The 57,671-nt window shown below is 67.4% G+C and carries 46 protein-coding genes and 1 tRNA gene (1 of these 47 running past the window's edge); 24 read left to right on the forward strand and 23 right to left on the reverse strand.

Features of this window, described 5'->3' with window-relative positions; genetic code table 11:
- Positions 1-322: 322 nt before the first annotated feature.
- Together EDC29_RS14335 and folB are read right to left on the reverse strand one after the other, a co-directional pair.
- Entirely contained in the window at positions 323-649 is a 327-nt protein-coding gene (locus EDC29_RS14335; protein ID WP_123140663.1) for a DMT family transporter, read from the reverse strand.
- 259 nt (positions 650-908) lie between these two features.
- A complete protein-coding gene (gene folB, locus EDC29_RS14340; RefSeq protein WP_062275180.1) occupies positions 909-1,271 on the reverse strand; it encodes a dihydroneopterin aldolase in 363 nt (120 codons plus the stop codon).
- Positions 1,272-1,370: 99 nt separating this feature from the next.
- Here folB and plsY point away from each other — a divergent pair, with 99 nt between their 5' ends.
- Complete coding sequence (plsY, locus tag EDC29_RS14345) at positions 1,371-1,964, forward strand: glycerol-3-phosphate 1-O-acyltransferase PlsY (protein WP_132230437.1); 594 nt, start codon at positions 1,371-1,373, stop codon at positions 1,962-1,964.
- Positions 1,965-2,036: 72 nt separating this feature from the next.
- Here the strand turns inward: plsY and EDC29_RS14350 are convergent, their stop codons facing one another.
- On the reverse strand, positions 2,037-3,182 hold the full coding sequence (locus EDC29_RS14350; RefSeq protein WP_132230439.1) for a TMEM43 family protein: 1,146 nt from the start codon (positions 3,180-3,182) through the stop codon (positions 2,037-2,039).
- A 6-nt stretch (positions 3,183-3,188) separates the two neighbouring features.
- The gene (gene tsaD, locus EDC29_RS14355; RefSeq protein WP_132230441.1) at positions 3,189-4,244 is read right to left on the reverse strand and encodes a tRNA (adenosine(37)-N6)-threonylcarbamoyltransferase complex transferase subunit TsaD; all 1,056 of its coding nucleotides are present in this window, start codon (positions 4,242-4,244) and stop codon (positions 3,189-3,191) included.
- 194 nt (positions 4,245-4,438) lie between these two features.
- Here tsaD and rpsU point away from each other — a divergent pair, with 194 nt between their 5' ends.
- The 5 genes from rpsU (at position 4,439) to EDC29_RS14380 (ending at position 9,068) form a co-directional block, all read left to right on the forward strand.
- Positions 4,439-4,654: a 30S ribosomal protein S21 gene (rpsU, locus tag EDC29_RS14360; protein WP_005220880.1), complete on the forward strand. Its 216-nt coding sequence runs from the start codon at positions 4,439-4,441 to the stop codon at positions 4,652-4,654.
- A gap of 130 nt (positions 4,655-4,784) precedes the next feature.
- Positions 4,785-5,228 (forward strand): GatB/YqeY domain-containing protein, encoded by a 444-nt coding sequence (locus EDC29_RS14365; protein WP_123140666.1) that lies wholly within the window; start codon positions 4,785-4,787, stop codon positions 5,226-5,228.
- A 41-nt stretch (positions 5,229-5,269) separates the two neighbouring features.
- Positions 5,270-7,000 carry a DNA primase gene (gene dnaG / locus EDC29_RS14370; RefSeq protein WP_123142100.1) on the forward strand — a complete coding sequence of 577 codons (1,731 nt, stop codon included), beginning with the start codon at positions 5,270-5,272 and terminating at the stop codon, positions 6,998-7,000.
- A 73-nt stretch (positions 7,001-7,073) separates the two neighbouring features.
- On the forward strand, positions 7,074-8,945 hold the full coding sequence (gene rpoD / locus EDC29_RS14375) for an RNA polymerase sigma factor RpoD (protein ID WP_062275170.1): 1,872 nt from the start codon (positions 7,074-7,076) through the stop codon (positions 8,943-8,945).
- A 47-nt stretch (positions 8,946-8,992) separates the two neighbouring features.
- A tRNA-Ile gene (locus tag EDC29_RS14380) sits at positions 8,993-9,068 on the forward strand.
- Between the two features lie 429 nt (positions 9,069-9,497).
- Here the strand turns inward: EDC29_RS14380 and EDC29_RS14385 are convergent.
- Entirely contained in the window at positions 9,498-10,079 is a 582-nt protein-coding gene (locus EDC29_RS14385) for a class I SAM-dependent methyltransferase (protein WP_132230443.1), read from the reverse strand.
- 13 nt (positions 10,080-10,092) lie between these two features.
- On the opposite strand from EDC29_RS14385, the gene EDC29_RS14390 reads away from it, so the two are divergent.
- The 5 genes from EDC29_RS14390 (at position 10,093) to EDC29_RS14410 (ending at position 17,296) form a co-directional block, all read left to right on the forward strand.
- On the forward strand, positions 10,093-10,353 hold the full coding sequence (locus EDC29_RS14390; protein WP_132230445.1) for a hypothetical protein: 261 nt from the start codon (positions 10,093-10,095) through the stop codon (positions 10,351-10,353).
- 309 nt (positions 10,354-10,662) lie between these two features.
- Positions 10,663-11,955: an HNH endonuclease domain-containing protein gene (locus EDC29_RS14395; protein WP_132230447.1), complete on the forward strand. Its 1,293-nt coding sequence runs from the start codon at positions 10,663-10,665 to the stop codon at positions 11,953-11,955.
- Positions 11,956-12,200: 245 nt separating this feature from the next.
- Positions 12,201-12,701 (forward strand): GAF domain-containing protein, encoded by a 501-nt coding sequence (locus EDC29_RS17635; RefSeq protein WP_274606703.1) that lies wholly within the window; start codon positions 12,201-12,203, stop codon positions 12,699-12,701.
- Positions 12,702-12,749: 48 nt separating this feature from the next.
- Entirely contained in the window at positions 12,750-16,115 is a 3,366-nt protein-coding gene (locus EDC29_RS14405; RefSeq protein ID WP_165913543.1) for a PAS domain S-box protein, read from the forward strand.
- Positions 16,115-17,296 carry an EAL domain-containing response regulator gene (locus EDC29_RS14410; protein ID WP_132230453.1) on the forward strand — a complete coding sequence of 394 codons (1,182 nt, stop codon included), beginning with the start codon at positions 16,115-16,117 and terminating at the stop codon, positions 17,294-17,296. Before EDC29_RS14405 ends, EDC29_RS14410 begins: the two co-directional genes overlap by 1 nt.
- Before the next feature lie 519 nt (positions 17,297-17,815).
- On the opposite strand, the gene EDC29_RS14415 is transcribed toward EDC29_RS14410, so the two are convergent.
- From EDC29_RS14415 to EDC29_RS14425, 3 genes are read right to left on the reverse strand one after another with little or no spacing between them, the layout of a single operon-like run.
- Positions 17,816-19,168 (reverse strand): UDP-N-acetylmuramoyl-tripeptide--D-alanyl-D-alanine ligase, encoded by a 1,353-nt coding sequence (locus EDC29_RS14415; RefSeq protein WP_132230455.1) that lies wholly within the window; start codon positions 19,166-19,168, stop codon positions 17,816-17,818.
- Entirely contained in the window at positions 19,147-21,687 is a 2,541-nt protein-coding gene (locus EDC29_RS14420) for a YbcC family protein (protein WP_132230457.1), read from the reverse strand. Before EDC29_RS14420 ends, EDC29_RS14415 begins: the two co-directional genes overlap by 22 nt.
- A gap of 14 nt (positions 21,688-21,701) precedes the next feature.
- Positions 21,702-23,306 carry an NADH-quinone oxidoreductase subunit L gene (locus EDC29_RS14425; protein ID WP_132230459.1) on the reverse strand — a complete coding sequence of 535 codons (1,605 nt, stop codon included), beginning with the start codon at positions 23,304-23,306 and terminating at the stop codon, positions 21,702-21,704.
- A gap of 773 nt (positions 23,307-24,079) precedes the next feature.
- Here EDC29_RS14425 and EDC29_RS14430 point away from each other — a divergent pair.
- Entirely contained in the window at positions 24,080-29,239 is a 5,160-nt protein-coding gene (locus tag EDC29_RS14430; RefSeq protein WP_132230461.1) for a RecQ family ATP-dependent DNA helicase, read from the forward strand.
- Positions 29,240-29,665: 426 nt separating this feature from the next.
- On the opposite strand, the gene EDC29_RS14435 is transcribed toward EDC29_RS14430, so the two are convergent.
- The 3 genes from EDC29_RS14435 to EDC29_RS14445 form a co-directional block, all read right to left on the reverse strand.
- Complete coding sequence (locus EDC29_RS14435) at positions 29,666-30,124, reverse strand: hypothetical protein (protein ID WP_132230463.1); 459 nt, start codon at positions 30,122-30,124, stop codon at positions 29,666-29,668.
- Positions 30,125-30,281: 157 nt separating this feature from the next.
- On the reverse strand, positions 30,282-30,722 hold the full coding sequence (locus tag EDC29_RS14440) for an NUDIX domain-containing protein (RefSeq protein ID WP_123140678.1): 441 nt from the start codon (positions 30,720-30,722) through the stop codon (positions 30,282-30,284).
- Between the two features lie 22 nt (positions 30,723-30,744).
- Positions 30,745-31,680 (reverse strand): DUF808 domain-containing protein, encoded by a 936-nt coding sequence (locus EDC29_RS14445; RefSeq protein ID WP_132230465.1) that lies wholly within the window; start codon positions 31,678-31,680, stop codon positions 30,745-30,747.
- A gap of 127 nt (positions 31,681-31,807) precedes the next feature.
- On the opposite strand from EDC29_RS14445, the gene ubiT reads away from it, so the two are divergent.
- Complete coding sequence (gene ubiT, locus EDC29_RS14450) at positions 31,808-32,278, forward strand: ubiquinone anaerobic biosynthesis accessory factor UbiT (protein WP_005220913.1); 471 nt, start codon at positions 31,808-31,810, stop codon at positions 32,276-32,278.
- Between the two features lie 101 nt (positions 32,279-32,379).
- On the opposite strand, the gene EDC29_RS14455 is transcribed toward ubiT, so the two are convergent.
- The 9 genes from EDC29_RS14455 to mnmL all read right to left on the reverse strand — a co-directional run bounded on the left by EDC29_RS14455 (position 32,380) and on the right by mnmL (position 43,019).
- On the reverse strand, positions 32,380-32,877 hold the full coding sequence (locus EDC29_RS14455; RefSeq protein WP_082805985.1) for a universal stress protein: 498 nt from the start codon (positions 32,875-32,877) through the stop codon (positions 32,380-32,382).
- Positions 32,874-34,274: a TRAP transporter large permease gene (locus EDC29_RS14460; RefSeq protein WP_123140680.1), complete on the reverse strand. Its 1,401-nt coding sequence runs from the start codon at positions 34,272-34,274 to the stop codon at positions 32,874-32,876. The genes EDC29_RS14455 and EDC29_RS14460 overlap by 4 nt, the downstream gene beginning before the upstream one ends.
- A complete protein-coding gene (locus EDC29_RS14465) occupies positions 34,271-34,816 on the reverse strand; it encodes a TRAP transporter small permease (protein ID WP_132230511.1) in 546 nt (181 codons plus the stop codon). The genes EDC29_RS14460 and EDC29_RS14465 overlap by 4 nt, the downstream gene beginning before the upstream one ends.
- A 179-nt stretch (positions 34,817-34,995) precedes the next feature.
- Positions 34,996-36,003, reverse strand: coding sequence for a TRAP transporter substrate-binding protein (locus EDC29_RS14470; protein ID WP_132230467.1), 1,008 nt, complete (start codon positions 36,001-36,003; stop codon positions 34,996-34,998).
- A 626-nt stretch (positions 36,004-36,629) separates the two neighbouring features.
- The gene (locus EDC29_RS14475) at positions 36,630-37,991 is read right to left on the reverse strand and encodes a sigma-54-dependent transcriptional regulator (protein ID WP_005220922.1); all 1,362 of its coding nucleotides are present in this window, start codon (positions 37,989-37,991) and stop codon (positions 36,630-36,632) included.
- Positions 37,988-39,856, reverse strand: a complete 1,869-nt coding sequence (locus EDC29_RS14480; RefSeq protein ID WP_132230469.1) for a sensor histidine kinase — start codon at positions 39,854-39,856, stop codon at positions 37,988-37,990. Before EDC29_RS14480 ends, EDC29_RS14475 begins: the two co-directional genes overlap by 4 nt.
- A gap of 85 nt (positions 39,857-39,941) precedes the next feature.
- Positions 39,942-40,880: a ubiquinone anaerobic biosynthesis protein UbiV gene (gene ubiV / locus EDC29_RS14485; protein WP_123140683.1), complete on the reverse strand. Its 939-nt coding sequence runs from the start codon at positions 40,878-40,880 to the stop codon at positions 39,942-39,944.
- A gap of 148 nt (positions 40,881-41,028) precedes the next feature.
- On the reverse strand, positions 41,029-42,024 hold the full coding sequence (ubiU, locus tag EDC29_RS14490; protein ID WP_123140684.1) for a ubiquinone anaerobic biosynthesis protein UbiU: 996 nt from the start codon (positions 42,022-42,024) through the stop codon (positions 41,029-41,031).
- A 20-nt stretch (positions 42,025-42,044) separates the two neighbouring features.
- A complete protein-coding gene (mnmL, locus tag EDC29_RS14495; protein ID WP_123140685.1) occupies positions 42,045-43,019 on the reverse strand; it encodes a tRNA modification radical SAM protein MnmL/YtqA in 975 nt (324 codons plus the stop codon).
- Between the two features lie 206 nt (positions 43,020-43,225).
- Between mnmL and EDC29_RS14500 the strand changes: the two genes are divergently transcribed.
- From EDC29_RS14500 to EDC29_RS14525, 6 genes are all read left to right on the forward strand, one after another.
- A complete protein-coding gene (locus tag EDC29_RS14500; protein ID WP_123142083.1) occupies positions 43,226-47,083 on the forward strand; it encodes a DUF3683 domain-containing protein in 3,858 nt (1,285 codons plus the stop codon).
- 308 nt (positions 47,084-47,391) lie between these two features.
- Positions 47,392-48,321: a chemotaxis protein CheV gene (locus tag EDC29_RS14505; RefSeq protein ID WP_123140687.1), complete on the forward strand. Its 930-nt coding sequence runs from the start codon at positions 47,392-47,394 to the stop codon at positions 48,319-48,321.
- A 107-nt stretch (positions 48,322-48,428) separates the two neighbouring features.
- Entirely contained in the window at positions 48,429-48,722 is a 294-nt protein-coding gene (locus EDC29_RS14510; RefSeq protein WP_123140688.1) for a PilZ domain-containing protein, read from the forward strand.
- Between the two features lie 77 nt (positions 48,723-48,799).
- Positions 48,800-50,521, forward strand: a complete 1,722-nt coding sequence (locus EDC29_RS14515) for an AAA family ATPase (RefSeq protein WP_132230471.1) — start codon at positions 48,800-48,802, stop codon at positions 50,519-50,521.
- Positions 50,518-51,000 (forward strand): retropepsin-like aspartic protease family protein, encoded by a 483-nt coding sequence (locus tag EDC29_RS14520; RefSeq protein WP_165913544.1) that lies wholly within the window; start codon positions 50,518-50,520, stop codon positions 50,998-51,000. The genes EDC29_RS14515 and EDC29_RS14520 overlap by 4 nt, the downstream gene beginning before the upstream one ends.
- A 147-nt stretch (positions 51,001-51,147) precedes the next feature.
- Complete coding sequence (locus EDC29_RS14525; protein WP_123140691.1) at positions 51,148-51,834, forward strand: putative metalloprotease CJM1_0395 family protein; 687 nt, start codon at positions 51,148-51,150, stop codon at positions 51,832-51,834.
- A gap of 126 nt (positions 51,835-51,960) precedes the next feature.
- Here the strand turns inward: EDC29_RS14525 and EDC29_RS14530 are convergent, their stop codons facing one another.
- On the reverse strand, positions 51,961-52,191 hold the full coding sequence (locus EDC29_RS14530) for a putative motility protein (protein WP_132230476.1): 231 nt from the start codon (positions 52,189-52,191) through the stop codon (positions 51,961-51,963).
- 402 nt (positions 52,192-52,593) lie between these two features.
- Here EDC29_RS14530 and EDC29_RS14535 point away from each other — a divergent pair, with 402 nt between their 5' ends.
- The 5 genes from EDC29_RS14535 to EDC29_RS14555 all read left to right on the forward strand — a co-directional run bounded on the left by EDC29_RS14535 (position 52,594) and on the right by EDC29_RS14555 (position 56,726).
- Positions 52,594-52,911, forward strand: a complete 318-nt coding sequence (locus tag EDC29_RS14535; RefSeq protein WP_123142081.1) for a hypothetical protein — start codon at positions 52,594-52,596, stop codon at positions 52,909-52,911.
- Between the two features lie 73 nt (positions 52,912-52,984).
- On the forward strand, positions 52,985-53,275 hold the full coding sequence (locus EDC29_RS14540) for a PilZ domain-containing protein (protein ID WP_123140694.1): 291 nt from the start codon (positions 52,985-52,987) through the stop codon (positions 53,273-53,275).
- 183 nt (positions 53,276-53,458) lie between these two features.
- On the forward strand, positions 53,459-54,421 hold the full coding sequence (locus EDC29_RS14545; RefSeq protein WP_123142080.1) for a hypothetical protein: 963 nt from the start codon (positions 53,459-53,461) through the stop codon (positions 54,419-54,421).
- A 121-nt stretch (positions 54,422-54,542) separates the two neighbouring features.
- A complete protein-coding gene (locus tag EDC29_RS14550; RefSeq protein WP_123142079.1) occupies positions 54,543-55,754 on the forward strand; it encodes an HDOD domain-containing protein in 1,212 nt (403 codons plus the stop codon).
- 117 nt (positions 55,755-55,871) lie between these two features.
- Positions 55,872-56,726 (forward strand): HDOD domain-containing protein, encoded by an 855-nt coding sequence (locus EDC29_RS14555; RefSeq protein ID WP_123140697.1) that lies wholly within the window; start codon positions 55,872-55,874, stop codon positions 56,724-56,726.
- A gap of 25 nt (positions 56,727-56,751) precedes the next feature.
- Here EDC29_RS14555 and EDC29_RS14560 read toward each other — a convergent pair whose 3' ends face one another.
- Together EDC29_RS14560 and EDC29_RS14565 are read right to left on the reverse strand one after the other, a co-directional pair.
- Positions 56,752-57,480 (reverse strand): OmpA family protein, encoded by a 729-nt coding sequence (locus EDC29_RS14560; protein WP_123142078.1) that lies wholly within the window; start codon positions 57,478-57,480, stop codon positions 56,752-56,754.
- Positions 57,477-57,671, reverse strand: the end of a protein-coding gene (locus EDC29_RS14565; protein ID WP_123140699.1) for a hypothetical protein. 897 nt of this gene lie beyond the right edge of the window; the window shows 195 of its 1,092 coding nt (coding positions 898-1,092); its start codon lies beyond the right edge, outside the window — the gene reads right to left on this strand; its stop codon occupies positions 57,477-57,479. The genes EDC29_RS14560 and EDC29_RS14565 overlap by 4 nt, the downstream gene beginning before the upstream one ends.

The following is a 57,671-nucleotide window of genomic DNA, read 5'->3' on the forward strand; positions in this document are numbered from 1 at the left end:
TTGCGGCAAGGTCCAGGCCTTCAGTCGCAATCGAGCTGCCTCAATCTCGCGCGGTGGGAGCTAACCACCACGGGGTGGCAAGATACAAGCCGCAAGGAACGCGAAGGGGAAAGTGACCAGCTATCAGTCGCCAGCCTCCAGTCGGCGTCCTCACTCAGCGACCGTCGCAAACGGCAAGCCGCGTAGGATGGGCAAAGTGCAACGTGCCCATCTTCACAAGCTATCCGCCTCTTCGCCGGGCACGCTGCGCGTTGCCCGGCCTACCGCACTGGAGGCTGATAGCTGGAGGCTGGCGGCTGAAAGCCGGCGGCTCGCCTCCCCCTTACTCCGGCGAGACCAGCTTGAGTCCGACGATGCCGATGACGATCAGGCCGACGAAAAAGAAGCGGGCGAGGGTGGCCGGTTCGGCGAACAGCCAGATGCCGATGGCGAAGGCGCCGACGGCGCCGATGCCGGTCCAGATTGCGTAGGCGGTGCCGATCGGGATGTCGCGCTGGGCGAGCAGCAGCAGTGCGCCACTGGCGACCATGCAGGCGGCCGCGAACAGGATCCAACCCCAGCGCATGCCCTGATCGGTCATCCCGAGCTTGAGTCCGACCGGCCAACCCCATTCGAACATGCCGGCGATGACGAGATAGATCCAGGCCATTTTGGTGTCGCGTCTCCGTGATGCGTGGGTGGTGAAATCAGGCGAGTTGGCTCTGTGCGAGCCGTGAAGTAGGAGCCGCCAGCCGCCAGTGGCCGTCTGCCCTCACGCGGCTCGGCTTTCTTCGCGTCCTTTGGGTCTTTGCGGTTCAATCTCCTGGCGGCTGGCGGCTGGCGGCTGGCGGCTGGCGGCTGGCGGCTGGCGGCTGAAAGGCTGATCGCTGGAGGCGCTTCTCTCCAGCACGTTCTTGGGTCTCAGCGGCTCAGCCGTTCTGACGCGAGCCGCGCTCGATCTCGATGCCGACGTCGATGCCCACGCCGATGGCGCCGGGTTTGTTGATGCGCAGTCGTACCCAGGGGATGCCGAACTCCTCGCGCAGCACGGCGGCGCAGCGCTCGGCCAGGGTCTCGATCAGCTCGGCGCGGTTGTCGGTGACCTCGCGGCGGATGCGGCGGGCGACGGCGTCGTAGTCGAGGGCGTCGTCGATGTGGTCGGTGGCGGCGGCGCGGGCGGCGTCGGTGGCCAGCTCCAGGTCGAGGATCAGCGGGCGTGGCTGCGCCTTCTCCCAGTCGTGGATGCCGATGACGGTGTCGACGCGCAGGCCGCGGATGAAGACGGTGTCCATGACAGGCTCCGGTGGCGGCGAAAAGCGAGAGAGGATACGCCCCCGCGCCGGTACGCGCGAGGCTTGACCTGTGGCGGCATCCCGGGTCCAATGCGCGCCATGATCATATCCATCCTGCTCATCATCGTCGCTTATCTGCTGGGCTCGCTCTCCAGCGCCATCATCGTCTGCCGTCTGATGGGGCTGCCCGATCCGCGTACCCAGGGCTCGAACAACCCCGGCGCGACCAATGTGTTGCGCTTCGGCGGCAAGAAGGCCGCCGCCATCACCCTGCTCGGCGACAGCCTCAAGGGGCTGGTGCCGATGCTCGCCGGGCACCTGCTCGGGCTCGACCCGGTGGCGCTCGCCGGGGTCGGTCTGGCCGCCTTCATCGGCCATCTCTACCCGGTGTTCTTCGGCTTCAAGGGGGGCAAGGGGGTCGCCACCGCGCTCGGCGTGCAGTTCGGCCTCTACTGGCCGATCGGGCTCTGTGTCGCCGCGGTGTGGCTGTTCGTCGCCAAGGTGCTGAAGATCTCCTCGCTCTCGGGGCTGATCTCGATGGCGCTGGCGCCGCTGTTCGTATGGCTGTTCTGGGACGAGAAGCCGCTGATCGGTATGCAGCTGATCATCACCGGGCTGCTGATCTGGCGTCACCGCAGCAACATCCGCAACCTGCTCGAAGGCACCGAGGGACGGATCAGCGCGGGCGACTGAGTCGTTCGCCGCCGCCTCGCTGTCGCGCTCACGAACGCGCCGCCTGCCGATGCAGGCGGCGCGTTCGTGCGTTCAGGCGGTGGTGCTGGTCGCGGCCTGTCGTGCGCCCTTGCGCCACTGTCCGGCGCCGAGCACGGCGAACAGCAGTGCGGCGACCAGCAAGGCGCCGCCGAGCAATGGACGGTGCGCGATCCAGGCCAGGGCGATGACCAGACTGCCGGTAGCCAGTGCGAGCAGCGCCGCGACCAGTCCGGTGGCGAAGCCGACCAGGCTGCCGAGCATCGGGATCAGGTCGGCGATGACCTTGAGCGGTGCGAGGATCAGCGCCAGGCCGATCCACAGCGCCACCACGCCGCCCACGCGCAGCCCCCAGGTGAGCAGGGCGTTGGCGCTGTGGGCGTGCTCGAACATGGTGATGGCGTCGATCTGCCCCGGCTCGAGCAGGGCGATGGTGCCGTGCTTGAGTCGCGCGGTGACCAGGGTGTCGCCCTGCTGGCGCCCGATCGCGCTGATCTCGCCATCGGGGTCGACCACCCGGAAGCTGACTCGCAGGTCGCCGACCTCGGGGTTCGCCGGTGTGCCCTTGTAGAAGCCGCTGCCGTCGCTGACGAAGCCCGTCGGTGCCTCCTCGGCGTCGACCGGGAGCGTCCGCGCGCCGCCGATCTGCGAGACGAACGCGGGTGCAAGGCGAAAGGCGCCGAGGGTCACCCGGTCGGCCTGCCACTGCTCGCTGGTGTAGGGCATCGTCGGGTTGTGATGGCCCTCGGGGTGACGGAAGCCGCTGGAGTCGATCGGTTGGCTCGACCAGGTGCGCTGGTAGCTGTAGGTGGTCCGCGTGGTCTCGCCGCCGCCGAGTTCCTTGACCGTTTCCGATTCGCGCTGCTCGCTCCACTGATACATCTCGACCTGGCGCTCCAGGCGGATCGCCGGGACCTCGATGGCGAAGATGGGGTCGCGCAGCCGTGCATCGGTGTGGGTCGCGCCGCTGAGATGGACGAGTTCGCCATCATTGGCCGGGTCGACCGGTGTGGCGGCGATCGCGACCACGGCCTCGGCGCCGGCATCGAGGGTGCGGGTGCGATCGATCGCGCGTCCCTCGTTCCACCACAGCAGCGAGCTGGCGACGACCACCAGGATGAGGCCGAAGAGGATGCCGGTGAGCGCGCCGCCGATGCGGCTGAACCAGGAGCGGTGGGTGGTCTCGGTGAAGCTGTCCATCGTGCTCTATATCTCCGTTTCGATGGCAGGGGTGAGCGGTGCGAGCTCTTCCATCGGCCAGCGCGCGCGGGGTTTGAACAGCAGCGGCTCGGTGGCGCCGGCGGCGAGACGCTGCCAGCCGGCATAGGCGATCATGGCGCCGTTGTCGGTGCAGAGTTCGGGGCGGGGGTAGTGCGCCTCACAGCCCTCGGCGGCGAGCGCCTCACCCATGCGTGCGCGCAGCCTGCGGTTGGCGCTGACCCCGCCGGCGAGCACCAGGCGGCGGCGCCCGGTCTCGCGCAGCGCGCGGCGACACTTGATCACCAGGGTGTCGACCACCGCCTCCTCGAAGGCGCGGGCGATGTCGGCGCGGGTCTGTGCGTCGATGCTGCCGCCGCTTTCCGCCTCGGCCTCGCGCAGGGTGTTGAGGGCGAAGGTCTTGAGGCCGCTGAAGCTGAAGTCGAGTCCGGGCCGGTCGGTCATCGGGCGCGGGAAGCGATAGCGCGTCGGATCGCCCTGCTCGGCCTCGCGCGAGAGCGCCGGTCCGCCGGGGTAGGGCAGACCGAGGATCTTGGCGGTCTTGTCGAAGGCCTCGCCGGCGGCGTCGTCGAGCGACTCGCCGAGGATGCGGTAACGTCCCACCCCGGTGACGTCGACGAGCTGGGTGTGTCCGCCCGAGACCAGCAGGGCGACGAAGGGGAAGGCGGGGGCCGAGTCCTCCAGCAGCGGCGCGAGCAGGTGCCCCTCCATGTGGTGCACGCCCACCGCCGGCACGCCGAGCGCCCAGGCGAGGCTGCGCCCGAGCGCGGTGCCGACCAGCAGCGCGCCGATCAGCCCGGGGCCGGCGGTGAAGGCCACGGCGTCGATGTCCTCGCGCGTCAGTCCGGCCTCGTCGAGCACCTCGCGGATCAGCGGCAGCGCCTTGCGGACATGATCGCGCGAGGCCAGCTCGGGCACCACGCCGCCGTACTCGGCGTGGATCGCGATCTGGCTGTAGACCGCGTGGGCGAGCAGACCATGCTCGCCGTCGTACAGGGCGACGCCGGTCTCGTCGCAGGATGTCTCGATACCTAACACACGCATGCCGCAATGGCCCTCGAACACTGGAATCGCAAACGGTTTAGTATACGCGCTCGGGCCCACAGGCCCCGGTCCCCTGGCGAGGTTTCTCGCCGGGGTGTATGTGCTTTCGTCTTTGCAATCGACTCGGGGTTCTCGTAAAATCCCCCTTCTTTGTATTGCCCAATCAACCCACTTGGAGCCATAAAGGACAATCCATGCCCAGCGTTCGCGTCAAAGAAAACGAGCCGTTCGAGGTCGCCATGCGACGTTTCAAGCGTTCCTGCGAAAAGGCAGGGGTGCTTGCTGAGGTCCGCCGTCGCGAGTTCTACGAAAAGCCCACCTCCGAGCGCAAGCGCAAGAAGGCTGCGGCCGTCAAGCGCCACCAGAAGAAGCTGCAGCGCGAGGCACGTCGCTGGGAACGCCCGTACTGAGGTTCCATCCCCGGCGTATCCCTGACCGAGGTCGACGGACCGGCGCCTGTCTCGCCCTGTCGGTTCCGTTGCGCGTCCAGAGCGAAACGATCTCGGCCTGACCCCATCCCTCAGGCTTCCTGAAAGACACATGCTCAAGCAGCAAATCCAAGCGGATATGAAGTCCGCCATGAAGGCGGGCGACAAGGACCGGCTCGCGGTGATCCGGCTGATCATGGCCGCGGTCAAGCAGCGCGAGGTCGACGAGCGCATCGAGCTCGACGACGCCCAGGTGCTGGCGGTGCTCGACAAGATGGTCAAGCAGCGTCGCGACTCGATCGATCAGTACACCCAGGCCGGTCGCGACGACCTGGCCAGCGGCGAGCGCGCCGAGGTCGAGATCATCCAGACCTATCTGCCCGCACAGCTGACCGAGGCCGAGATCGCCGCCTGTATCGACGAGGCCGTCGAGACCACCGGTGCCGCCGCGATGAGCGACATGGGCAAGGTGATGGGCGTGCTGCGCCCGAAGATCCAGGGGCGTGCTGACATGGGCGCGGTGAGCGCGCTCGTCAAGCAGCGGCTCGGGGGCTGAGTACCGGATCGTCGCGCGCCTCCGGGCGTTGGCATCCGCGCATGGCTGGCAAGATCCCTCCGGAGTTCATCGATGATCTCCTCACGCGCGTCGACATCGTCGATGTCATCGGCGCGCGGGTCCAGCTACGCAAGGCCGGAAAGGAATTCCAGGCGCGTTGTCCCTTCCACGAAGAAAAAACCCCGTCCTTCACCGTCAGTCCGGCCAAGCAGTTCTATCATTGTTTCGGCTGCGGCGCTCACGGTACCGCCATCGGGTTCCTCATGGAGCACGATGGTCTGCCGTTTCGCGAGGCCATCGACGAACTGGCCCGGCTCGCCGGTGTCGAGGTCCCGATCGAGGGCGGGGAGCAGGTGCGCGGGCCGGATCACGGCCCGTTGTTCGCCCTGCTCGACGAGGCCGACGGGTTGTTTCGCCGCCAGCTGCGCGAGCACCCGCAGGCCGCGCGGGCGATCGATTATCTCAAGTCGCGTGGGTTGAGCGGCGAGATCGCCGCCCGTTACGGTATCGGTTTCGCGCCCGGGGGTGGAGATTTCCTGCTCTCGCGTCTGGGGCGTACGCCTGAGCGCTGTCGCCAGCTCGTCGACTGCGGTCTGATCGGCGAGCAGGACGGGCGGCGCTACGATCGCTTTCGCGATCGCATCATCTTCCCGATCCGCGATCGGCGCGGTCGGGTGATCGGGTTCGGGGGGCGGATCCTCGGTGACGGCCGCCCCAAGTATCTGAACTCGCCGGAGACGCCGCTCTTTCACAAGGGCCGCGAACTCTACGGACTGTTCGAGGCCCAGCGCGGTGTCCGGCGCGGGCTCGAGCGGGTGCTGGTGGTCGAGGGCTATCTCGACGTCATCGCCCTGGCGCAACACGGTATCGACTGCGCCGTGGCGACCCTGGGGACCGCGACCACCGCGGACCATCTGCAGCGCCTCTCGCGCACCGCGCCCGAGTTGGTGTTCTGCTTCGATGGCGATCGCGCCGGTCGCGACGCGGCCTGGAAGGCGTTGGAGACCACGCTGCCGCTGGCCAGCGGCAGCCAGACCCAGCGTTTCCTGTTCCTCCCCGAGGGCGAGGACCCGGACACCCTGGTGCGCAAGGAGGGCGCCGAGGGCTTCCTTGCCCGGGTCGAGCAGGCGACGCCGCTGTCGCAGTTCCTGTTCGACCAGCTCACCGCCCAGGTCGACATGACCACCATCGATGGCCGGGCGCGGCTCGCGCCGCTGGCCCGGCCATTGATCGATCGGGTGCCCGCGGGGGTCTTTCGTGACCTGCTCGAGCAGCGCCTGAGCGAGCTGGTCGGGCTGGAGCGGCGCGCGCCCTCGTCGCGACGTCGAACATCGCGGGCGCCGCGTCAGAGCGCGCTGGAGCAGCAGCGCCCGAGTCGTACCGCCTGGGCCATCGCGCTGCTGCTCAATCACCCGTCACTGATGGCGCGGGTGGACGAGCTGCCGACGGACTGGCGACGCGCCTCGAATCAAGGGGTCGGAATCCTCGTGGAGTTGCTTGAAACCATTCGGCAGCACCCAACTCTCACCAAGGCTGCGTTGATCGAGCGCTGGCGTGATCACCCGCACTTCGATTATCTGCAGCGCCTGAGCGTACATCCGTTCCTGCGGCATGTCTCCGAGGAGGGCGCGGGGCCGGAGTTCGACGGGGCGCTGGAGCGGCTCGGTGCCGAGGTCCGCAAGCGCGAATGGTTGCGCAGCCTCGACGACAAGCTGCGTGCACGGGTCGGGCGGGACCCGGATGATCCACGCACTCATCGCGATGACTCATAACTTTGTGATTTTTCGTGCTACAATCGGAAGTTTGCTCAAAAGCCGCCTTCCGCAGCATTAGTCAAGGTATCCCATGGACCAAGAACATCATCAGTCGCAGCTGAAGCAGCTGATCGCCAGGGGCAAGGAACAAGGGTTTCTGACCTATGCCGAGGTCAACGATCACCTGCCTCCCGGTATCGTCGAGGCCGAGCAGATCGAAGATATCGTGCGCATGATCAACGACATGGGGATCATGGTCCATGAAACCGCGCCCGATGCCGATGACCAGACCCTGAGCGATTCTGCGGTCTCCGACGACGAGGCTGCGGAGGCTGCGGCGGCGGCGCTGGCCTCGGTCGACAGCGAGTTCGGTCGCACCACCGACCCGGTGCGGATGTACATGCGCGAGATGGGTTCGGTCGAGCTGCTCACCCGCGAGGGCGAGCTGATCATCGCCAAGCGCATCGAGGACGGCCTCAACCAGGTGCTTGCCGCGCTGTCGGTCTACCCGCGCGCCGTCGAGCGCCTGATCGAGCTGTTCGACCAGGTCGAGCGTGAGGAGAAGCGCCTGACCGATGTCATCTCCGGCTTCAACGATGCCACCGATGACGAGCCGGCCACCCCGGTCCAGCACGGTCAGTCCGCCCAGCAGAAGGACAAGAACAACGCCGCTGCCGACGACGACGCCGATCACGATGGCGACGCCGACGATGACGACGACGACGAAGACGACACCCCGGTCGACACCGGCCCCGATCCTGAGGATGCGGCACGCCGCGCCAAGCTGCTGCGCGAGCACTTCGCGGTGATGCGCGAGGCGCTGGAGCAGTACGGCCGCGACGACGAGCGTTCGCGCAAGGCGATGGCCGAGACCTCCGAGGTCTTCCTCCAGTTCAAGCTGGTCGCCGCGGTGTTCCAGGAGCTCGCCGAGCTGCTGCGCGGCACCATCGAGCGCATCCGCGCCCAGGAGCGCCAGATCCAGTCGCTCTGCGTGCGTCAGGCAGGCGTGCCGCGCAAGGCCTTCATCGAGGGCTTCAGCGGCAACGAGAGCAGCCCCGAGTGGCTCGACAAGCTGCTTGCCAGCGGCAAGCCCTATGCCGCGCGTCTCGAGCCCCTGGCCGCCGACGTGCGTCGCGCCCAGCGCAAGCTCCAGGACCTCGAGCGCGAGAACTTCCTCACCATCACCGAGGTGAAGGACGTCAACCGCAAGATGTCGATCGGCGAGGCCAAGGCCCGTCGCGCCAAGAAGGAGATGGTCGAGGCCAACCTGCGACTGGTGATCTCGATCGCCAAGAAGTACACCAACCGCGGGCTGCAGTTCCTCGATCTCATCCAGGAGGGCAACATCGGCCTGATGAAGGCGGTCGACAAGTTCGAATACCGTCGCGGCTACAAGTTCTCGACCTACGCCACCTGGTGGATCCGTCAGGCGATCACCCGCTCGATCGCTGACCAGGCGCGCACCATCCGTATCCCGGTGCACATGATCGAGACCATCAACAAGCTCAACCGCATCTCCCGTCAGATGATCCAGGAGATGGGCCGCGAGGCCACCCCCGAGGAGCTGGCCATCCGCATGGACATGCCCGAGGACAAGGTGCGCAAGGTGCTCAAGATCGCCAAGGAGCCGATCTCCATGGAGACCCCGATCGGCGACGACGAGGACTCGCACCTCGGCGACTTCATCGAGGACGCCGGCGTCGTCTCCCCGGTCGACTCGGCCACCTCCGAGGGGCTACGCGAGGCCACCCAGAACATGCTCGCCAGCCTCACCTCGCGCGAGGCCAAGGTGTTGCGCATGCGCTTCGGCATCGACATGAACACCGACCACACCCTCGAAGAGGTCGGCAAGCAGTTCGACGTCACCCGCGAGCGCATCCGCCAGATCGAGGCCAAGGCCCTGCGCAAGCTGCGCCACCCGACCCGCTCGGAACGCCTGCGCAGCTTCCTCGACGCCGACTGATCGGCTATCCTTTCGACCCGCCCATCCGCGGCGGGTCAGACCCCATCGGGCCGTTAGCACAGCGGTTAGTGCAGGGGACTCATAATCCCTTGGTCGTAGGTTCGAATCCTACACGGCCCACCAACTCTGACATCCCCGGATCGACGACGAAGGCAGTCGTCTGAACCCTACACAGCAGTCAGTGACGACTTCGAGACGGCTCGACGTGAAGGTGCCAGGTGCGCGCCGAGACCGACGAGGAGGCCGACAGTGGTCATGGGTGCTGTGAGGTGCGTCGATGCCGGGTCGACGACGACCTCGCTTTGCCTGCTCCAGCTCACTGGACGAGAAGACTGCACAGCGTCGCCATGGTCGAGGCCGAGTGCTACCTCGGCGAGCAAATCTGCCGCGAGTTCGGCTACGACATCACCCGCCTCGCGCACGACGCTCGTCAGCGCTGCCAAGCGGTGCACCGACACCGGGGGTGGAGAACCGCTTGCATTGGGTAGTCGATATCATTTTCAGGATGACTGCTGCGTCTGGCCCTATCATGTCCCGCCAAACTTCAACACCTTACGGATGTCGTAGCAGCGCATTCAGCCAGTACTCGGATTCTCGCCCCGGTCGCCGGTCGGCCGTTGTCCAGACCTCCACAGTCTCCAGTTCCTCGGTCTCGGACACCAGTGTTGCAAGCCTATCCTCATCGAGATCGGTGAATCGTCGACCGTTGTGCTCATGCTCGCCCGTGCCGTACTTGAACGAGGCATAGAGCACACCGGCAGGTTTGAGCGATCGCGCGAGTCGGTGCAAAGCGGCAGGCAGCTCGGTCAGCGACACATGCAGCAAACTCGCACAGGCCCAGATGCCGTCGAAGGTTGCAGACCATTCGACCTCCTGGAAGCGGCGAATCTCGACATCGATCCCGCAATGGGCGGTGGCGAGCGAGGCCAGGGTCGGCGAGGCATCGAAAGCGGTCACGGTATAGCCGCGTTCCAGGAAGGCGCGGGTATCACGGCCAGAGCCGCATCCGGCATCGAGCAGTCGCCCGCCCGGCGGGACATGAGCGAGAAAGCGTGCGTAGAGCGGCTCCATGTCGACGTCGTGCGTCGCGGCGAAGAAAGCGCTGGCATGGGTGTTGTAGTAATCAAGAGTCATGCGGGGATTGTGGGTGCACTACAGTTACGCGTCTACACGCCGCCCGAAATCGCCATCGCCCTTGGACCCCCAGGTCTCAGAACTCGCCCGCGATAGCATCGAAAATACCCTGCTGGATCATCGCTTTCTGGGATGTCAGGAAGGTCTTGAGCGCATCGACGGCTTTCTCGCGGCGGCTGCCAAGACCATCGACGAGACCGCCGAGCCGTTCATCGCAGCGGCCAATACCGAAGCCCAAGGTGCCGAGCCGTTCCCCGGCAAGGATCTGTGCTAGCGGCTGATGATGAATGCCTTCTAGGCCAGAATGTTCGCCCCCTCTGAGAGAAAAGTGCCCGACACTGGAGCGCTCGGTCGAGCACGACATCCCAAGCCGGATCGAGTCCAATGCTCCCGAGCTGGCCCGCTCGCTTCAATGTCGAGACCTTGACGCTGGCCCTTCTGGATGATGGGATGCTGGGGACATTGCCCCTCGTTTGGGTTTCGCCAACCTGGAAGGTGACCAGCTGGCCATGATGGAAGAGACTTGGCGCTCATCGAACGCCTGCATCGATGCGCTGCTCAGGTCGATAGGGTACGCCGAAGCATGATCGATCCGATCGGGAACAACTCGCTACCTCCCGCACCCGAACTCAACATCAGCGCGCTCTCGGCATTGTTCCGGCACACCACGAACTCTTACAAGTTCGTTTTCTTCCTCGCGCTTCTGGATCTGCTCAAGCGTCACCGCTTCGACGCCGAACGGCCTTATACATACGATGAACTCACCGTCGAGATGCTGGTGATCGCGTGGTATCCGCACACCTTCTTCAAGCTGTCGTTCGGCGCTCAGGATACGATCGCGCAGAAGCTCGATGGGCTAGAGCTGGACTTGGGTCGCGCCAATCACAGCGTTGTGGATCACAAGGCACTGCGTGCAGCCTTGGAAGCGGCTTCGCTCAAGGACGCCGGGCGGCTGATGGAGTTCGTCCCCTATCGTCTGCTGGCTCCCTTCCTTGAACCGCACTTGCAGGGCGTCGATCGCGGTGCCTGGATGGTGTTCGAGCGCGCCATGCCCGCGATCACCAATACCCACTTCGAGACGGCACGTCCACTCTACCGCTTCGATAGCGACGACTATCAGCACTGCTCGGCCATACGCTGGCATCCAGCCTGGGTGGCCTATTTGGAGCGACACTGGTCGATCATCAAGAGCTGGGCGGCGTGGCGCTGGCTGCACTACATGCAGCGGCGCAATCCAACCACGCCGAGTCTGTCGAACAAACTCTTTCCTCCGGCCAAGCGCGAGGCGCTGACCAAGCAGACGAAGTATTGGCGCGGGATCCTGGAGCAGGAGACCGATCCCCCGCTGACCTGCATCTATTCCGGCGAGCCGCTGACTGCCGCGAGCTTCGCTCTCGATCACTATCTGCCGTGGTCGTTCGTGGTTCACGATCAGCTCTGGAACCTGATCCCAACCCCGTCTGCGGTGAACTCGGCCAAATCCAACCGGCTCCCGAGCGTTGACTATCTGCCGGGCTTCGTGTCCTTGCAGCATCGCGGTTTGTTGATCGCCCGCCAGTCGCTCGGCGAGGCGCGCTTCGGCAAGGTGGTCGAGGACTATCTGGCCGATTTGCATCTACCGTCGCTGGAAGCGCTGTTGGACTTCGATCAACTCCAGAATGCCTACGCGCGCACTCTCGGTCCTCTACTGACTCTGGCCACCAACCAGGGCTTCATTCCCGACTGGCACTACAGGTCCCTGAGTGTGGACCCCATGACTGCCCCGAGTGTGGTGGCCCTCCCGCACCCGATGCGCCTGGAAGCGGCGACCGATCAGGTCGCCGACAGTCAGGATCTCGGGCACGCGCCCCCGCCCTCAGCGCTTTGCCCATCCTGATCGACGAAACCATCCCGACCGAAGCGCTCATCAACATCGTTCCCGGATTGCACGATCTGTTCGTTCATCACTTCGGTTTTTCAGTGCTCTGAGGCTTCCCCCGCCCCCCATCGCCTCCGGCTTGGCTTCCCCCCCCACTGCCACCATCCCTGTAGCTACGGTTGCATCAGGCCGTTGACCGAGGGTCGCTGCGTGTCGTGTGCCTGGGCCGAGCGGGAGTCTTCATGGGGGTCAAGCGGGGGATTATGAGCGAAGACAGCAACGAAGCGGATCGTCTGGCCGCGCTCGCGCGCTACGGTCTGCTCGATACGCCGCCCGAGGAAGGGTTCGACCGGTTGACGCGGGTCGCGGCCTTTCTGTTCTCGGCGCCGATCGCGCTGATCTCGCTGGTGGATCGGGATCGACAGTGGTTCAAGTCGGCCTGCGGGCTGGCCGGGCGTGAGACCCCGCGCGAATGGGCCTTCTGCGCGCACGCCATCCGGGGCACCGAGGTGATGGTGGTGCCCGATGCCACGCGCGACCCGCGCTTTTGCGACAACCCGCTGGTGACTGGGCCGCCGCACATCCGTTTCTATGCCGGGGCGCCCTTGCTCACCGCCGACGGCTTCGCGCTCGGCACCCTGTGCGTGATCGACGCCACGCCCCGCCCGGGGATGTCCGGCGGGCATCAGTTGATCCTGCGCGATCTCGCGCGCCTGACCATGGATCTGTTGGAGTTGCGTCAGATGCGTGGCGGGATCCATTGATATCGCCCGGATGAATCTGGGACGAGCATGACAGAGGGGCAGGGGGCGATGCCTGATCGAGCTGACAGTGCGTTCACGGTCGCCGGTGGTCGTACCGGTGGACGTGTCTTGCTGCCGAGGGCGGTCGGTGTCGGTGAGGTCTTCGCCCTGCGTGGTTATCTGATCGCCAGCCTGACGATCATCGCGCTGTTGCTGAGCGCAAGCTTTCTCGTCCTCTCCGAGGGCTTGCGCGAACTCGAGGGGGCGAGCCGGGTGGTCAATCTCTCGGGGCGGCAGCGGATGCTGGTGACCCGGGTGGATGCCCTGATGACCCGGCTGCCGCTGACCGAGGAGCCGGGGCAGGTGAAACGCCTGCACGATGAACTCGCGGCCAATCTGGCCCAGCTCGAGCGGGTGCATCGCGCGTTGATCGACGGCTCCGCCGAGTTGCGGCTGGCGCGCGCGGAGAGTCACGCGGTGGAGGCCATCTATCACGAGCTGCCCTATCGGCTCGATGACGCCATGGTGCGTTATCTTGCCCGGGTGCGCGAGGCGCTGGCATCCGGTCTCGGCGAGCGCGGCGGCACGGGGGGCGTGCTCCCGGAGCTGTGGGCGTTGCGCAATGAGGTGGTGCTCGGGCTCGAGGCGCTCACCAAGCAGTTCGAGCGAGAGGTGAGTGATGGCGTCCGCGCGGTCCGTTGGTTCGGCGTGGCGCTGTTTCTCTCGCTGCTGCTGTGTCTGATCGGGATCTGGCATTTCAGCTTCCGCCCGATGGCGCGCCGGATCATGCGCGAGCGCGAGCTGCTGCGCGGTATCACCGAGCACGTCGCCGAGGGCATCATCACCGTCGATGCCGAGGGTCGGGTGCGTTCGGCGAACCCGGCCGCGGCGCAGATCTTCGGGCGCGCGGCGAGCGCCATGGTCGATCACGATGTCCAGACGCTGATCCCCGGGCTGGCCCTGGACGATGTCGATCTCTCGTGCGAGATGCGGGGGCGTCGGGACGACGGCAGCGAGATCCCGCTCGAGGTCTCGCGCAGCGCCATGCACGCGGCCGGTCTGCGGCTGTCGATCTGCGTGGTGCGGGATGTCTCGGTGCGCCATGATGCCGCGCAGGCGTTGCGCATGGAGCGCGCGCGGCTGCAGACCTTCGTCCGTCATACCCCGGCGGCGGTGGCGATGTTCGATCGCGAGATGCGTTATCTGCTGTGCAGCGAGCGCTGGCGCATCGATTACGGGCTCGGTGATCGGGCGTTGCTCGGCCACTGCCATTACGACATCTTCCCCGAGATCCCGGAGCGCTGGCGCGCCATCCATCAGCGTTGTCTGAAGGGGCAGATCGAGCGTTACGAGGAGGACCCATTCACCCGGGCCGACGGTACGGTCGATTGGGTGCGCTGGGAGATCCACCCCTGGTTCGACGGCGAGTCGGTCGGCGGGATCATCATGTTCACCGAGGTCATCACCCCGCGCAAGCTGGCCGAGGCCGCGCTCAATCTGCGCGACCGCGCGATCGAGGCGGCCAGTTGCGGCATCCTCATCACCGATGCGCGCCGCGCCGACAACCCGCTGGTCTATGTCAATCCCGAGTTCGAGCGCATCACCGGCTATCGCGCCAGCGAGGTCGTCGGTCATAACTGCCGACTGTTGCAGGCCGGCGACTCGGATCAGCCCGGTGTGGAGACGCTCCGGGAGGCGCTCGGCGGGCGGCAGCCGGTCACGGTGTTGCTGCGTAACTATCGCAAGGACGGCAGCCTGTTCTGGAACCAGATCTCGCTCGCACCGGTCTTTGACAACGACGGCGAGTTGGTCCATTTCGTCGGTATCCTCACCGACGTCACCGAGCGCATCCGTGCCGAGGAGGCGTTGCGCGAGAGTCGCGAACGCTATCGCTCACTCTATAACGACACCCCGGTGATGCTCAGCTCGATCGATGCCGAGGGTCGGCTGGTGGCGGTCAGCGATTACTGGTTGCGCAAGCTCGGTTATACCCGCGAGGCGGTCATCGGTCGTCCGGTGGTCGAGTTCCTCACCGCGGCGTCACGCCATTTCTACACCCAGCAGGCATTGCCGATGCTGGTGCGTCAGGGCAGTTGCGAGGGGGTGGCCTATACCCTCGTGCGTCGCGACGGCACGCCGCTGGAGATCGAGCTCTCGGCGATCGCCGAGGTCGACGCCGAGGGGCGGCTGGTGCGCGCCCTGGCGGTGATGAACGATGTCACCGACAAGAAACGCACCGAGGACGAGTTGCGTCAGGTGCAGAAGCTCGAGGCGATCGGTCAGCTCACCGGTGGCATCGCGCACGACTTCAACAACCTGCTGGCAGTGGTGATGGGCAATCTGCAACTGGTCGAGCGCCGGGTACGCGATAACGACCGGGTTCGCACCAACGTGCGCAACGCCCTGGAGGCGACGGCCAGGGGCGCCGAGCTGACCCGGCAGTTGCTCGCCTTCGCTCGTCGTCAGCCGCTTGCGCCCCGGCTCACCAACGTCAATACGCTGGTCTCGGGGATGACCGACCTGCTGCGGCGCACCCTCAGCTCGCAGATCGAGGTGGAGCTGCGGCTGTGCGAGCGGATCGCGCCGGTGATGGTCGACCCCGTGCAGCTCGAATCGGCCCTGCTCAACCTGGCGATCAATGCCCGCGATGCCATGCCCGAGGGCGGACGCTTGCTGATCGAGACCGACAACATCGAACTCGACGCACGTTATGCCGCCACCCATCCCCAGCTCAATGCCGGCGAGTTCGTGATGATCGGCATGACCGACACCGGTGCCGGTATCCCCCGCGAGATCCAGGGACGCATCTTCGAACCCTTTTTCACCACCAAGCCCGCCGGTCAGGGCACCGGGCTCGGGTTGAGCATGCTCTATGGCTTCGTGCGCCAGTCGATGGGCGATCTCCAGGTCTACAGCGAGCCCGGTCAGGGGGCGACCTTCCGCATCTATCTGCCACAGGCCACCGACGACGATCAGGAGAGTGGGGCCTGGCGTGCTGGTGCCCGGCGGGCGCTCGTCCGTCATGGCCGGGGTGAGCTGATCCTGCTGGTCGAGGACGATCGCCGGGTGCGCGAGACCCATACCGCGCTGTTGGCGGAGCTCGGCTATCGGGTGATGAGCGCCGAGGATGGCGAGCAAGGCCTGGCGTTGCTGCGTGCTAACCCCGAGATCGCGCTGCTGTTCTCCGACGTCGTCATGCCCGGCGGTCTCTCCGGTCCCGAGCTGGCCGAGCAGGCGTGCGCCCTGCGTCCGACGTTGCCGGTGCTGCTGACCTCGGGGCATCCTCGCGACCATCTGGCCGGCGCACTCGGCGCGTACCCCTTCATCTCCAAGCCGTTCTCGGAGCGCAAGCTCGCCGAGGTGCTGAGCACGCTGCTCGACCCGGAGGGCGGCGCCATTGTCGAATCGGTCAATTCAGCGAAGGATGATGCTTGATGAGGCATAGCGAGCGACTTCTCGTCGTCGATGACACCCCCGGGGTGTGTGATCTCATTCGCGACGTCGCCGAGGACCTGGGTTACGAGGTCCAGGTGGTGATGTCTCGCGATGACTTCGAGACGGTGTTCACGGCGATCGATCCGACCCTGATCACCCTCGATCTGCAGTTCCCCGGTGGCGACGGGGTGGAGATCCTGCGTTATCTCGCCGACCAGGGCTGCGCGGCGCCGATCGTCGTCATCAGCGGCTTCGACACCCGCGTGGTCAGCTCGGCGATGCGCATCGGCCAGACCCACGGGCTGCGGATGCTCGGCTCGCTCAGGAAGCCGTTCTCCATCCAGGATCTCGAAAACCTGATCGCGCCCATCGGCGTGCGGACATTCAAGCCCGGCGCGGCGGATCTGCGCGAAGCGCTCGATCAAGGCGACATCCTGCCTTTCTTCCAGCCCAAGGCCTGTCTGGTGCATCCCGGTGGCCCGGCCATCTGCGAGGCCGAGGCGCTGGCGCGCTGGCAGCATCCGCAGCATGGTCTGATCGAGCCGGCGCAGTTCATCCCGCTGGCCGAATCGACCGGGATGATCCTGCCGCTGACCTGGACCATGGTCGAGCAGAGCGCCCGCCAGCTGGTGCAGTGGCGGGCCGAGGGGCGGCACCTGTCGGTCGCGGTCAATATCGCCCCGGCGGTGATCCAGGACCTCGACTATCCCGACCGCCTCGCGGCCTTGGTGGAGCGCGCCGGCGCCTCGCCCGAATGGTTCACCCTGGAGGTCACCGAGTCCGGGGCGATGCGCGACTCGGAGCGCGCCATGGACATCCTCACGCGGTTGCGGCTCAAGGGCTTCAATCTCTCCTGCGACGACTTCGGCACCGGTTACTCGTCGCTGGTGCAGCTCTATCGCATGCCCTTCTGCGAACTCAAGATCGATCGCTCCTTCGTGGTCGACTGCATCGACCAGCCAGAGGCGCGGGTGATCATCCGTGCCAGCATCGAACTCGGCCACAACCTCGGCCTGACCGTCTGCGCCGAGGGCGTGGAGACGCAGGATGTGTTCGATTATCTCCATGCCCAGGGCTGCGACTCCATCCAGGGCTATCACGTCGGCTACCCGGTGCCGGCGACCGACCTGCCCGAGCTGGTCCGCGAGGCTTCGCGCCGACTGCTCGAGATCGAGTCTTGAGTGGGGCGGTGGACAGCGGGCATCGGGTCGCTTACCTTGAGTCCCTCGGACCCTTGGCGCAGCCCCCGGAGAGCCACGCGTGCACGTCAACTTTCCGGTTGCCGGAATTTTTGCGAACCACCCTTGCAGGTGCTTGTTTGGAAAGCCTTTCTGGCAACTGGCAGTCCGAACCAGAGACCCGATCTAAAGGGGATTAAGACGGGCGCGCTCGCCCATCGCGGGAGGTGAAGAGTGTCCGAACCAGAGACCCGATCTAAAGGGGATTAAGACAGCGGGAGCACTTCCCAGACCCAATCCATCCCCGAGTCCGAACCAGAGACCTGATCTAAAGGGGGTTAGGACACGACCTGCTCGCGCAGCGCGCGTTGCTCGGTGGTCCAAACCAGAGGTCAGAGATGGCAGGTCTATCCGTGAACACTCCCTGCTTGTGCGCCGCCCCTGGGCGGTTTTTTTCTGTCTGGACGTGATCGAAAGGGGCCGGGAGACGGGTCCGTCTGACTGTCGGCGAGGGTGGGATGGTCAGTCGCTGGCAGGGAAAGCAATGCGCTGACTCAGCTCCTCGACCAGCCGGTCCAGCGCCATCGCGCGTGATCCCTTGACGAGGATGCAGGTCGCTGGATCGGTGTCGGCGAGGATCCGTGCCGCCAGTGCCGGCGGTTGACTGCAATGATGCTCGACCTGGGCTGGTGGTGTGGGTGCGGCGGTGGCGGCGAAGCCGGGGCCGATGAGGATGCAGCGCTCGGCGCTGGCGGCGGCGAGGGCGGCGATCTCGCGATGGGCGGTGGGCGCGTGCGCGCCCAGCTCGTGCATGTCGCCGAGCACGGCGAGGCGTGGGGCGGGGCAGGTGCGCAGCAGCGCGAGCGCGGCGCGCATCGAGTCGGGGTTGGCGTTGTAGCTGTCGTCGATCAGGGTCGGCCGGTCGGGGGTTGCGGCGAACAGGATCCGGCTGCGCCCGGGTAGCGGCTGGGCGGTATCGAGCGCAACGCGGATGCAGGACTCGGCGATCCCCAGACGCCGTGCGACGGCGACCGCCGCCGCGGCATTGAGCTGGTTGTGGACACCAGGCAGCGCCGCTGCGACCAGCCCCGCTTCGGGGGCGAAGCGCGCGATCTGGTTGCGACAGGCCGGTGGCTCGATCGCCAGCCAGGGGGGCGCCGGGAGCAGCGCCAGGGCGTCCGGGGCGAGCTGGTCGAGCAGCGCGAACTCCTCGCGCGCGACGCCGGCCAGATCACCGAGGAAGGCTAGATGTTCCTCGCCGATGCTGGTGATCACCGCGAGATCGGGCTGGACGAGTGCGCCGAGCGCGGCGATCTCGCCGGGGTGGTTGGTGCCGATCTCGCAGGCGACGAAGTCGTCTCCGGGGCGTGCCGCGAGCAGGGTCAGCGGCACCCCGATGTGGTTGTTGAAGCTGCGCGGGCTCTGGGTGCCGGTCAGGCCACCGGCGCTCAGCAGCTGGTGGATCAGGTGTCGGGTGGTGCTCTTGCCGTTCGAGCCGGAGACGCTGATCACCCGGCAACCGGCGGCGCGCAGGCGCGCGCGCTGGGCCATGGCCAGTCGGTGCAGCGCTCCGAGGGTGGAGTCGACCGCGAGCAGCGCCAGTCCCGGCGGCGGGTCGGGCGGGGCGCGCTCGACGATGGCGAGCGCGGCCCCCGCGCCGGCGGCCTGGGCAAGAAAGTCGTGGCCGTCGTGTCGTACCCCGTCGATGGCGACGAACACCTCGCCCGGGCGCAGTCGCCGTCCGTCGATGCCGAACCCGGCGAGCGGTCGCGCGGCGGGCATCGGGCCGAGCCAGTGTCCCGCGACCACCCCGGCGAGATCCGCCGGGGTCCAGTGCGCCGCGCTGGGCGTGCTCAGTGCGACTCGACCGTGCACCAGTCCCCGTCCTCCGTCCGTCGGGCGCAGTCGCCGCTCGACTCGATGCGGAACAGGTGCAGCCAGCCGTGCTCGACCAGCTCGCGCACCAAGTCGTGGCGCGCGATCACCGCATCGATCTCGCTCTGCGGCGCCTCGATGAACACGCTCAACCGGATCGGCTCGTGGATCCAGCGCCGACCGTCGTGCAACGACTGCAGCGGCAGCCCCACCCGTAGGTCGCCGCCGTTGCCCTCGATCACGCCGATGGCGCCGCCGACGACGTTGTGCAGCACCTTGTTGCCACTGCCGAAACGGCGGTTGTCGACGCAGGAGGCGTAGTACTGGAGGTTGATCCAGCTGGCGACCACCATCGGCGCGGTCATGATCAGCTCCAGGGTCGCGAAGCCGTGATCGGCGCGCCAGTCGTAGTCGTGGAGGAAGGCGCGGCCACCGAGGTCGAGACCCTGGGTGCGCGTGCGTGGCGCGGCGATGAAGCAGGCGTTGCCGGCCAGCCCCCACTCCGGGCGCACCTGCGACCAGTCGCGGGCGCGGTGCTCGACCCGCCTGGTCAGCGCCCGGCCCTCGCGTCCACCGAGTCCGAGCAGCGTGGCGCGCTGCAGCCGGGTCAGCTCGCCGGCCTGATCGAGTCGGCTGCCGAGTTCGGCCAGCTCTTCGGCAGAGTCGGCGGGGAGGTGCTGGTGGTCGAACAGCCGGATCCGGTCGGTGGTGGTGTCGTGGAGCGCGGGCAGGAACCAGGTGTCCTGCGGGATCGCGATACCGCGCGCGGCGAGTCCCGCGCGGACCTCCGCGGCGTTGAGCAGCGCGGCGACCACGCGGGCGTTGGTCTCGCCGCTCTGGCCGCCGCAGGCGCCGCAGTCGAGCCCGGTGGCATGGGGGTTGTTGACGCTGCTGCTGCCGTGTCCGACCAGCAGCACCAGCCGGGCGAAGCCCGCGGTCAGCGACATGCCGCGGAGGATGCCCTCGGCGAGCGCGACACGCTCGGCCTCGGGGATGCCGAGTGCGTGATCGGCATGAGGGTGGCCGCAGGGCGCGAGGCTGGGGGCGAGGCGCGCGGCCTGCTCGGGGTCGAGCCTGGGATCGTCCGGGGCCGGCACCGGGCGGCTCCAGCCGAGGCTGTCGCCGATGAGCTTGGGCACGTAGAGCCAGAAGCCGGCGGCCTCGACGAAGGAGAAGCACGAGGCCGCGCCCATCTTGAAGGTCTTCCATGCCTTGCCGATGCCGAGCCGTCGGTGCTGGGCGGCCAGCGCCTCGGCCTGCTCCTCGGGTTCGGCCTCGTGCAGCTCGGAGCAGACCCGATAGCGCGGCGCGAGCAGCACCGGGAGCTGCGGGCGTGGGTGGTCGGCACCGAACGGCTGGTGGGCGATGGGGGCGCCGAAGAAACCGGCGAAGCCGAGGGTCTGGACCCGGGGGCAGACGGTCTCCAGCGCGCGGCGGATCACCTCGGAACGCACGTCGATGCAGAAGGCGGCCTGGAGCGGCGGGCGGGTGGCGGGCGCGCTGTGGCGGTGTGCGCGCAGTCGCGCGATCAGACCGCGTTGATAGGCCAGCTCCTGGGCGCACAACAGCACCCGGTCGATGGCGTCCTCGGGGTCGGGCGCGTCGGGGTCGCCGGCGCGTCGTTCGAGTTCGGCGCAGAGCGCGTGCCAGCGGGCGGTGAGACCGGGGCTGGCCTTGTGCTCGTAGACCAGGACCTCCCAGGCCAACCGGATGGCGAGCAGCGCCTCGATGTGGTCGTCGCTGCCGCCCTCGAGTTCGGCCTCCCAGCGCAGCAGCCGGGTCCAGGCCGCCCAGCCGCCGACATCGAGCAGCGCGGCATGGAGATAGTCGGCCCAGGCCGCCTGGGGGATGCCGAGCCGTCCCAGGGCCGCGCCGATACAGGCGCGCGGCGCCTCGGGCAGGGCGCGCACCCGGGCGCGGATGCCGCCTTGGCCCATCATGTCGGCGCTGTAGTCGAGCGCGGCGAAGGCGCGCCAGGCGTCGTAGAGCCGCATCCCCGACCAGGGGTGCTGCCAGGTCGCCTGACCCATGTCGAAATAGGCCGCGCAGTGATGGCTGATGCGATCGATCACGAATTCCGACCAGTCGTCGGCGTCGAGCTCGTCGACCAGCGCAGTGATCAGCGGCACCCCGGTGCGTGGCGCGCGCTCCCGGTCGAGCGCGGCACGCAGCTGCTCGGGGGGGAGCGTGCTGGCACAGCGTGCGGCGGCCTCGACGAGGTCCCGTTCGCCGATCTCGCCGCGCGCGAGCCGCTCGCGGAAATAGCCGCGCGGCATGTACATCCGCACCCCGGCGATGCGTCGCAGCAGATCCCCGGCGTGGTCGAAGTCGAGTGCGCGCAGGCCGTGGAAGGGGTTGACCGCGACGAAGCGGTCGAGCGGCCACACCGGGGCGATGCGCGCACAGGCCGTCTCGATCGCCTCGATCAGGTCGTGCTCGCCGGGACCGGGTGTCTCGGCATCGAGTGGCAGTTGGCCGGCCATGCGTGGCTCCGGGGTGTGCAGGTCATTGGGCTTCATCGGAGATCCCTCCATCAGGCCGTGACGGTCGCCGGACGCGGCGGCCACAGTCGGGTGATCAGCCGGGTCACCAGGATGTCGACATAGAGTCCGTTGTAGAGATGGACCTGGATCGCCTGGCGCAGCGGTCCGTGCAGCCGGGTGAACAGATGCTGGAGCAACAGCAGGCCGACGAAGACGGCGACGATCGCCAGCGCGGTGAGGGTGCCGAGCCGCGCGGCGGCGACCGGCAGTGCCACCAGATCGTCGGCGACGGCCAGCTCGAACAGTCGGTGCAGCCCGAAGTAGCCGACGCAGACCAGGGCGCCGATCAGGGTCGCGCGCGGCAGCAGCGCGGCCTCGGCGCCGAGGCGCAGCGCCTGCAGCAGCAGTTGGGCGACGGCGACGGTGACGATCGCCCCGGCGACGAGCAGCGCCGGTTGGTGGCCTGGATCGATGCCGAAGGCCAGCGCGGCGAGCAGCGCCATCAGCAGCGCCCCCTGGAAGGCGACCAGCCACTGCCAGGGCGCGAGCGGAGCCTGGGCGAGCTGCGGCGTGGGGGCGCGGAAGCCGTCGACGCTGCTGCCCGAGGCGAGGAAGGCGTGCGCCTTGTAGAGCGAGTGGGCGACCAGGTGCAGCAGCGCCAGGCTGTAGAGCCCGAGCCCGGCCTCGAGCAGCATGAAACCCATCTGCGCCGAGGTCGACCAGGCCAGCGAGACCTTGATGCTGGTCTGAGTGAGCATCACCAGTGAGGCGATCACCAGGGTGACGAGCCCGATCAGCGCGAGGGCATCGAGCGCCGCTCCCGAGAAGGACATGATCGGGCTCATGCGGATCACCAGGAAGGCACCGGCATTGACGATCCCGGCATGGAGCAGCGCCGAGACCGGGGTCGGCGCCTCCATCACCTGCAACAACCAGCCGTGGAAGGGGAACTGGGCGCACTTGAGCACCGCGCTCAGCACCACCAGCCAGGCCGCCCACTGCAAGGGCGCCGACAGCGGTCCGAGATGCCCCGCCATGGCCGCGTGCAGCCCGGCGAACTCCAGGGTGTGCAGCTCGGCGCCGATCAGCACCACCGCGATCAACAGGCTGACATCACCGATACGGCTGAAGACGAACTTCTTGTGCGCGGCGAGCTGCGCGCCGGGCCGCTCCGGGTAGAACAGCAGCAGGCGGTGCAGGCTCAGGCTGGTGGCGATCCAGGCGAGCGCGAACAGCAGCAGGTTGCCGGCGACGATCAGGGTGAGGATCGCAGCCAGGGTCAGCAGCAACCATTGGTGGAAACGCCCCTCGCCGTGGTCGCCGGCCATGTAGTTGCGCGCATAGCGGGTGACCACGGCGCCGACCAGCGACACCAGACAGAGCATGATCGCGGTCACCCCGTCGAGATAGACCCCGAGCCCGAGGCTGCCGAACAGCGGCACCGGCAGTGACAACAGGGTGATCGACTGCGCCGGGCCGAAGCCGTGCCCGATGAGCGCGACCAGCGCCAGCGCGAAGGCCGTCCAGGCCGCCAGCCCGGAGAGCCGGGCCATCCCGGGTCCGGCCTCCCGCGCGCGCAGGCCGGGCAGCGCCCCGGCGGTCCAGAGCACGGTGGGCGCGAGCAGGGCGGCGAGGGTGGAGAGCGTGAGCGTCATACCGAATCCTCCCGACTGAGCAATCCATGGGCGATGTACTCAGGGTAGGTCGGTCATCCCTCCTTAAAAAATCGATCTTTTAGCTGATTTGTATCGATTTATTTCGATGGTTAAGCGTTTGCGCTGAGCGATCGACAGGGAAGTGAACCGCGATGACGCGAAGGGTGTGCAACGATCGTAGGGTGGGCAAAGCGCAGCGTGCCCACCGTGCGCCAGCCGCCGGGGGATCGAACCGCGATGACGCGAAGGACGCGAAGGGATTTCGCAAGGTGGACAAAGGCACCGTTGTTCCAGGATGGCGTCCCGCGCCCCGCCGCCAGCTTGTAGTTTGGGTTGCCGTCGGCAACCCAACACCGGCGCCGTTGCCCGATGATGGCGCGCCGATGCCGGGTGACACGTCCACGGGCGTTCCCAGCTCGTCGACTGAGCGGTGCGCGGACGGGACGTCAAGCCCGGGTTGATCGCAATCTCTTCGGATCGAATCCCCCCAACCCCCTTTGACCAAAGGGGGCTTTCAAGCCCTTTGCGTCCTTCGCGTCATCGCGGTTCGATCGGCTGGTGGCTGGTGGCTGGTGGCTGGTGGCTGGTGGCTGGTGGCTGGTGGGCACGCTGCGCTTTGCCCACCCTACAAAAAAACCTTCGCGTCATCGCGGTTCAATCTTCTGGCGACTGACCTTGCATCGGTCGCGATCTGCGTCTAACGTCCACGGTTTGCGGCGCGCCCGGTGGTTGGCGGTCGAGGATGCAGGATTCGAGCAGGAGCTGGGCGTTCGGTGGATGGGTTGATCGTCGACCTCGAGGTGGTTCCCGCAGGCGACGAGGCGCCTGCCCGGATCTTCAAGATCGGTGCGCTGCGCCAGGGGGCCGGCGAGACGCTGGAGCTCGACACCGACGGCGGGCTCGATGCCGCGCTGCGGCGCCTCGATGCCCTAGCCGAAGGGGCCGACTGCGTGCTCGGTCACAATGTCCTCGACCACGACCTGCCGCTGTTGCGTGCCGCCGCCCCCGATCTGAGGCTGTTGCGCCTGCCGGTGATCGATACCCTCAGGCTCTCGCCGCTGGCCTTCCCCCAGGACCCCTATCACCAGTTGGTCAAGGACTACAAGGCCGTTGCGGCGAGCCGTAACTCGCCGCTGGCCGACTGTCGCGCGACCGCGGCCCTGTTCGACGCCGAGACCGAGGCCCTCGCCGCGCTGGGCGCGCGCTACCCCGAGTTGCTCGACTGCTATCAGACCCTGCTCACCGAGCGCATCGATAGTGGGCTCGGCGCCTGGTTCGTCGGCCTGACCGGGCACGCGCCACACGCGGCGGAGTGGTTGGTCGGGACGCTGCGCGGGTTGCTCGTCGACGAGACGACAGAAGCGGGTGTCCGGGTCTGTCCCGCCGCGCTGGAGACACTGCTCGCCGGGTTGGTCATCGACACCGAGCGGCGCTGGTCGCTGGCCTATGCGCTGTCCTGGCTGCTGGCGGGTGCGGGCGAGGCGGTGCTTGCGCCCTGGGTGCGCCATCAGTTCCCCGTCACCGCCGAGCTGATCGCGCGGCTGCGCGACACCCCCTGTGGCGATCCCGCCTGCGCCTATTGCGCGCAGGTCCACGACCCGAGGACTCAGCTCCGGCGCTATTTCGGTTTCGAGGATTTCCGCCGCGAGCCCGAGGGCGGCAGCCTGCAACACGATCTGGTGCTCGGTGGGATGCGCGGCGAGTCGCTGCTGGCGGTGTTGCCCACCGGTGGCGGCAAGTCGCTCTGCTACCAGCTCCCGGCGCTCAACCGCTATCAGCGCAACGGCGCGCTGACGGTGATCGTCTCGCCGTTGCAGTCGTTGATGAAGGATCAGGTCGACGGGCTGCTGGCGCACAACCTGCACTGCGCGGCGACGCTCAACGGCTTGCTGACCCTGCCCGAGCGTGCCGACGTGCTCGATCGCATCCGGCGCGGCGCGGTCGGACTCCTGCTGGTCTCGCCCGAGCAGTTCCGCAACCGCGCCTTCCGCGCCGCCATCGCCCAGCGCGAGGTCGGTGCCTGGATCTTCGACGAGGCGCACTGTCTGTCGAAGTGGGGCAACGACTTCCGGCCCGACTATCTCTATGTCGCGCGTTTCATCCGCCGCTTCGGCGGCGACGATGCGCCGGTGGCGCCGATCGGTTGTTTCACCGCCACCGCCAAGCCCGATGTGCTGGAGGACATCCGCGCCCATTTCACCGAGGTGCTGGGGATCGGCTTCCGCGACCTGATCGGCACGCCCCGACGCGCCAATCTCGACTACGGGGTGCTGCCGGTGGGCGCCGCCGAGAAGCCGGTGCGCATCCATCAGCTGCTCACCGAGACCTTTCCCGAATCCGACTCACCCGGCGGCGCCGTGGTGTTCGCCGCCAGTCGGCGCCATGCCGAGGAACTGGCCGAGTTCCTCAGCGGGCAGGATTGGGACTGTCGGCACTTCCACGCCGGGCTGGCGCCGAACGCCAAGAAGGACATTCAGGACGCCTTCAAGCGCGGCGCGCTGCGGGTGATCGTCGCCACCAACGCCTTCGGCATGGGGGTCGACAAGCCCGATGTGCGGCTGGTGGTGCACGCCGACATCCCCGGCTCGCTGGAGAACTATCTGCAGGAGGCCGGACGTGCCGGGCGCGACCAGCAACCGGCGCGCTGCGTGCTGCTCTACGATCCGCAGGACATCGAGACCCAGTTCGGGCTCGCTGCCCGCACCCAGCTGAGTCTGCGCGACATCCAGCAGATCCTCCGTGCGCTGCGCCAGATCCACGGGCGGCGTGGCGATGCCGCCGAACTGGTGGTCAGCAGCGGCGAGATCCTCCAGCACGCCGCGCTCGATGCCGGGTTCGACGCCGATGCCGATCACGCCGAGATAAAGGTGGTGACCGCGCTCGCCTGGCTGGAGCGCGCCGCGCTGCTCGAGCGCGATGTCAACGAGACCCGCCTCTTCCCCGCGCGGCTGCACGAGCCGGATCGCGCGCGCGCCGCCGCCCGTCTCGACCGGGCGGGATTGCCGCGCCGCCAGCGCGCGATCTTCGACACCGTGCTCGACTGTCTCTACGCCGCCGCGGCCGATGCGCGGATCGACACCGACGCCCTGGCGCGGGCGACCGGGACCAGCGGTGAGGAGGTGACCGGGGTGCTGCGCCAGCTCGAACAGCTCGGGCTGGTGGACAACGACACCCAGCTCACGCTGTATCTGCGTCATGGCGTCAGTGGTGCGGCGAAGGGGCGCCTGGAGCGCTGTCTCGCGCTCGAACAGGCGCTGTTCGCGCTGTTGCCGGAGCTTGCCCCGGATGCCGACCAGGGCGAGTGGCAGGACCTCAATCTGCCCCGGCTCACCGCGCGACTGCGCGAGGAGACCGGGCAGCACGGGCTCAGCCCGCCACGGGTGCTGCGGCTGTTGCGCGGGCTCGCGCAGGATCGCGATGGCGACAGTCGCCAGCCCGGCGCCTTCGAGCTGGATGCCTTCAGCCGCGACCATCTCCGATTGCGGTTGCGCGGGCGCTGGGGCTGGACGCGGATTCACGCCTTCGGCGAGCGCCGGCGCGCGCTCGCGGCGACCTTGTTGCGTTTCCTCATCGCGCGGGTCCCCGAGGGGGTCCGGCGCAAGGACGTCTTGGTCAGCACCACCTTCGGTGAGCTGCTCGGCTGCATCGAGGGCGATGCGGTGCTTGCTGCCACCCTGTGCCCGGAGCAGCGCCGCGCGGCCATCGAACACGTGTTGCTCTATCTCCATCAGCAAGAGGTGCTGGCGCTCAATCACGGCATGACGGTGATGCGTCGGGCGATGACCATCGAACTCGCATCCGAGCGCACCGATGGCTACCAGCGCAAGGACTACGATCGGCTCGATGCCCATTACCGCGAGCGCCGCTTCCAGATCCATGCCATGCGCGAGTATGCCGAGCGCGCCCTCGACAGCGGCATGGAGGCGGCGCGGACGCTGCTGGCCGACTATTTCAGCCAGTCCCGCCAGGCCTTCCAGCGTCGCTACTTCGCCGGCAAGGCCGAGGTGTTGAAGTTGGCCACCAGCGAGGCGTCGTGGCAGGCGATCGTCGAGCCGCTCAACGCGATCCAGCGCGGTATCGTCACCGCCCACGACGATCGCAACCGGCTGGTGCTCGCCGGGCCGGGCTCGGGCAAGACCCGGGTGGTGGTGCACCGCATTGCCTATCTGCTGCGGGTGTTGCGGGTGCCGGCGGCGAGCGTCATCGCGCTCACCTTCAACCGTCACGCCGCCAACGAGATCCGCCGGCGTCTGTTCGACCTGGTCGGGCGCGATGCCTGGGGGCTGACGGTGCTGACCTATCACGCCATGGCGATGCGCCTGACCGGCACCAGCTTCGAGCGGCGCGACAGCGTCGACGAGGCCTGCCTGGGCGAGGTGCTCGACCGCGCCGCGGCGTTGCTCGAGGGCGCGGTCGAGGTCGACGGCGAGGACGATCTGCGCGAGCAGCTGCTGCGCGGTTATCGCTACATCCTGGTCGACGAATACCAGGACATCGACGACCGTCAGTACCGTCTGGTCAGTGCGCTGGCGCGGCGGCGCGCCGAGGGCGAGCAGGACGCCGGGCTGTGCATCCTCGCCGTCGGCGACGACGACCAGAACATCTATGCCTGGCGTGGTGGCAACAACCGCCACATCGAGCGCTATCGCGAGGAGTACGACGCCGAGATCGCCTATCTGGTGGAGAACTATCGCTCCAGCGGCGCCATCGTCGCCGCCGCCAACCGGCTGATCGCGACCAATCCCGACAGGCTCAAGGAGGCGCACCCGGTGCGGGTCGATGCCGCGCGCGAACAGGCGCCGTCGGGCGGGCGCTGGGCGGGGCTCGACCCCGTGGCGGCGGGGCGGGTGTGTTGTCTGCGTCTGCCCGAGCACGACCGCGCCAGCGGTAACCAGCAGGCCCAGGCCGCGCTCGGCGAGCTGCGCCGGCTGCTCGCGCTCGAGGGCGAGGGCGAGTGGCAGGGCTGTGCGGTGCTGGCGCGCAGCCATCGCCATCTGCGCCCGCTGCAGGCCTGGTGCGAGCGCGCCGGGGTGCCCTATCACCTCGCTGCCGAACAGGGGCGGGCGCTGCCGCTGACCCGCGAGCGCGGCTTCCTGCGGGTGATCGACGCGCTGCGCGCTTTGCCTCGCGAGCAGGTGCTCGATGCCGCCGCAGTACGGGCGCGGATCGCGACGCTGGTGCTCGATCCGCGCTGGCGGCGCTTCTTTGCCGAGGCGTTGGTGGCGCTGGCCGGCGAGCTCGGCGATTGCCAGCTCGCACCGGCGACGCTGATCGACTGGCTCTACGATCATGCCCGCGAGATCCGCCAGCAACCGCGCCCCGGGCTCTTCCTCGGCACGGTGCACGCGGCCAAGGGGTTGGAGTTCCGCCATCTGGTGCTGCTCGACGGTGATTGGCGCGCGGCGCCCGAGGCGATCGATGAGATGCGCCGACTCTATTACGTCGGCATGACCCGTGCCCGCGAGACCCTGACGCTGTGCGCCATCGGCGCGGGGAACCCCTGTCTCGATGCGCTCGGCGAGGGGGTGTTCGAGCGCCAGGTGCGGCTCGCGCACGCCCCCGAGCTGGAGGTGTGTTATCAGCCGCTGGGGTTGCAGGAGATCGACCTTGGCTATCCGGGGCGCCAGCCCGCAACGGCACCGATCCATGCCGCGATCGCCGCGATCGCGCCGGGCGAGCGTCTGCTCCTGGTCCCGGAGGGGGAGCGTTATCTGCTGCGTCGCGCCGACGGTCAGGTGGTCGGACGGACCGCACGCGCCTTCCGGCTGGGGCTGGTCGATCCGGTCTGCGAGGTCGTCGCCATCATCCGTCGCGAGGCCGAGGACAGCGAGCCGCAATTTCGCGGCAAGCTGCGTTGCACGCGCTGGGAGGTGGTGGTGCCGCGGCTGATCGGTCGGCCGCGGAGGCGGGTGGCGGCGCTGGCGGCGGGTTGATCGCGCGGGGCACCAGGGGCGGCGTCCCGCGCCGGTCGGCGTCTCAGGGCTGCGGCATCATGCCCATGCCGCCGGGGGATTGAACCGCGATGACGCGAAGAACGCGAAGGGTTTGAAAGTGTTGGGTTGCCGTTGGCAACCCTACCTACTTTGATAGCTGGAAGCTGATTCGAACCGTCATGACACGCGGGCCTGAAAGCCCCCTTTGGTCAAAAAGGGGGGGGGGATTCGATCCGAAGGGATTCCGAACAACCCCGCCTCGACGACCTGTCTCTCAGATCACGTCTTCGCCAGCACGCGGTGGGCACGCTGCGCTTTGCCCACCCTACGAACCCCCTTCGTGTCCTTCGCGCCATTGCGGTTCAATCCCCCGGCGGCTGGCGGCTGGCGGCTGGCGGCTGGCGGCTGGCGGCTGGCGGCGCTGACCTATCCGTTGCGGGTGATACGGATGCTGAAGTCGATGCGCTCGCCGCGTCGTGCCGAGGCGCGGGGCTGGAAGGGGCGGATCAGCCAGACGGTCGGGGCGGTGGCGGTGAGGGTGGCGGTGCGACCCTCGAACTCGCCGCGGAAGACCGCGGTGGCGCTGCCGTCGGCGGCGTCGTGGACGTTGAAATAGACGTTGCTGCTCGCGCTCTCCAGGGTGATCTCCAGACGCTCGCCGGGTGCGCTGCGGATGGCATAGGCGGGACCGGCATAGCCGTCGATGCGGCCTTCGAGGCGTAGTGGCTCGGCGCCGCCGGTCTGGACCTCGACCAGGGTCTCGTCGGGACCGAGCAGGCGGGGGATGGCGGTGTCGGTGAGGTCATCCTCGGTGGTGGGCATGCCGGTGCAGGCGACGAGGAGCGCGAGCAGTGGCAGGATGGCGAGATGGCGGATCGGGCGCATACAGGTGCTCCTGGTGATCGGTTGACGGGGCTTGATGTTGACGCCCTGGCGATCTCGATCAAGTGGTCTGTTCACCCAGGCTGTACCGTCACGAGGCGCCGAGCGGCTCGGTGCTTGCCGGTCTGGTCGTGGCGCCGTCGGATCGTATGACGGTGGATCAACCCAGGCGTGGCGGGGGCAGGGTGCCGACCAGGCGGAAGCGGCGATAGTCGGTGAGGATCTCGGCGTGATCGAAGGCGAGACGCTCGGGGAGTTCGTCGGGATTGAACAGCTCCACCCCCTTGGCATCGTCACGGGCCTCGGGTTCGCCGCTGGCGGTGGCGATATAGACCGCGCTGGCGGTATGAGCGCGCGGGTCGCGCAGTGGCGACGAGTAGACGCCGAGCAGTGCGTGCAGCTCGACCTGCAGCGCGGTCTCCTCCAGCGCCTCGCGGACCGCGGCGCGCTCGACCCGCTCGCCGGGATCGACGAAGCCACCGGGGATGGCCCAGCCGTGGGGCGGGTTGCGCCGCTCGATCAACACGATCGGACGCTCGGGTCGGTCGACCAGCTCGATGATGACGTCGACGGTGAGTAGCGGGGTGACGGGTGCGGGCATCGTTGACCTTCCTGGGTTGGGGCTATGCGCGACGCAGCCGACCGATGGCCTCGACCACGCTGAGTACCAGGGCGCCGGCGAGGATGCCGATCAGGGCGTTGATCAGTAGCGGCACCAGGGTTGCGAGCGGGGCGCCGAGCACGGGCAGACCGGCGAGGACCTCGGCGAGATGGTGGAGCGGCTCGCCGATGATCGGCAGGCCATGGACGAGGATGCCGCCGCCGACCAGAAACATGGCGATGGTGCCGACGATCGACAGCCCCTTCATCAGCCGTGGCGCGGCACGCAGGATGGTCTCGCCGAGTCGGCGTCGCGCGCTGGCGAGTGCCCCCTCGCCGCTGCTGCGGCTGAGATAGAGCCCGGCGTCGTCGAGCTTGACGATGGCCGCGACCAGCCCGTAGACCCCGATGGTCATCAGCAGCGCGATGCCGGCGAGAACCAGCACCTGGGTGAGGAAGCCGGCCTGCTCGACGGTGCCCAGGGTGATGACGATGATCTCGGCCGAGAGGATGAAGTCGGTGCGGATGGCGCCGGCGATGCGTGTGCGCTCGATGGCGGCGAGATCGGTCGCGGGGTCGGCGAGGGCCTGTTCGAGCTCGGTCTCGCGCGTCTCGCCCTTGGGGTTGCCGTGGAGACGGTGGGCGACCTTCTCGAAGCCCTCGTAGCAGAGAAACAGCCCGCCGAGCATCAGCAGCGGCATGATCGCCCAGGGGGCGAGTGCGCTGATCAGCAGCGCGGCCGGGACCAGGATCAGCTTGTTGCGCAGCGAGCCCTTGAACACCGCCCAGACCACCGGCAGTTCGCGTTCGGCGCGCAGCCCGTGGACCTGTTCGGCGTTGACCGCGAGGTCGTCGCCGAGGACGCTCGCGGTCTTGCGCGCCGCGACCTTGGTCAGCAGCGAGACGTCGTCGAGCACGCTGGCGATGTCGTCGAGCAGGGCGAGCAGGCTGGTGGCCATGGTGACGGGTCTCCCGGTAGCGAACGGCCAAAGTGGCTATTTGACATGCGTCATTCGCTTGTGTCGAGAGAGCAGCGAAAATCCAATGTTAATCTGATAAAAGTCCTTGATAGAGATCACTACCACCATGTCGTCTGTCCTTCCCCCCCGTCTGCTGCGCCCGCTCTCCCTGCCGCTGCGCCTGATGCCGACGACCTTTCACAGCCGCGCGCTGGCGCGCATCCTCAATCAGGTGATGAAGGAGGCGATCGCCGATGGCGAGCTCGACTTCCTCGAGGGGCGTCAGGTCGCCATCGAGATCGCCGACATGGGCGTGCGCTATCGCCTCGGCTTCGAGAATGGCCGCATCCAGGGCTACGGCGAGCAGCGTCCGGCCGATGCCAGCATCGCCGGCGATACCCGCGAATTCATGATGCTGGCGGCGCGTCAGGAGGACGCCGACACCCTGTTCTTCCAACGCCGGCTGCGGATGTCGGGCAGCACCGAGCTCGGTCTGTATCTGAAGAACTTCCTCGACGCCTTCGAGCCGCCGGAGCGCTGGCAGCCGCTGACCCGTGCGATCGATCGCATGGCCGGGGTGCGCTTCCCCGGTCACTGAGCCGATGCCGCTTCGGCGCAGATGAAAACGCCCCGTCAGGCCAAGCCTGACGGGGCGTTTTCGTTGCGATGCCGTCCTGGCGCCGTCCCTGGCGCGTCCTCTCAGTGGTTGGGCACGATCAGCACCGGGATCGGGCTGTTGTGCAGCACCTTGCGAGCGGTCGAACCGATCGCACCCAGGCCCATCTGTGCATGGGTGCGGGTGCCGAGCACGATCAGATCGGCCTCGCGCGCCTTGGCCACCCGCAGGATCTCCTCCGAGGGCAGGCCGCTGGCCACTTCCAGCGCCTCGACGATCTCCGACTCGGCGTTGCACGAGCCGGGGACCTCGGCGCAGTACTTGGCCAGGCGCTTGTGGAGGGTGGCGAGCACCTCCTTGAGCACCTCCTGCTCGTGCTGCTTGCGGTTCATGTCGGGCAGATAGGCGCCGACCACCGTCTGGCCGGTGCTGCCCATCGGCTCGACCACGTGCAGCATGGTGATCCGCGCGCCGGTGCTCTTGGCCAGTGCCACGGCGTTGTGGAAGACCGGACGGGTGTGGGTGCCGAAGTCCGATGCGTAGAGGATGTGCTGATAGGTCGGCATCTGGTTCGTCATCATTTATAACCCTGCAATTGGTCGATGTATTCCGGCAGGAACAGCGAGATCTGCGGGATATAGGTGATCAACATCAGGAAGCCAAGGAGCAGCAGCATCCACGGCAGCACCGCCTTGATGACCCAGCCGATGCTCTCGCCGGTGATGCCGGCGGTGACGAACAGGTTGAGCCCGACCGGCGGCGTGAGCATGCCGATCTCCATGTTGACGACCATGATGATACCGAAGTGGATCGGGTCGATACCGAGCTGCATGGCGATCGGGAAGAGGATCGGCGCCATGATCAGCAGGATCGCCGAGGGCTCCATGAAGTTGCCGGCGATCAGCAGCAGGATGTTGACCACGATGAGGAACATCCACGGCTCGAGGCCCCACGCGACGATCGACTCGGCGATCTGGTGCGGGATGCGCTCGGTGGTCAGCACATGGGCGAACAGCATCGCGTTGGCGATGATGAACAGCAGCATGATCGAGACCTTGGCCGCATCCAGCACCACCTTGCGCACCTCGGGGTGGGCGAAGCTGGTGGCCAGCGCCGTGGGTACCTGCCAGGTGTTGCGCCCGAGCATGCGGAAGAAGCCCTCGCCCTGGTAGCGCCAGGGCACGGTCTTGAGCGGACCCATGTCACGGTAGCCGATGACCGCGACCAGGAAGGCATAGACCGCAGACACCGCCGCCGCCTCGGTGGGGCTGGCCACGCCGCCGTAGATCGAGCCGAGCACGATGACGATCAGCAGGATGCCGCCGGAGGCGCTGAAGGCAGCGCGGAAGATCTCGCGGAAGCCGGGCCAGGGCTGCGAGGGCAGCTTCTTGATGCGGGCGACGATATAGATGGCGATCATCAGGATCAGGCCCATCATCAACCCGGGGATGAAGCCGGCCATGAACATGCGCGCGGCCGAGACCTCGGTGGCCGCGGCATAGACCAGCATCACGATCGAGGGCGGGATGAGGATGCCGAGGGTGCCGGCATTGGTGATGACGCCCGCGGCGAACTCCTTCGGATAGCCGGACTTGACCATGCCGGCGATGACGATGGTGCCGATGGCGGCGACGGTCGCCGGCGACGAGCCGGAGACGGCGGCGAACAGCATGCAGGCGAGCACCGAGGCCATTGCCAGACCGCCACGGATGTGTCCGACCACGTCGGTGGCGAACCGGATCAGGCGTTTGGCCACGCCGCCGGTCGAGAGGAACGCCGAGGAGAGGATGAAGAAGGGGATCGCCAGCAGGGTGTAGTGCCCGGAGAGCGCCTCGAACAGCTTGAGCGCGATCGAGGCGAGCGAGTCGTTGGAGAACAGCAGGATGGTGGTGATGCTGGACAGCCCGAGCGCGATGGCGATCGGCATGCCCAGCAGCATGCAACCGAACAGCAGCAGGAACAGGGTTGCAGTGGTCATTTATCGGCCACCTCGCGCTTGAGTTCTTCGGCCAGGTGCATGCTTTCCTCTGCCTCGTTGGTCTGGTGGAAGCCGGTGGCGCGACCGGTGGCCACGGCCCACAGCAGCTCGAGCAGGCGGATCGAGAGCATGGCCAGTCCGATCAACAGGATGCTGTCGGCGATCCAGGTCTGGATGGCGATGTCCTCGAGTTCGATGCCGATCATCTTCATCTTGCCCAGATAGATCCAGGCGCCGTAGATGAACAGTCCGCAATAGGCCAGCGCGAGCAGGATGGCGAGCGCTGAGATCAGCCGCTGGACGAGCGGCGAGAACAGGCGCACGAAGGCGTCGACCCCGATATGGGCGCCGACCTTGAGGCCGTAGGAGACGCCGAACAGGACGAACCAGGCCGACAGGTGCAGGGTGGCCTCCTGGCCCCAGGAGACGCCGGTGCTGAAGCCGAAGCGCATGACGACCTCGGCGAACACCAGGAGGGTCATCGCCACCAGCAGCAGCGAAATGATGGCCTCCTCGGTCTTGTTGATGAAGCGCAAGAACATGGTCAATGACGCTCGAGTTGAATGAAGGTGGTCAGATTGAGGGTAGACACTGGCGCGCCGCTTGGCACGCAAGGTCGGGCCGTCGATGATGCGATGCGCCCCGCGGGCGGGGCCGCGGGGCGCGCTGATTGAGCCTGACGTGACGACCCGTCCTGGAGGTCAGGACAGGTCGGCGGGGCTCAGTTGCCGCGGTTCGAGGCGTAGGCGGCGTCGATCAGCTCGGCGCCGATCTCGTCCTCGAACTCCTCCCACACCGGCTTCATCGCCTGCAGCCACTGGGCGCGCTCCTCGGGCGTGAGGGTGATGATCTCGGTGCGACCGGAGTCGACGATCTTCTGGCGATAGTCGAGGTCCTTCTCGCGGGCGACCTGGTTGCCGTAGGCCACCGCCTCGTCGATCGTGGCCTTGAGTTCGGCACGGAGATCGTCGGGGAGACCGTTCCAGAACTCAGCCGAGGTCACCACCATGTAGTCGAGCAGACCGTGGTTGGACTCGGTGATGTAGGGCTGCACCTCGAAGAACTTCTTGGTGTAGGTGTTCGACCAGGGGCTCTCCTGACCGTCGATCGCGCGGGTCTGGAGCAGGGTGAAGACCTCGGAGAAGGGCTTCTTCAGCGGGGTGGCGTCGACCGCCTTGAACTGCGCCTCGAGCACCTCGGAGGACATGATGCGGAACTTCATGCCGGCGGCGTCCTCGGGCACGCGCAGCGGCTCGTTGGAGCTGAACTGCTTGAGGCCGCTGTGGAGGTAGCCGAGACCGATCAGCCCCTTCTTCTCCATCGAGCTGAGCAGCTCCTGACCGGGCTCGCTCTGCTGGAAGCGATCGACCGCGTCGAGGTCCTCGAACAGGAAGGGCAGGTCGAAGAGGGCGAGCTTCTTGGTGTAGCGACCGAACTTGGAGAGTGCGGGCGCGGCCAGCTGCACGTCGCCGAGCTGCATCGCCTCGAGCACCTTGTCATCGCCGAACAGCTGCGAGTTGGGGTAGACCTCGACAACGACGCGGTCGCCCATGCGCTCTTCAACCAGCTCCTGGAGCTTCAGCGCCATCTGGCCCTTGGGGGTGTTCTCGGCCACGACGTGCGAGAACTTGATCACGATCGGATCATCGGCGGCGCTGGCGGTGCCGGTGACGAGCGTGGATGCGGCCGTGATCGCAGCCAGGGAGAGTGCGGCTAAGGTCGGTTTCATCAGTTCCTCCGCAAGAGGCCCCGCCTTTCTGGTCGGGGTGGGTTAGCGGGCCGCCCGGTGGGCGGCGGTTTTTCACTCAAGTGCCGGTCTGTTCCAGGGCGGGCGTCCTGCTGGCGCTGTCGGCTCGGCAGGGTTCGCCCTCGGGAAGAGTAGCGCGGGTCTCGGCGCTCTTCGCGCCCATCCGTGGCGCAGACACCTCGTGCCGTTCTGTTCAGAGCGGTCGATGGTGTCCCATGTTCCTGATTGTGAAGGCCTGTTTTCCCGCTCGCCTTCCTGTCGGATTCACTCCGGGCCCCGGGGCATGGCCGTCCCCGCCGAGGCGGGAGTAGCCGTTTCGCACGAGAATGGGTGATGTCTCGCCGATCCAGTTGGATCGAGCGCCACATTAAAGCAATTCGTGGGCCAAGTTTTTTCAGCGCCGGGGCGGTGCCATTTCGGTGTTCCCTGACTTTCGAATATTACTTTTTTCTTTCAGCAGGTTGCGCTGTGTGTGCGCTGCTCGGCGGGGTGATGTCGCGGGGCGCTGTCGACGATTCCACGGCTGGCGCGTGGCGGGGCGTGGTGGAGTGGGTGGAATCCCACCCATTGCGGGGTGAGCGGCACGGCGGATATCCGCCGATCCGTGCTCAGTCCTTGTAGTCGTCCTTGTCGAGTCCGTGCTTCTGCATCTTGTCGTAGAGCGTCTTGCGGGGGATGCCGAGGGTGGTCATGGTGTCCTTGATGCTGCCCTTGTTGGCCGCCAGCGCCTGGACGATCAGACTGCGCTCGAAGCACTCGACCTGGGTCGGCAGGGTCTGCGGCAGGCCGCTGTCGGGGTCGCCGGCGAACAGGGTCTCGAGCGACCAGTCGTACTGTTCGCCGATCAGCACGTAGCGCTCGGTGAGGTTGCGCAGCTCGCGCACGTTGCCGGGCCAGTCGTGACCGAGCAGACGGCTGATCTGGTCCTGCTCGGGGAAGGGCGCGTCGCGCTGGAAGCGATCCTGGGCGACGAGCAGGAAGTGATGGAACAGCAGCGGGATGTCCTCGCGACGCTCGCGCAGCGGCGGGATGTGCAGGGTGAGCACGTTGAGCCGGTAGTAGAGATCCTCGCGGAAGTCGCCGGCGGTGGCCGCCTCGCGCAGGTCGATCTTGGTCGCCGCCACCACGCGGAAGTCGAGCGGGATGAGCTGGTTGGAGCCGAGCCGCTCGATGGTGCGCTCCTGGAGCACGCGCAGCAGCTGCACCTGGGCCGGTGCGGGCATGCTCTCGATCTCGTCGAGGAACAGGGTGCCCTCGTGAGCGTGCTCGAACTTGCCGATGCGCCGCGCCTTGGCGCCGGTGAAGGCGCCGGCCTCGTGACCGAACAGCTCGCTCTCGATCATGCTCTCGGGGACCGCGCCGCAGTTGACCGGGACGAAGTTGCGGTCGCGGCGGTTGCTGTGCTCGTGCAGCGAGCGCGCCACCAGCTCCTTGCCGGTGCCGGTCTCGCCGAGGATCAACACGTCGGCGCCGGTGTCGGCGATCTGCGAGATGGTCGCGCGCAGTCGGCGCATCGCCGGGCTGTGGCCGATGATGCGTGGACCGAGCGCGGTGTTGGCCATCAGCTCGACGCGCAGGTTGCGGTTCTCCATCACCAGGGCGCGCTTGTCGAGTGCGCGCTGCACGGTATCGAGGAGGCGCTCGGCGGGGTAGGGCTTCTCGATGAAGTCATAGGCCCCGGCGCGCATCGCGTTGACCGCGGTGCTGATGTCGCCGTGACCGGTGATCAGGATCACCGGCAGGTCGGGGTCGATGGCCTGGGCCTGGGCGAGCAGTTCGAGTCCGTCGATCCCGGGCAGGCGGATGTCGGTGATCAGCACCCCGGGCCAGTCGCGACTGAGCAGCGGCAGGGCACGCTCGGCGCGGTCGAACACCTGGGCGGTGAGCCCGGCGAGTTCCAGGGTCTGGCGGTTGGCGGCACGGATGTGTTGCTCGTCGTCGACGAAGATGACGTGTGGCGATTGACTCATTCAGGGCTCTCCGCAGCCGGCAGGCGCAGTTCGAAGCAGGCGCCCGCGCGGGCGGGCTTGGCCACCAGCGCGCCACCCATCTCGGTGGTGATGCGCGAGGAGATCGCCAGCCCCAGCCCGAGCCCGTCGCCCGCGGCCTTGGTGGTGAAGAAGGGCTCGAAGATCACCGCCAGGTCGGACTCGGGGATGCCGGGGCCGGTGTCGCGCACCCAGGTCACCACGGTGTCGCCCTCGCGGCGGGCATCGATCTCGATGCGGCGTTGTTCGGCCTCGGCGATGGCCTGACAGGCGTTGCCGAGCAGATTGACGATGACCTGCTGGAGCAGCACGTCGTTGGCGCGGACCTGCAGATGGTCGGGGATGCGCGCGATCAGCTCGCCGTGACAGCGCGCGAGCATCGGCGTGATGATCCGTGTAGCCCCCTCGATCACCGCCGCCAGTGGCAGTGGCGTCAGCTCGCCCGAGGTCTTGCGTGCGAACAGCTTGAACTGGGAGCCGATCTTGGCCATGCGCTCGGTGAGCGCGAGGATCTGACCGAGGTTGGCCGCGACCTCCTGATGACGCTCCTTGGCGAGCAGCAGCCGTCCATTATCGGCATAGGTGCGGATTGCCGCCAGCGGTTGGTTGAGTTCGTGGTTGATGCTCGCCGACATCTGCCCGAGGGTGGCGAGCTTGGCCGACTGGATCAGTGCCTGCTGGGTCTCGCGCAGCGCCTGCTCGGCGCGCAGCCGCTCGTCGATCTCGGCGCGCAGCCGCCGATTGGTGCGGGTGAGCTCCTCGGTGCGGGTGGCGACCCGGGCCTCGAGTTCGAGGTTGATGCGCTCGAGGGTGGCGCGCGCGCGCTCGGTGAGTGCGGCATGGGCGCGGCGGCTGCGCTGGCGCTGTAACAGCAGCGCGACGCCGAGCGCGGTGACCGCGAGCAGTGCGCCGGCGAGGGCGGTGAGCTTGAGGCTGTCGCGCATCACCGTGCTGGTGTTGGAGAGCACGTGGACCTGCCAGCCGGCGTTCTGCATCGCGCGCGATTGCAGCAGGTAGGGCGGTGGCTCCGGCCAGGATGCGGGCGGGCCGAGCCGGACCAGGGTGCCGTCGGCGGTGGTGTCGCGCACCGCCAGCTCGAGTGGCTCGAGGCTGGCGTCGAGATAGCGGTTGCTCGCGCGGATGCGCCGTCTGACCTCGGGGGCGAGCGGGTGCAGGGTGCGAAAGCGTTGTGCCGGTTCGGTGGAGATGAAGATCACCCCGTCGGGGTCGGTGACGAGGAAGACATGCCCGGACTTCGCCCAGCGTCGCTCGGCCTCGGTGACGTCGATCTTGACCACCACGGCGCCGAGGATCTCGTGGTTCTCGCGCACCGGGTAGGCGAAGTAGTAGCCGCGTCGCTTGGAGGTGGTGCCGAGGGCGAAGTAGCGCCCGAGCTCACCGTCCATGGCGTCGTGGAAGTAGGGGCGGAAGCTGAAGTCGCGGCCGACGAAGGGGCGCTCGGCGTTCCAGTTGCTCGCGGCGATGGTCAGTCCCGCGGCGTCCATCAGATAGGTGTCGGTGGCGTCGCTGATGCGGTTGACCGTCTCCAGATAGCGGTTGAGCGCGACGATGCTCTCGCGCCCGCCCGGGGTGCGGAGGAACTCGGTCAGGCGCGGGTTGGTGGCGAGCAGCTCGGGCAGCGGTTCGTACTTGGCCAGCAGCCCCTGGAGATGGACGACGTAGAGGTCGAGGTCGGTGCGCGCCTGCTCGGCCAGCCGCTCGACGCCGTCGTGATAGGCCCAGCGCGCCAGCCCCCAGAGCCCGGCGCAGACGAGCGCGAACAGCGCCAGCCAGGGGAGATGGCGGGCGGGGTGCGGACGGGGGGATGGCGGCTGCTCGACGATCAAGCGTGTCTTCCGGCCCGGGGCCGGACGCGCCGTCCCGCGTGATGGCGGGCGGCGCCTCGGGCCCCGAGGCGCCGGGGTGGCCGGATCAGGCCGGTCCGGGCACGGCGACGCCGGTGCCGCCGGCATAGCCCGCGGCACCGGTCCAGTAGCCGTCGCACAGCCCCGAAGGGGCGTACTCGCGTAGCTTGGCCAGGCCTTCGCCATGGCTCATGTCACCACGCAGACAGGCGTCGAACACGGCGATGATGTCGCTGGTGTGGCGCGACTGCGGGCTGATGCGCAGCAGCTCGACGCCGAGCGCGGTGACCTCGTCGAGCGCGCCGAGCAGGGTGTGGGTGCTCGCCGACTGGGTCTGGATGCCGTTGAGGGTGAGGAAGTGATCGCCCTCCTGGGTGTCGATGGTCAGTCCGTCGGGGTAGTCGATGCAGCAGAACTGGCAGTCGTCCTTGGCGAGATCGCGGTTGTAGGCGGTGAAGCAGCGTGCCGAGTAGGCCAGCGGCAGCCGCCCGAAGGCGAACAGCTCGCACTCGACGCCCTCGGGGCGGGTTGCGATCAGTGCGCGCGCGGTGTCGCGACCGAGTTCGACCGGCAGCACCCAGCGCTTGAGTCCGTGGCGGGCGAGAAAGGCCAGGGTGCGATCGTTGTAGAGGTTGATCGAGTGACCGGCGACGAAGGGGTGACCGTCGAGATACTCCAGCGCGCCGAGATCGTTGGCCTCGACCAGGAAGCGCCGGTCGGAGCAGAGTCGCTCCAGGGTCTTGAGTTCGCCGTCGGACTCGATCAGCGCCAGGGTCGAGATCACCGGCTCCTTGCCGGCGGCGGCGACGCGCTCGGCCAGCTCCCAGTAGTCCTCGGGACGCAGCAGGCGGCGCTTGGAGCAGATGGTCTCACCGAGATAGATGGTCGCCACCGGGGTCTCGAGCATCTCGGCGTAGAAGTCCATCACCTGTTCGCGCGGCCAATGGTAGAGCAGGGGGCCGAGCGAGAGACGGGGGCGCTGGTTTGGCGTGTGCTGGGGTTGCATGGCTATCGGGTGTCAGTGGGGCTGTTGGGATGGATTGACCGGGGCGGCGATCGTCGTCACGCCCCCGGCTGTGTCCGTTCGGGTCTGGCGGCCGGGGAGCGACGCGTCGACCGGAGCGTGGTGACGCGCCGCCGATTCCCGGTGATCGCTAGTGCCACTGGCGGTGGTAGGGGCCGAGCGTGGTCTGGGTGCCCTCGGAGACCTGAGCCAGTGCCGCCCGCCAGTCGTCGCGCGGGCGGAAGTTCTGGGGGTCGCGGCGGCAGGCGTCGATCGCCTCGCGCCATACCCGGGTGACCTGGGTGACGTAGCGGGTGCTGCGCTGGCGTCCCTCGATCTTTATCGCGCTCACCCCGGAGGCGATGATATCGGGGAGGATCTCCATGGTGTTGAGGCTGGTCGGCTCCTCGATGGCATAGCGCAGCTTGCCGTTGACCTGATAGCGACCCTTGCAGATGGTCGGATAGCCGGCCGGCTCGCCGTGACCGCGGCGTTCGAGCAGCACCCCGCCGAGGCGCGTCTCCTGGCCCTCGGCGGTGTCGATCCACTCGACGTGGGAAGCCGGCGAGCAGGCGCCGAAGGTATTGGGCGACTGGCCGGTGGCATAGGAGGAGAGCAGGCAGCGGCCCTCGACCATCACGCACAGGCTGCCGAAGCCGAAGATCTCGACCGGTACGTCGCAGCGTTCGATCAGGTGTGCGACCTGGGCGAGCGAGAGCACGCGCGGCACCACCACGCGCTTGATACCGAACTGGCGGTGCATGAAGTTGATCGCCGCCGGGTTAGTCGCCGAGCCCTGCACCGAGAGGTGCAGGTTGAGCTGCGGGTGCGTGTTGGCGGCATAGTCGAGCACGCCCATGTCGGCGGCGATCATGGCGTCGACGCCGAGATCGGCGGCGCGGTCGACCGCCGCGCTCCAGCGCTCCCAGCCATTCGGTTGGGCATAGGTATTGACGGCGACCAGCACCTTGACGTTGCGATCGTGCGCGTAGCGCAGGCCGTCACGGATCTGCTTGTCGCCGAAGTTCAGGCCGGCGAAGTGACGGGCGTTGGTATCGTCGCGAAAACCGATGTAGACGGCGTTGGCGCCGTTGTCGACGGCGGCCTTCAGCGCCGGCAGGTTGCCGGCGGGACAGACGAGTTCCATGGTGGATGGTCTCCAGCGAGTCAGGCGGTACTTGCAAGTTTGCGGCAGGACGAGGGCGTGATCAGGTCACCCTGTCGGGTGCCGCGCCGATACAGCTCGGCTTCGATGCCGTTGAGCACGGCCCATTTCTGGCTACACCAGTCGGGGGCGAGCAGGATATCGCGCGAGGCGGTGCCGGTGACCCGGTGGAAGGTCACCTCGGGCGGGGTGCGCTCGATGATGTCGGCGCAGGTGTCGACGTAGTCCTCCAGCGCGAGCGGCTGGTAGTGACCGCGTCGCCAGTCGACCGCCAGGCGGGTGTGGCGCACGACGTGGAGGGCGTGCAGCTTGAGTCCTTCGACACCGACGCCGAGCACGCGCTCGAGGCTCTCGATGGCGTGGTTGCGTCCCTCGCCGGGGAGACCGACGATGAGATGGGCGCAGACCGGGATGCCGCGGCGGTGTGCTGCCTGCACCGCGCGCTGGTAGTCGGCGAAGGTGTGACCGCGGTTGACGCGCTCGAGGGTGCGATCATCGGCCGACTGCAGTCCGAGTTCGAGCCAGATCTCCTTGCCGCGGGCGCGATAGCGCGCGAGCAGGTCGAGCACCGCCTCGGGCACGCAGTCGGGGCGGGTGCCGATCGACAGCCCGATGACATCGGGGTGGACGAGCGCGCTGTCGTAGCGCTCGCGCAGCGCGTCGATCGGGTCGTAGGTATTGGTATAGGCCTGGAAGTAGGCCATGAAACGGCGCGCCCCGGTGCGCTTGGCGAGCACGGTGCGGCCCGACTCGATCTGCTCGGCGATCGAGGGCGGCTCCTTGGCGTTGGGGCTGAAGGAGACGTTGTTGCAGAAGGTACAGCCGCCCCGGCCCTTGGTGCCGTCGCGGTTGGGGCAGGTGAAACCCGCGTTGAGGGCGAGTTTGTGCACCCGCTGACCATAGCGGTTCAGCAGATACTGTCCAAAGGTATTGACGCGATCGCTGAGGATGCGCTGTTGAGCTTGGGGCGGGGGCATCCGACTAAAGCTAACCGTGCTCGATGAATAACCGTTTGATCCAGATCAACGAATGGGCAATCCGGGATCCGGGGCGAAGGCCGACGCGGTGGTCGGGATCTGGGGCGGAGGCTGACCCCTGACAATCTCGGGGGCATGTTCGGGCCAGCTTTGCAGTACCATTTTGTAGTAATGCAAGAAAAACCCAATTCAAGAACTGGAACTTCATGATAGCCGAATCCCAGCCCCGCATCCGCGAGATCCCCTACAACTACACCTCGTACTCCGACCGCGAGATTGTCATCCGGTTTCTCGGCGAGCCCATGTGGCGGCTGATCGAGTCGCTGCGGGGGAGTCGACGGACCGGGCGATCGGCGCGGATGCTGTTCGAGGTGTTGGGCGACATGTGGGTGGTCTCGCGCAATCCCTATCTGCAGGAGGATCTGCTCGAGAATCTCGATCGTCGTCAGCTGCTGCTGCAGGCGATGCGTCACCGGCTCGATCAGTTCGAACAGCGACTCAACGACAATCAGCGTGCTGCCGAGCTGCTGGAGGCGGCGCGCGGTGCGGTCGCCCGGCTCGAGGACTGGTTCACCCAGGAGACGGCCCATCGCGACCGCTTGCGCAAGGCGCTTGCCGGCATCACCCACCCCGACAACCTCGACTTCGGCGGGCTGGCGCGGGTCTCGCACGCCACCGATGCCACCGACTGGCGCGTCGAGCTGCCCTTCGTGGTGATCTCCCCCGACAGCGAGGCCGAGGTCGCCGCCATCGTGCGCGCCTGCATCGACTGCGGTCTGTCGCTGATCCCGCGCGGTGGCGGCACCGGCTATACCGGTTCGGCGGTGCCGCTGCATCAGCACACCGCGGTGATCAACACCGAGAAGCTCGAGTCGCTCTCGGGCGTCGAGCGAATCGAGTTGCCCGGGGTCGAGGGCCGGGTGCCGACGGTGCGCTGCGGCGCCGGCGTGGTCACCCGGCGGGTCTCGGACCTGGCCGACAGCAACGGCCTGGCCTTCGCCGTCGACCCGACCTCGCAGGACGCCTCCTGCATCGGCGGCAACATCGCGATGAACGCCGGCGGCAAGAAGGCGGTGCTGTGGGGCACCGCGCTCGACAACCTCGCCTCGTGGCGGATGGTCACCCCGGATGCGCAGTGGCTCGAGATCGAGCGGCTCGATCACAACCTCGGGCGCATCCACGATCAGGCGCTGGTGCGCTTCCGTGTCTCGCGCTACGACACCGACGGGCGCACCCCGGTCGGTGAGCCCGAGATCCTGGAGATGCCCGGCGCCTCGTTCCGCAAGGTCGGGCTCGGTAAGGACGTCACCGACAAGTTCCTCTCCGGCCTCCCGGGGGTGCAGAAGGAGGGCTGCGACGGGCTGATCACCTCGGCGCGTTTCATCCTCCACCGCATGCCCGATCACGTGCGCACCGTGTGCATGGAGTTCTTCGGCACCGATCTCGATCTCGCGGTGCCGGCGATCGTCGAGATCAAGGACTATATCGAGTCCTTGCCCGAGGTGCTGGTCGCCGGGCTCGAGCACCTCGACGAGCGCTATGTGCGCGCCGTCGACTACAGCACCAAGGCCTCGCGCCGCGAGTTGCCGAAGATGGTGTTGATCGCCGATCTGGTCAGCGACGACGAGGCCGCGCTCGATGCCGCCGCGGCACGGGTGGTGGAGCTGGTGGGGGCGCGCGACGGCGAGGGCTTCATCGCCGTCAGCCCCGAGGCGCGCAAGCGTTTCTGGCTCGATCGCGCGCGCACTGCGGCGATCTCGCGCCACACCAACGCCTTCAAGATCAACGAGGACGTGGTCATCCCGCTCGATCGGCTCTCCGATTACAGCCGGGGCATCGAGCGGATCAACATCGAGCAGTCGATCCGCAACAAGGACGCGATCATGGCCGCGGTGCTCGACTACCTCGGCAGCGGACTGGAGGAGGCGCGGCGTGCCGGCGACTACGAGGTCTCGGAGGAGGACGTCGCCATCCTCGCGGCCAAGCGCGATGCCGCGCGCGAGGTGCTGGAGACGGCACGGGCGCGCTGGCGCGCGATCCTCGAACACCTCGAGGCCCCGGCCGCCGAACATCTCGAACTGCTTCACGAGAAGGAACGCGCGCGGGTGCGTGAAGGCGACACCCTGTTGGCGATGATGCTGCGTCGCGACCTGCGTCAGTCCTATGTCCGCGAGGTCGCCGCGCAGCTCAACGAGATCTTCTCCGGCAAGGACCTGGAGCGGGTGCGCACGCGTCTGGTCGAGATCCATCGCCGGTTGCGCGATTCGCGACTGTTCGTGGCGTTGCACATGCATGCCGGCGACGGCAACGTCCACTCCAACATCCCGGTGCACTCCTCGGACTACGCCATGCTCCAGGAGGCCGACGAGGTGGTGGCACGGATCATGGCGCTCGCCTCCGGGCTCGGCGGGGTGATCTCGGGCGAGCACGGCATCGGTCTGACCAAGCTGCAATATCTCGAACCCGAGAAGCTCGAGGCCTTCGTCGCCTACAAGGAACGGGTCGACCCGGAGCAGCGCTTCAACCGCGGCAAGCTGATGCCCGGTGCCGGGCTCGAGGGCGCCTATACGCCCTCGCTGCGGCTGGTGCAGCAGGAGGCGATCATCCTCGAGGAGACCGAGCTCGGCGCCCTCAACGACGACGTCAAGAACTGTCTGCGCTGCGGCAAGTGCAAGCCCAAGTGCATGACTCACGTGCCGCGTGCCAACCTGCTCTACTCGCCGCGCAACAAGATCCTCGCCACCGGGTTGATCATCGAGGCCTTCCTCTACGAGGAACAGACCCGGCGCGGGCTGTCGTTGCGTCACTTCGACGCGATGAACGACGTCGCCGATCACTGCACCGTGTGCCACAAGTGTCTCGCCCCCTGTCCGGTGAACATCGACTTCGGTGACGTCACCATGCGGCTGCGCCGCATCCTGGTCGCGCGCAAACGCAACCGCTTCTCCCCCGGGGCCTGGGCGGCAATGCGCTTTCTCAACGTCACCGATCCGCGGGCGATCCGTCTGCTGCGCACCGCGCTGGCACGCTGGGGCTTTGCCGGGATCAATCTCGGACACCGGGTGGCGCGGTTGCTGGGGCTGACACGCGCGCCCAGGCGTCATCCGGGGATCACCACCGGCAAGCCGAAGGCGGTCGGTCAGGTGGTCGAGCTGGTGGCGCGACCGATCCGGGTGGAGCTGCCCAAGCAGACCTTCCGCCAGGTGCTCGGGCTCGAGGACAAGACCCAGATCCCGATCCTGCGTGACCCCGGGATCACGCAGGAGGAGGCCGAGGCGGTGTTCTACTTCCCCGGCTGTGGCTCGGAGCGGCTGTTCTCCGACATCGGGCTGGCGACCCTGGCGATGCTCTGGCGCGGCGGTGCCCAGACCATCCTGCCGCCGGGCTATCTGTGCTGCGGCTATCCGCAACGCGCCGCCGGGCTGGAGGCGCGCGGTCAGCGCATCACCATGGAGAACCGGGTGCTCTTCCATCGCGTGGCCAACACCCTCAACTACATGGATATCCGTACCGTGGTGGTCTCCTGCGGAACCTGCATGGATCAGCTGCTGAAGTACGAGTTCGAGCGGATCTTCCCGGGGTGCCGGCTGCTCGACATCCACGAGTGGCTGATGGAGAAGGGGATGAGCCTGCGGGGCGTCGACGGGGTCAAGTATCTCTACCACGATCCCTGCCACACCCCGATGAAGACCCACGCGCCGATCAAGGTCGCGTCGAGTCTGATCGGCGACCCGGTGACGCTCTCGGATCGTTGCTGCGGCGAGGCGGGCACCCTGGGTGCACAGCGCCCGGACATCGCCAACCAAGTGCGCTTCCGCAAGCGCGAGGAGCTCGAGGCCGGGGTGCGCGCACTCACCGGCGCCCCTCGGGTCGAGCACGGCGAGGCCAAACTGCTCACCGCCTGCCCGGCCTGTCAGCAGGGTCTGGCCAAGTATCATGACGAGACCGGTCTCGAGACCGACTACATCGTGGTCGAGATGGCGCGTCGCCTGATCGGCGAGGACTGGCAGCAGCGCTTCATCGCGCAGGCCCGCGCCGGCGGCGTCGAGCGCGTGTTGCTCTGAGTCAGCCGCCAGTCAGCGGGGAGTGGTGGCTGGTCGCTGCTGAACTGGCGGTTGGCGGTCTTTTCGCCGGACGCGCTGCGCTTTTCGCGACCTAACTGGGTTCAGAAGGCTTGTTCCCCTTTGCGCCCTGCGCGCCTTTGCGGTTCAATCCTTCTGGCCGCTGGCCGCTGGCCGCTGGCCGCTGGCCGCTGGCCGCTGGCCGCTGGCCGCTGGCCGCTGGCCGCTGGCCGCGCAACCTTGAAAGCGTGTGTGTGCGACGTGTAGCATCGCGCGATACCCTGTGACGTCAGAAGCGATTGAATTTCCTCATGTCGAAGAACAATACCGGGTCGACCCTCGAGTCCAATCAGGCCGCTGGCACCCGGCTCGAGTTGCTGCTGTTCCAGCTCGAACACAAGCAGCTGTTCGGGATCAACGTCTTCAAGGTCAAGGAGGTCATTCCCTATCAGCCGCTGACGCGCCCGGCCGGCGCCCACCCGCTGGTCAAGGGCATGGCGACACTGCGCGGCATCACCATGCCGATCATCGACCTCTCGCAGGCGGTCGGTGGTCCGGAGATGGCCGAGCCGGAAAAGGGCTATATCATCATCACCGAGTACAACCGCTCGGTACATGGCTTCCTGATCCGTCGCGTCGACCGCATCGTCAACACCCAGTGGGACCAGGTGCAGCAGCTGCCCTCGCATCTGGGCAAGAACGTCTATGTGACGGCGGTGACGCTGATCCAGGAGGAGTTGGTCGAGATCCTCGATGTCGAGAAGGTGCTCGACCAGGTGGTGCACGTGAGCACCGATGTCTCCAAGGACCTGAGTGGACGCATCCATGCCGAGAATCGCCGGGTGCTGGTGGTCGATGACTCGGCGGTGGCGCGCCACCAGATCCAGCGGGCGCTCGAGCAGCTCGGTATCGAGTGCACCCTGCTCACCGACGGCAAACATGCGATCGACCTGATCCACCAGATGCAACAGGAGGGCATCGACGTTGCCGAGCACTTCAGCATGGTCGTCTCCGACATCGAGATGCCGGAGATGGACGGCTATCAGCTCACCTCGGAGATCCGCAAGGATCCGCGTCTCGCGGATCTCTATATCCTGCTGCACTCCTCGATCAGCGGGGAGTTCAACGTCGACATGGTGAAACGGACCGGGGCCAATAAGTTCATCCAGAAGTACAGCCCGGACGACCTGGCCGAGGCGGTGCTGGAGCGGTTGAAGGAGCCGCCGGCGACCAGCGCCTGAGGGTTGCCAGGGGGGGCGGGCTCGGAGCGGTGCATGAGCCGCCCCGAGCGGTAGACAGGGACGCTCGATCCATCATGAGGATCCCTTTTATCCATTGAGGAGGCGCTATGCTGGTCGATGACGAACGTCGTAAATTCCTGAGACTGAACGCCGATACCGAGGCCAACGTCAAGCGTCTGGATGGCGATGAGACGCTCTCGGTGCGCCTGACCGACCTCAGCCCGTCGGGTTGTGCGCTGGTCTGTGAGGCACCGCTCTCCCCGGGCGAGCGGCTCGAGGTCAGCATCAGCAGTCCGAGTGACCGTATTGCGCCGCTGGTCTGCAGCGGTCGTGTGGTGCGCGTCGATCGCGATGGCGAGCGCCAGGTCGTCGGGGTCGAATTCGTCTCCGACGCCGGCTGATCCCCTTACTTCACCTCTCAGGCGCGGGCCCGTCCGGTTATGGCGGGCCCGCGCTGGTTTTTGATGACGACTCTCTGATGGCGCTCGATCCCGATTGCTTGAGCCGCTTGCGGCTGACCCAGGACCCCTTCGACGAGCGCGCCGGCGAGGCCTTTCTCTACACCGACCTGCTGCTCGATCAGTTGCTCGAGTCCGCCGTCGAGCTGCTCGAGGCGCCGGGTGCGGTGCTGATGTTGACCGGCCCGGCAGGCAGTGGTCGAACGCTGCAGTTGATGCGTCTGCTCGGTCTGTTGCCGGATCGTTTCGAGCTGATCGCCTTTCGCGCGCGTCCCGGGACCTCGGTGGAGATGCTCGAGGCAACCCTCCGCGCCCAGCTTGGCGCCGATGGGCGGGTGGCGCGTTCGCTCGAGCAGTTGCTGGCGCAGCTGTTGAGCACCGGGGCCGAGCTCTGTATCGCGATCGATGATGCCCATCATCTCGGTATCGATCTGGTCCACGCCCTGATGCGGTTGCGTCATGGGTTGCTCGAGCGCACCGGTGAGCCGCCGCGTCTGGTGCTGACCGGCGACCCTGCGCTGGCGCGTTATCCACTCCAGCTCGAGTCCGACGATCCGGGGCGGATCAGCCGTCTCAGTCTGCGTCCGTTGAATCTCGAGCAGGCCCGCGCCTATCTCTGTCATCGGCTCGAGGCCGCCGGTCTGGACAATCCGCTCGGCCTGCTCGCGGATACCGATGTCGAGTCATTGCATGCCCGCAGCCAGGGCTGTCCGAAGGAACTCAATACACTCGCCGGCGCGTGGCTGGAGGCGCGCTGTTACGATGTCGAGACGGGTCCGCGCCAGCCCGAACCCGCTCCGCCTCCCCGGCAGCTCGCGCCTGAGACCGGCGAGAAGACCCCCGAGCAACTGATCGCCGAGCGTATCCGGGCGCTGTCGGCGAGTATCGATGAACACCAGGATGCGCCGCCGGCCGGGGCGGTGGCGCGGCGCGGCGCACCGGCCGAGGCGGTGGCTGGCGCGGCGCCGTCGGGTCGATCGATCAAGGCGCTGGCGTCGCTGCTGAGACGAACCAAAGGCGATCAGCCGGCGAGCAAAGCGGTCAGGGCGGGAAAGTCCGCCGTCGTCCCGGCGACGCCGATCTGGAACCAGCGCTGGTTCGTCCCGGCGATCGCCGGTGGCGCGGCCCTGGCGATCCTGTTGCCGGTGATCTTTCAGCTGCAGGGGCAGGATCCGCGTCCAGCCCCGTCGTCGGCGCCACGTGATCGTGCCCGTTTGTTGCTGGAGTCGGCAGAGGTTGCGCCACCACCGCGCCCGCGGCTGGCTCAGCCACCCGGGGAGCTGAGCCGTCCCGCGCCCGGCGCGGTGATGCCGCCAGCCCCTGAGCCCGCCCCACCACGTTCGTTGACGCAGCCGCCGCCCCGGGAGGAGCCGCCTGCGCCAGCTGCGCCGCCGCTCGAGCGCCCTCAGCCGGTCGCGCCGGCGCCGCCGCAACCCCGATCAGGCATCGATCTGACGGCGGATCGAGACTGGCTGGTGGCGCAGAATCCCAATCGCTACACCATTCAGCTGATCGCCGTCAGTAGTCTCGAGGCGGCGCGCGACTATGTGACGCGTCACCGTCTCGATGGCGTGCGCTTCCTGCCGATCCGCTCCCGCGATCGTGACTTCGTGGTCGTGCTCGCCGGGGCCTTTGCCAGTCGCGGCGAGGCCGAACGGGTTTATGCGGCCCTGCCCGATGCGGTACGCGCCGATCGGCCGTGGATTCGCGCGATCGGTTCGGTGCAGGGATCACTGCGGTGAGGGCGCATCGATGGGGAATGGCGCTCGCGCTGCTCTGTACCGTGACGACCGGCCCGGTGATGGCGCTCGACCCCTGTCCCGGCGGACAGGCTCAAGCCGCGGGGCCGGAGGCACGGTTCTATCGCGACAGTCGAGGCGACTATCGGTTGCGTGGTCGGATCGGTCGCTCGGCGGTGACCTTTCGGCTGGCGCCCGAGGCCGACACCGTGGTGCTCGGCGAGCGTGAGGCGGCCAGGCTGGGACTCAGATATTCACGCGGCCGCATCGTGCGCCATCAGGGGGCGGCAGGTGTGGGCCTCGGGCATGCCGTGGTGCTCGACAGCGTGCAGGTCGGCGGTCTCGTGCGCGAACGGGTCGCTGCAGTGGTCGTCACCGGCGACGGGTCTGGCGAGGTCCTGCTCGGGCAGAGCTTTCTGCGTGGGCTCAGGCGATGTCGTGATGCCGGAGCCATCGTGCTGCGCGCGCTGTATCATCGCTGATGCTGCCGGGATCGCTCGGTTGGTGGGGCAATGGCCGAATCGCGTAGCATTCTCATGGAGATCCAGGTCGCATTGTCGAGGTGATGCTGCGGCAGCGTCATGCGCTAACGGCTAGACTGAGAGACAGTCGATACCCGGTGAGTGCCGATGGAGATCCATTCCGGGGTCGGTGCGTCGCTTCGACCATCTCCCGCGCCCGTTGCCGATTCCTCCGGTGGCGCCACCCGCCAGCAAGAGACGGCATCCACCGCTGGTCGCGAGAGCGGTGAGAACGCACAGCCCCACCCCGTAGAGCAACCAGAACAGACGCCCCCGCCCGAAGAGCTGCGGCTGATCGAGCAGTTGCGCCAGCGCGACCGCGAGGTCCGCATGCACGAGCAGGCGCATGTCGCTGCGGGCGGGCGTTATGTCACTGGCGGTCCCTCCTATACCTATCAAACCGGCCCCGACGGGCGTCAGTACGCGATCGGTGGCGAGGTGCAGATCGACACCTCGGAGGAGGCCGATCCGGCGGCGACGCTGGAGAAGGCCGAGACCGTGCTGCGCGCCGCCCTGGCGCCCGCAGAACCTTCCGGCCAGGATCAGCGGGTTGCCGCACAGGCGCGCGCGATGCAGATCGAGGCCCAACGCGAGATGCGTGTCCTCGAGCAGGCGGATCAGGAGATGCGTCGAATGGAGGGCGAGGCGTCGGCTGCGCGGGCCGATGCGAATGCGCAGGATACGAACGCTGCGGGCATGCAGGAGCCGGGCGCCGAGCGTGACCGACTCGAGCGTAGGATTGCCGGATTCTTTGCGCCAGCGCGCTCGGCAGAACAGATCAACCAGTTCGCCTGAGTGTGGAGCGGTTAGCACCCGGGCGTTGGTGTCGTCTCTTGGCCGGGCTGTGTCGCCGGGGTGGCGTGTCCCGTCAGGCGGATGTGCTCCGGCGGGACACGCGCCTCGGTGTCGCGATGCGTGGATTCAGGCGGTGACGTTGATGTTGCGCCCGACATTCTCCGGCAGCCCCCGCGTGCTCGAAGGCTCTTGCGGCGCCTGCTGAGGCGTCAGCGACTGGTCGACCTGCTGCGCGGCCTGTTGTGCCTGGGTGTCGAGTGCCTGGTTGAGCGATGCTGCACTCGTGTCGTTTGCGGTCTTGCTGCCGGCCATCGTGTTGGTTACGGTGGCGACGCCTGCCATCGATGAGATGTCCATGATCGAATCCCGTGTTCTCTGTGTGTCGATTGGCGATGCCGGGGCTTGTCGGTTTTCTGCTGCTGCGTCTTTACCTGTCCCGCATCGCGATAAACCGCGGCCGACTCCCGATCCTCTCAAGGGCGGTATCGCGGCGTCCGGCGCGAACTGGGGACGTTAAACCCCTCATCTGCGATGACTGCGGTTTACCTAAACTGTAGACCAAGGTGGCTATCCTTGACGTCGGGTGGCGCACAGTCCGGTGCGGCAATGATCTTGCCGTACCAACTATTGCTTGAGGGCGAGCCTGTGTAGACTCAAGTTCGTGGTGCCCGGGTCGTTATCGATGGGGGAGGCGATGTCAGCGTCTCCGCGCGGGATGCCGGGCTCGGCTCCCGGCGACAATGATCCTGGAGTCGAACGATGCTCGAGCAAGGTCCCCTCAGCCCCCGGTCAGGAACGCCGCCTCCTGCGACGAACCTGCCTTTGCCACAGTCTCTGCTGAGCGGCTTTCGTCCCGCCTTCTGCGACGTGCGCAGCGGCGAGGTCAGATTGTGCCGTACGATCGACGGCGAGCTGGCCGAGGCGCATACGTTTGAGCATCTGCCACAGGAGTGGGTGGCCGAGTGTGATGGCGGCGGCCGCCCGGTGCGGCTGCGCTCGGAGATTCGTGCGGGGTTCCTGCGTGGGATCGATTTCTGGCGGTTGTCGGATCTGTTGCGCCCCACGCTGGATGCTTGATCGATCGACATGCCCCGGCGGCTGTTGGCCGCCGCGATTCAGTGACGCGCCTGGGGCTAAGGGGGTGGTGATAATGGATTCAGACAGGCGGCGTCATCCACGGTTGCCGATGCAGGTCGAGGTCGATCTCTTTCGGTCCGGTCGTCCGGCTCAGCGGGTCTGGACCAATGACCTCAGTGGCGGTGGGGTGATGATCCTGATGGATGACACCGACCGCCCCGCGGTTGGCAGCTGGGTCGAGCTGCAGGTGACCGGAACCCTCGGGGCAGGTGAAACGCCGCCCCTGGTGAGGGCGCAGGTGGTACGCCATCTGCCCGATGGTCTGGCGCTCTCGTTCGATGACGACGACGATCCCGTGGACTGATCCCCGCGCTTGCTCAAGATCTCGTGCTGGCGGCCGTTGTTGTTGCTGGGACGACGATTAAGCCTGCTCCCGCAGTGTCGGGAGGTGGGCGAGAGGGGCGTGTTGAGACGGAGTCTGCACGCCGATCAAGCGCGCGATCCCCTGGAGGCCGTCTCGTTCGTGCGCGCATCGGGAGTCGATGTCATGCTTGCCGCCCGTACCACCACGCTGTTCGCCACCGAACCCTTTCCCATGCGTCCAGCGCGTCCGCTGGCGCCGCCGGCGACTGCTCCTGCCAGTCAGCAGGTGGCCACCGCCGCGCTACCGAGCCAGGGCCTCGCTGCCGAGGTCGCCAATCGTGTCAATGCCGATCAGGACTATCAGATCCTGCGCAAGTCCTTCGATCTCGAAAAGGTTGCGGTTCCCCTCGCCGAAGGCCAATCCGGGACGCTCGATGCGCGTGCGACACGGATCAAGGAGCGGGTGATGAATGCCCAGGTCCGGCTCGCCCAGGAGCAGATCCATCGTCGTCTGGCCGAGCTCGAGCTCTCCTGGCAGAGCAGTAGCAGCCTGCGTCTCGAGTTCGGTGGCGGTGGCCTGCAGAGGCTCGAGTTTGCCCAGATGCAGAGTTTCAGCCTGAGTCTGCAGGCCGGTCCAGGCGGCGTGAACGTGCGTGACCCCCTGGTGCTCGACCTCTCCGGTGAGGGTCTCCAGACCACCGGGATCGAGGGCGGGGTGAGTTTTGATCTCGACGCCGACGGTCAAGCCGAACAGGTCAGTTTCGTCACCGGCGGGACCTGGGCGCTGGCGCTCGATCGCAACGGCAATGGCCAGATCGACGATGGTCGCGAGCTGTTCGGTGATCAGAACGGTGCCGCCCACGGCTTCGGTGAGCTGGCGCGCTATGACTCCAACGGAGATGGGCAGATCAACGCCGACGATCCGGTGTTCGGCGCCTTGCGGCTGCTGCAGATCGGCCCCGACGGCACCCAGGTGCAGCGTACTCTGGCCGAGGCATCGATCCAGTCCCTGGAGACCGGCTATCAGCATACCCGCAAGGCGCTCAATGCCTATGATGTCGTGGCCCAGACCGGCCAGTTCGTGCGTGACGACGGTTCGCGCGGTGAGCTCGCCGATGTCCTGTTGGGCTATCGGGCCGAGGCGTGATCGCAATGCGGATCCCGTCCGGGACGCATGACACCGCTGATGCGTAGCGATGCTGGACGCAGGTGCGATACTGCTAGACTATGTGCGATCACCGCCTTGTCGACTGTTCAGGTAGCACTCAATGTCCCAGACGCTCGAGGTCCTCTCACTGCTCGCCGAGATGGACATCACCAAGGATCTCCCCCAGGCCGCGCGCGAGGAACTGGCCGCGCACTGTGGTTTCGGTGAGGTTCCGGCCAAGCAGCGCATCCGCCTGACCGAGTCAGGGGGGCAGCGCCTGTTCCTGGTCGACGGACACTTGGTGCGTCTGACCGACGGTTCGGGCGAACGCTTCCAGAGCTTTCGTGGCCTGAGTGATCCGATCGAGGTGTTCGATGGCGTGACCCGTGGCGAGTCGATGATCGTCACCGAGAGCCCCTGCCTGCTGCTCAAGGTGTCCTCGGCGGCACTCGAGTCGGCGCAGCAGTCGGGTCTGGAGGTCAGCGACATCGAGCTCGATGCCACCGAGGGCGAGTTCCTCGCCGAACTCTACGGCCTGATCTCCAGCAATCGACTCGAGCTGCCGGCACGGCCCGAGGTGGCGTTCAAGATCCAGGAGCTCACCAACGATCCCGAAGCCGGGATCGTCGAGTTGACCGAGGTCATCCAGAGCGACGGGACCATCGCCGGGGCCCTGCTGCATGCCACCAACAGTCCGCTGTTTCGCGCCACCAAGCAGATCCAGTCGGTGCGAGACGCAGTCTTGCGGCTGGGATTCCGCAACACCCGGATGCTCACCACCAACCTGGCGTTGCGCCAGGCCTTCAAGGCGCGTCACGTGGTCACCCGCGAGGCGATGCAGCAGGTCTGGGCCGATGGCGTGCTGTGTTCGGCCTACAGCTACCTGCTGGCCGAGACGCTCGGGCTGCTGCATCGCGAGCGGGCGCTGCTCGCCGGGCTGGTGGCCGGGATCGGTGCCGTCCCCATCATCCAGTTCATCGAGATGCGCGACCCCGATCCCAGTCCTGAACTCATCGCCTCCCTGGTCGACAAACTCAGTGGTATCACCGGCGTTCTGGTGATCAACTACTGGGGGCTGGGCGAGGATCTGGTCGCGGTGGCCGAGCACTCGCACGACTGGTCCTATGTCGCGCCCGAGCCCGATTATGCAAGCATCGCCATCGTTGCCCGCTGGGCGGCGTTACAGAGCGAGGGCAGGGAGCACCCGGAGGCGAGCGAGGTTCCCGCCTTCGCCACCCTGGGGTTGACCCCGCCCGCGCCCGGTGAGCCAATCGGCGAACTGGCCTCGAGCACCGAAACCCTGGAGTCGCTGAAGATGATGTTCGATGTCTGATCCACTCCGCAGACGCGTTCGACCCGGGGGAATCCCCGGTCGTGTTTGCGATCCCGAGCCGCGCTTCCCTGTTGCCTGGCGCTCGGGACGATATTGGAGGATTGGCGCGTGTCCGCGATGACCATCGAAGGCCTGGTAAAGAACACGGGGCGGCTGCTGGCCATCCCTCGCGTGGTTGGCGAGGTGATGAAGCTGCTCGACGACCCCGACAGCCCGCAGCGCGAGATCGCCTCACGGCTGGAGCAGGACCCTGGGCTGGTGGCGATCCTGCTGCGGCTGGCCAACAGTCCGGCGTTCGCGCCGGCGCGCACCGTCGATTCGGTCGAGCGCGCGCTGGCGCTGCTCGGGCGTGAGCATGTGCGCAGACTGGTGATCGCCGGAGCGGTGACCCAGGCATCCGACCGCCTGCCGGTCCAGAACCTGTTGCCGCTCGAGGTGTTCTGGCACCACTCGGCCTACTGCGCGGTGATCGCACGCCTGCTTGCCGAGGATCGCTCGCGGGCCCTTGCCGGCACCGTGTTCCTCGGTGGCTTGCTGCATGACCTCGGTCAGCTGGTACTGTTCTCCGAGGTGCCCGAGGAGGCGCACCGCGCCTTCCTCAGCAGTCTCGATGCCCCCAACGAGATCTCGCCGCAGGCGGCCGAGCACGGCGAGCTGGGTTTCGACCACGCCGAGCTTGGTGGTGCCCTGGCCGAACGCTGGGGGTTGCCCGAGTCGCTGTGTGCCTGTCTGCGTTATCACCATGCCCCGCTGGATGCGCCCGCCGAGCACTTCGAGGCGGTCGCCATCGTCCATCTCGCCAACACCGGGGCCCATCTCGCCGAGCTCGATTCGCGTGACTGGAACGATGCGCCACCGATCGTTCCCGAGATCTGGGATCGTGTGGGGGTGACCCCCGATCAGCTGCTTGCCAGCCTCGATGCCGCGCAGTATCAGGTTTGCGCCGTCGAGGCATTGCGCGATCCCGGCTGAGTCCCGCGCCGCTCATGCGTCGGGCTCAGGGTGTCGCGGCGACATCGAGCCCGGTGGGGGCCAGCAGTCGGTCCTCGAAGTTGGTCAGCACGCTGAACTCCACCCGACGCGAGGCGGTCGGGTCCTCGTGTCCGGTGGCGTCGAGTACCAGCCGTGACGAGGACAGCCCGACCGCGGCCACCCGATACCTGAACCACTGCTCGTGACGCAGCGCCTCGAGTCCGTAGGCGAAGCGCAGCACTGCGCGGGTGCGTTTCTGACTGAGTTCCATGTTGGCGAAATAGGCCTCAAGCGGGCTGCTCCCCGGCGCCCATTCGCTGGAGGTATGACCCTCGATGCGGATCTCGCGGATCACCGTGCTGAACGGGCGCAGGCGCGCGACATAGCGTGGCAGGAAGTCGCTGAGGATGGCCTCGAACTCCGGCTTGATCCGCGACGAGCTGCGATCGAACAGCACGTCTGGCTCGCGAAAACGCAGCGTCAGCGTGTCGCGCTCGAGTTCGGCGTTCCACCGCGGCAGGTCGTCGACGAACTCGTCTTCCAGCGCGTGATAGATCGCCTGACGCAGCTCGGCCGCGGAGGTTCGCACCTCGGTCTCGACCTCGTGGGCGCGCTCGATCTGCACCATGTGGAGCAGGGCGAGGAAGAGGAAGATCATCATCAGCGAGGCCATCAGGTCGGAGACCACCAGCCAGTGGCTGTCGCCCTCGTGCTGCTGGCGGTGTCCGGGGAGGCGTGGTGTGAAGGCGCTCATGCCCCGGCTCCCGCGGCCAGCGCCGTGCCGCGTGCGGGGGTGCTCTGGGCGATGCGTCGCTGTGCCTCGAGCGCCGAGAGCACTGCGTTCTCGATGTTCTCGAGCATCGCCTTGAGCCGGGTGTCCATCGCCGGGAAGGCCTCCTTGGCGCGATCACGCAGCTCGGCGATGCCGCTGAGCAGGGATTCGAG

Origin of the sequence: Marichromatium gracile, assembly GCF_004343155.1 — a bacterium.
GTDB lineage: Bacteria > Pseudomonadota > Gammaproteobacteria > Chromatiales > Chromatiaceae > Marichromatium > Marichromatium gracile.

Excerpts from the sequence above, each read along its gene's own strand:
- EDC29_RS14335 (WP_123140663.1), bottom strand. The coding sequence starts at position 649 with ATGGCCTGGATCTATCTCGTCATCGCCGGCATGTTCGAATGGGGTTGG.
- folB (WP_062275180.1), bottom strand. The coding sequence starts at position 1,271 with ATGGACACCGTCTTCATCCGCGGCCTGCGCGTCGACACCGTCATCGGC.
- plsY (WP_132230437.1), top strand. The coding sequence starts at position 1,371 with ATGATCATATCCATCCTGCTCATCATCGTCGCTTATCTGCTGGGCTCG.
- EDC29_RS14350 (WP_132230439.1), bottom strand. The coding sequence starts at position 3,182 with ATGGACAGCTTCACCGAGACCACCCACCGCTCCTGGTTCAGCCGCATC.
- tsaD (WP_132230441.1), bottom strand. The coding sequence starts at position 4,244 with ATGCGTGTGTTAGGTATCGAGACATCCTGCGACGAGACCGGCGTCGCC.
- rpsU (WP_005220880.1), top strand. The coding sequence starts at position 4,439 with ATGCCCAGCGTTCGCGTCAAAGAAAACGAGCCGTTCGAGGTCGCCATG.
- EDC29_RS14365 (WP_123140666.1), top strand. The coding sequence starts at position 4,785 with ATGCTCAAGCAGCAAATCCAAGCGGATATGAAGTCCGCCATGAAGGCG.
- dnaG (WP_123142100.1), top strand. The coding sequence starts at position 5,270 with ATGGCTGGCAAGATCCCTCCGGAGTTCATCGATGATCTCCTCACGCGC.
- rpoD (WP_062275170.1), top strand. The coding sequence starts at position 7,074 with ATGGACCAAGAACATCATCAGTCGCAGCTGAAGCAGCTGATCGCCAGG.
- EDC29_RS14385 (WP_132230443.1), bottom strand. The coding sequence starts at position 10,079 with ATGACTCTTGATTACTACAACACCCATGCCAGCGCTTTCTTCGCCGCG.
- EDC29_RS14395 (WP_132230447.1), top strand. The coding sequence starts at position 10,663 with ATGATCGATCCGATCGGGAACAACTCGCTACCTCCCGCACCCGAACTC.
- EDC29_RS17635 (WP_274606703.1), top strand. The coding sequence starts at position 12,201 with ATGAGCGAAGACAGCAACGAAGCGGATCGTCTGGCCGCGCTCGCGCGC.
- EDC29_RS14405 (WP_165913543.1), top strand. The coding sequence starts at position 12,750 with ATGCCTGATCGAGCTGACAGTGCGTTCACGGTCGCCGGTGGTCGTACC.
- EDC29_RS14410 (WP_132230453.1), top strand. The coding sequence starts at position 16,115 with ATGAGGCATAGCGAGCGACTTCTCGTCGTCGATGACACCCCCGGGGTG.
- EDC29_RS14420 (WP_132230457.1), bottom strand. The coding sequence starts at position 21,687 with ATGAAGCCCAATGACCTGCACACCCCGGAGCCACGCATGGCCGGCCAA.
- EDC29_RS14425 (WP_132230459.1), bottom strand. The coding sequence starts at position 23,306 with ATGACGCTCACGCTCTCCACCCTCGCCGCCCTGCTCGCGCCCACCGTG.
- EDC29_RS14435 (WP_132230463.1), bottom strand. The coding sequence starts at position 30,124 with ATGCGCCCGATCCGCCATCTCGCCATCCTGCCACTGCTCGCGCTCCTC.
- EDC29_RS14440 (WP_123140678.1), bottom strand. The coding sequence starts at position 30,722 with ATGCCCGCACCCGTCACCCCGCTACTCACCGTCGACGTCATCATCGAG.
- EDC29_RS14445 (WP_132230465.1), bottom strand. The coding sequence starts at position 31,680 with ATGGCCACCAGCCTGCTCGCCCTGCTCGACGACATCGCCAGCGTGCTC.
- ubiT (WP_005220913.1), top strand. The coding sequence starts at position 31,808 with ATGTCGTCTGTCCTTCCCCCCCGTCTGCTGCGCCCGCTCTCCCTGCCG.
- EDC29_RS14455 (WP_082805985.1), bottom strand. The coding sequence starts at position 32,877 with ATGATGACGAACCAGATGCCGACCTATCAGCACATCCTCTACGCATCG.
- EDC29_RS14460 (WP_123140680.1), bottom strand. The coding sequence starts at position 34,274 with ATGACCACTGCAACCCTGTTCCTGCTGCTGTTCGGTTGCATGCTGCTG.
- EDC29_RS14465 (WP_132230511.1), bottom strand. The coding sequence starts at position 34,816 with ATGTTCTTGCGCTTCATCAACAAGACCGAGGAGGCCATCATTTCGCTG.
- EDC29_RS14470 (WP_132230467.1), bottom strand. The coding sequence starts at position 36,003 with ATGAAACCGACCTTAGCCGCACTCTCCCTGGCTGCGATCACGGCCGCA.
- EDC29_RS14475 (WP_005220922.1), bottom strand. The coding sequence starts at position 37,991 with ATGAGTCAATCGCCACACGTCATCTTCGTCGACGACGAGCAACACATC.
- ubiV (WP_123140683.1), bottom strand. The coding sequence starts at position 40,880 with ATGCAACCCCAGCACACGCCAAACCAGCGCCCCCGTCTCTCGCTCGGC.
- ubiU (WP_123140684.1), bottom strand. The coding sequence starts at position 42,024 with ATGGAACTCGTCTGTCCCGCCGGCAACCTGCCGGCGCTGAAGGCCGCC.
- mnmL (WP_123140685.1), bottom strand. The coding sequence starts at position 43,019 with ATGCCCCCGCCCCAAGCTCAACAGCGCATCCTCAGCGATCGCGTCAAT.
- EDC29_RS14500 (WP_123142083.1), top strand. The coding sequence starts at position 43,226 with ATGATAGCCGAATCCCAGCCCCGCATCCGCGAGATCCCCTACAACTAC.
- EDC29_RS14505 (WP_123140687.1), top strand. The coding sequence starts at position 47,392 with ATGTCGAAGAACAATACCGGGTCGACCCTCGAGTCCAATCAGGCCGCT.
- EDC29_RS14510 (WP_123140688.1), top strand. The coding sequence starts at position 48,429 with ATGCTGGTCGATGACGAACGTCGTAAATTCCTGAGACTGAACGCCGAT.
- EDC29_RS14515 (WP_132230471.1), top strand. The coding sequence starts at position 48,800 with ATGGCGCTCGATCCCGATTGCTTGAGCCGCTTGCGGCTGACCCAGGAC.
- EDC29_RS14525 (WP_123140691.1), top strand. The coding sequence starts at position 51,148 with ATGGAGATCCATTCCGGGGTCGGTGCGTCGCTTCGACCATCTCCCGCG.
- EDC29_RS14530 (WP_132230476.1), bottom strand. The coding sequence starts at position 52,191 with ATGGACATCTCATCGATGGCAGGCGTCGCCACCGTAACCAACACGATG.
- EDC29_RS14535 (WP_123142081.1), top strand. The coding sequence starts at position 52,594 with ATGCTCGAGCAAGGTCCCCTCAGCCCCCGGTCAGGAACGCCGCCTCCT.
- EDC29_RS14540 (WP_123140694.1), top strand. The coding sequence starts at position 52,985 with ATGGATTCAGACAGGCGGCGTCATCCACGGTTGCCGATGCAGGTCGAG.
- EDC29_RS14545 (WP_123142080.1), top strand. The coding sequence starts at position 53,459 with ATGCTTGCCGCCCGTACCACCACGCTGTTCGCCACCGAACCCTTTCCC.
- EDC29_RS14550 (WP_123142079.1), top strand. The coding sequence starts at position 54,543 with ATGTCCCAGACGCTCGAGGTCCTCTCACTGCTCGCCGAGATGGACATC.
- EDC29_RS14555 (WP_123140697.1), top strand. The coding sequence starts at position 55,872 with ATGACCATCGAAGGCCTGGTAAAGAACACGGGGCGGCTGCTGGCCATC.
- EDC29_RS14560 (WP_123142078.1), bottom strand. The coding sequence starts at position 57,480 with ATGAGCGCCTTCACACCACGCCTCCCCGGACACCGCCAGCAGCACGAG.